This window comes from Lysinibacillus parviboronicapiens (assembly GCF_003049575.1).
Classification (GTDB): Bacteria; Bacillota; Bacilli; order Bacillales_A; family Planococcaceae; genus Lysinibacillus; species Lysinibacillus parviboronicapiens.
The window spans coordinates 1-51,454 of the sequence record NZ_PYWI01000028.1 but is presented as its reverse complement, the minus strand read 5'-3'; the positions used below and the strand labels follow the sequence as shown (position 1 = coordinate 51,454).

The window sequence follows — 51,454 nt, the reverse complement described above, 5'->3', positions numbered from 1 at the left end:
ATTCATTTTTATAATCATTATCGCTACCAGAAACGATTAAACGGCTTGAGTCCTTTAGAATTCAGGGCTCAAGCCGCTTAATACATTTTTTATTATTTCCACTGTCTACTTGACGGGGTGCAGTTCACAGTGTGAATCTGGTCATTTTCTATCTCTTTGTGTTGAAACAGATAAATTGTAATTGATTCGCAAGCAATGGTAACATTTGGTTAGGTAGATGAAAGGGAGGCCACATACATATGGTTAAAAATTATATAATCTTTGGTGCTAGTAAAGGGTTGGGGGATGCCTTTGTTAAAGGGTTACCTGAACCAGGGGACAAAGTGTGGATTGTCTCCAGAAGTAGGCCAAAAAGCTTAGATATCAATGATGGTGTTCAAAGAGTTTGGCTAGAAGCAGATTTAACGCAACAAAATATCAAAATTAGTGAACAGCTAAAAAATGAATGCGTGGATGTCTTGATTTATAACGTTGGTGTGTGGGAGAAAAAAGGCTTTGAAGATGATTATGATTTCGAACAGGATGACCCTGCAGATATCGCAAATATCATTAATATCAATATTACATCTACGATCACTTATATTCAGTCATTACTACCCCATTTAAGAAAGTCACAGAATGGTAAAATAATCTTGATAGGGTCAACCGCAGGATTGGATCATACAAATAACAATCAAGTATCTTTTGTAGCATCGAAATTTGGCATTCGCGGGATTACAAATGCATTACGAGAACATGTTAGAAAAGATAATATTGCCGTAACTTGTGTTAACCCAGGTGAACTAGCGGCAGAAATTCCTTTTGAGGATGGAGCTGAAAAAGCCATTACTGCATATAATGGTACTCGCATTCCTGTTCAAGATATTGTGGCGATTGTCAAATGTGTTGTCAGTTTGTCCAAAGTGTCATGCGTCAAAGAAATTCACGTTCCAGCAATCACGGATTTAAATGCGTAAAGTGAGTATCGACGAATTCAGGTGTATCAAGATATATTACTTCAAGTATGGTATACCCTCAATAAAAAAATAATCACGGTTATTGGGCGGATTCTCGATGAAAAACTACAGTATCTAAGTGATATGGGGTGATAATCAATGCAAGACAGTCGAGTGGCTTATTCAAGACTATCTTGAACATTATTTACAAACATAAATATTACTGAAAAGTCGGAGAGATAAGCAATGTCATGACAAGGTTTCACTCTTCTTGATTAAAAATCTTTCCTTTTGTCGAACTTATTAAAAAGGGGAGATTTACTGTGTATACAGTTTCAAATTTAAAACTACTGATTGATAAACAAGAGGAAATTGATGCGATTTACAAAAACTGCGAAGATTTAAAAAAAACGACTGTTTCGCCTAAAATGACTTCCGAGGTGGATAAATTCTTGGATGCTGTAAACAAGCGTTTAGTTGAGAGTGGCTTTACTGTTACATTAACGCAGACTGGTTTAATTGCAAAATATAAAGAGGCTACTGTTAATGTCGATAAACATTCAAAAGACTTGGAAGAATGTTTTTTTATAAATTTTAATAATTTTGCCGAAGATAGGCTTTCCATTATTTTAGATATTAAACACAACAAGAATGCACAGACCAATTCGAATTATATGGACGGTTTTTCTGAATTTTTGGAGCAAATGAGTGATAAATTGAATTACGCTAAAAATCTCCAAGATGCGTGTCGTGTTGCAAATGTCATTTATAGGACCCAAAATAATGTGACGTTCTATTCAGCAGAAGAAGTAGTGAATTATTATTTTAAATAATCCATAGCCTCCCATATCATTAATGTGGAGGTTTTTTATGCAGAAAAATCACATGTTAAATTGGACAAATAACGTGTTGAATCCTCGAATTGATATCTACATCGGTAACTCGCTTCAATGGAAAGCCACCCCATTATTAAATAGGGTGGCGTCTGGAGTTTAGCTTGTTAAAATATATTTTTTCCCAAGTGCCCACATGATGATGGACATTATCAAGAAATATAGTGGCATTGTATACAATGAACCATTATGAAGAAAACTCATACCGAATGTGACGAGACTTACTAACAAGTAATAACCTAAACTGAAAATAGCTCCAGCTGTTCCCACTACATCTTGGAAATTTACGAGCGCCAGACTTAAACAGTTCGGTAACGCAATGCCAGCTCCCAATAACAGGATAAATATAAACGTTAATATACTTATCATTAACACGATATTTGGTAGAATAGCAACTGTAGTGACGAGTGTTAGTAATAAAGAGCCAATAGTCATTACGCAACAGCCAAGGTGAATAATTTTTTCTGGTTGCCAAATAGATACGAGCTTTTTAGAAATCATAGCACCAAAAATAGATGCCAATGCCACGACGATTCCTAAGAAACCATAGAGCCCAGGAGAAATATGAAAGTGTTCTATAAATATAAAAGGTGCCTCAGCGTAGTAACTGAATAAAATCCCATTTATTCCGCCAATGACTAGTCCAAAAACGACCACTTGCGGTGATGAAATGATTCGCTTCACTACGGGGTAAATAGCAATTCGTTTTCTAGTTGAAACATTTGTCGTTTCAGGTAACTTGCAATAAGCATATATAAACAACAAAATACTCATGATTATCAGTACACAAAAAACAGCTTTGAAACCAAGGGCTTGATCGACCCAACCGCCAATAAGTGGTCCTATAGCAGGGGTAAAGGCAATCACTGCTGATATTTGTGCAAACATGGCATGTCGTTTACTGCCTGAGAGACTTTCACGCAAAATGGTTTGTGTAATGACTGAACCAGTAGCTGCTCCAAAAGCTTGAATGAATCGGCTAACTAGCAAGAAAGTAATAGACTCAGCGTAAAAACACATTAAACTGCCAATGCCGTAAACTATTAAACCGCCCAACATTGCGGGTCTTCTGCCAATGAAATCAGAAAGCCAGCCCCAGCAAAAAACGCCAAGCGCAAACCCAATAAAATAGATGCTTAAGGTTAACTGTACGGAACTATTGGAAGCGCCGAGTGCAACCGCTATATCTGGTAATGATGGTGTATAGATTGTCTCACTAATTTGTGGAAAAGCCACAAGAACAATCATTAAAAGTAAAGATGGTGCAGTATATTTATTCAATTTCTTTGCCCTCCTACAAGCATGGTCTAATGACGAAAAGTAATTAGACCCTAGCTAGGGAAACGGCGGGACCATTATAAGTATACGTTGATAGGATGACATGATAATTTACCTTTTTAACTTTCAGTAGGAGTGCATAGATAATCTGATTATAAGACTTTTTACTATTTTTTAAAAGACAAAAATGGTAATTACTTTTAAAATACTCAATTTTTTATAAATAACGCACAAAACCATATATGGCACCCATTCAACTTGTCAGATAACAAGAAATAAAAAAGGCCCCACCGTATAGGGCGTCATATGCTTGGACAAGCCAATTTTTATTTACTCGTTGGCTAACAATCACTGCTAAAGGGGAGAATTCTGCTAATTGTGAATTCAACCTAAAATATGGTAATAAATGATGATTTAGCTATGGTTTGAACATGGTGATCCTGGTTATAGTGCTAGCTGGAAATGATTGATCGTGTTTGATAATGATAAAGTAATGGGTTTGGAGGCATCAAAAATTGGAAATACAAAAGAGAACGGTATATTTTTGGAAGTTGGATTTACTAGCGAGTCTATACGCAGGGCAGGCTGCGCTAAAAAAACAATACCAAGTCATCAGAGTAGCACAAGCCAACTGGCTAACTATGAACAACTGGAACTAGCTATTAGTAAATTAAATAAGGAAATTCGGGTGTTTGAACGACATTTTATCATGAATATACATCCTTCGAACAGTGTCCAACACAACATCATCTAAAAAACCATCCATTAAACAAAATAGCTTTGTTTAGTGCATGGTTTTTTTGTTCAACCGATTGTTGAAGACCCATATTTAGTCGTTAGCTAATGCTAGAAGAAACTTATCTCGATCAGCTTCCTCTTGCATTTTACTATCCACAAGCATGGCACCATACTTCACATTTGTTCTATCACGATCCACTAAAAATTGGACATTTACTTTAGCTTCTTCATTATTGACTGGACAATCTCCCTCGAATTCCACAACATCTTGTCCCTTTTGGGTTTCGAAATAGACCCAATATGGATTTTTACATGTTGAGGAAAATGCTGTGTCGAATGTTTCGTTACTATTTTCTATCGAATAGTTTTTAACATATGTAATATATTCATTATCCGTAATATCCTTTTGTGGACCGTAAAAATACCAAAACACCCCTAAAATGCCAATCGGTATAATCCATAGAATATTACGTTTGCTTAGTTTCCCCATGTTTTCATCCCCCTTTATAACAATATATTATCACCTTTATACTAATTTTTGCTAGCTTAATATAATATTTTCTATGTTGGGCTTTTATTCTGTTCGGAATTCCTTTTAAGAGACTTGTATCGTTATATAGGCCTTTAGACCAGTTGAGCCGTTTGTGTCTTTCCTGTAATATGTAATTATGGTTGATATTGATAATCATTATCAACAAAGGTGCATAGCTATTAATCTACGTGTATCATTTGTTAGCAACACATTTGTTCCATTTTTTTTATCAGTCTTTCTAATGAGGAAGACTAATTTTTTTAACATCTAATGATAATCATTATCATTTACTAGGGAAAAGGCTCTGTGAAAGGATGGTTAATTACATGCAACAGATTGCTAAACAGATTGCAGAAAATGCAACGTTTCAGGCGTTTATGAATTGTTATATACGAGAAGTGAGTAGCGGACATTGGGTCAAAAAGGAGGAGTGGGTAAAAGAACAGCGTCTCTCTATCCTGATTACAGAGGCACATATGTTAGAGCTTGAGTTGCCAATACAAAACACTCGTTTTGCATTTGGTGTGGGGTACAAATCTCTTGTTGGCAGACATTTATTTGGTGTCTCGTTGAAGTATTGTACAAATCAAAAACAATGGCTTCTCGAAGATAAACTAACGATACTCATCACGCTCATTCAAGAACTACATTTAATGGCTAAGGTGGATGGATGTCCTGGGCTTTCTTCCCATTTTGATGAACTCATACTTCGCATAATGGAGAGCTATCAAACGATGGCAAATTATATTGAAAAGAGCTTGAAAAATAAGAAACAAGATGGAGCTAACGCTACATTTATTGAAGCTGAGCAGTCTCTGTTATTTGGACATTGGCTTCATCCGACACCTAAAAGCAGACAAGGGATGGCAAATTGGCTACAAACGAGTTTTGCTCCAGAGCTACAAGGTTCTTTCCAGCTTCACTATTTTCGTGTCGACCGTAAAATTGTCAAAGAGTCCTCTGTATTAGAAAAAAGTGCGAGTGAACTCATCTCACAGTCTCTAACAAAATCACAATGTGATTTTGTTATGTCAGAGAAGGATTGCCTCATTCCGATGCATCCGCTTCAAGCACAGTGGCTTTTACAGCAACAGTATGTTAAAAAAGCGCTTGCTGAAGGATTGATAAAATACGAAGGTGCGCTTGGGGCATTTTATACAGCAACCTCTTCGATAAGAACGGTATATAGCTCAAATGAAGAAATGATGTATAAGTTTTCAATTCCTGTCAAAATAACAAATTCTTTGAGGGTAAATCGAACTCATGAACTAAAAGCTGGAATTGTTATGGCTCGGTTAATGAATAAGATTGATTTCTTACAGAACCATTCATCTTTTCAGATGATTGATGACCCAGCCTATATCACCGTTGAGTTTCCAAATCTGACGGAATCAGGCTTCGAGGTTATTTTTCGCTCAAACGTCTTTCCTAAAGAACATAATGAAGGAATCTGCATGATCGCCGCTCTTGTTCAAGAGCCTCTGCCAAATGAAAAATCGAGACTGTGTCAGCTTATCACGAAAATCTCTCAATCAGAATGTCGCTCATTAGAAAGCGTAAGTTTAGATTGGTTTAAAGTCTATTGGAAATGTGCGATTGACCCACTATTAAGGTTATACGATGAGTATGGGATAGCTCTCGAAGCACATCAGCAAAATAGTGTGTTAAACATTTCTTCAGGTTATCCAACCACTTATTATTATCGTGATAACCAAGGCTATTACTTATCAAAAACAAATAAAGATGAACTTCTTTCAATAGAGCCTTCTTTACACGAAACAGAAGAGCTATTTTACGAAGATGGTCTGATTCATGACAGATTTACATATTATTTGTTTTTGAATCAATTGTTTCCCATTATTGCCCGATTTGGAGCAGATCAGCTAATTGATGAAAAAATTCTTTTGAAGTGGTCGATCGATCAACTGCACGTATTAGAAAAAGAATTTACAGGTCTCGGGAAGGCATTTGTTAGTAATATTCTAAAACAAGATCAGCTTGCATACAAAGCAAATTTATTAACAAGGTTTCATGATGTAGATGAACTAGAAGCTGAATTTGAACAAGCGGTGTATACGAAAATTCCCAATCCGTTTGCTCTTCAGTATGAGGAGGCAGAGTATGCAGCAGCTGCATCCTTTAGCTTCTAAACAAGGAGAGCTACGTGTAAGGCGGCAACTTGTAGAAGCAATGATTTTTGAAGGACTAATTAAATATGAAGAAACTCGTCTGAATAAAGGGACTTCAATCTTTACTCTTGCTAGAAAGAAGTGCACCTATCGTTGTGAAGGAAAAAGAATGGCATTTGATCGCATCCGAATAAATGGAGAGAGCATTTTTCTAGTAGGAAAAGATGAAATGTTACGAGAGGCAACGCTTGAGGATCTAGTAGATGAATTACCTTCAACATGTGGAGACAAAGCTCGATTACTGAAAGAGCTCTATTTAACGAATAAGCTTTGTCAATGGAATGAACGTCATCTCCAAATGCCAATGTCAAGAAGAAATTCGAGCTATGAAGAATTAGAATCAGAAATCATTGAAGGACATCCATATCACCCTTGTTTTAAATCAAGAACCGGTTTTACCATCGACGACCATAAAGACTATGGCCCTGAGGCAAAACAATCATTTACCCTTCAATGGATTGCAGTGAGAAGAAGCTACGTACGAATCACTGTTCTTGAAGAGGAAGAGAACTTTTGGAAAAGGGAATTAGGGCAGTTGCTGTGGGGAGAGCTTCTTGCAAAGCTTGCAGTATTCGATGGAACATATGAAGAATATACGTTTTTGCCGGTTCATCCTTGGCAGTGGCATAACATGAAACATGAACTAGCGGGATTAATGGAGCAAAAAGATTTGATTGCTCTAGATGTGGAAGGAGAATACTATCGGGCAACCCAATCGGTGCGAACATTATGGAATTTTTCAAATCCTAAAAAGGCGCAATTAAAATGCTCGATGAATTTGGTGAATAGCTCTTCATTACGAAAGTTACATGGTCATGCTGTTTGTGCCGCTCCTCATATTTCAGCATGGCTTAAACAAGTGATTCAATTAGACGTCTATTTACAAAAGGAAGCGTCACTTATTGTACTGCAAGAATATGCAGGGATTATTTTTGAACCGAATGAAAAAAAACATAGCACAAAACTAGAAGGTCAGCTTGGGTCCATATGGCGAGAAAGTGTGCGCTTGTATATGAAAGATGAAGAGGAAGCAGTACCGTTTACGGTGCTAATGATGATGGAGAAAGATGGGCGTCCGTTTATCGATGATTGGCTTGTCCGATATGGAACGGAGGAGTGGGTAAAGCGCTTGATCGATGTGAGTGTTATTCCTGTGTGGCACTTGCTTGTCGCTCACGGCATTGCTGTAGAGGCACATGCGCAAAATATGATTTTATTACATCAAAATGGGTGGCCGACGCGAGTTGTGCTGAGGGATTTCCATGACAGTATCGAATATATTGAGGAATTTTTGGCAGACAGAAGCCTCGTTCCAGACTTTGCAACGATACACGAACGTTTTAAAGATGCGCCTGTCGATCAATATTATTGGATGTCTTCTATAGAAGCTTTACGAGAGTTAGTTATGGATACATTATTCGTGTTTCATTTGAGTGAACTGTCTTATTTGCTAGAAGAGCAGTATGGATATACAGAAACACGTTTTTGGCGTCAAGTTAGGGACGGAATACAGAAACACTTTGAACGTTTTCCATCATTATGCTCAAGAAATGAACAGCTCCAGCATACTCGCACACATATTTATGTTGAATCTTTGCTTACAAAGAAACTTCAAAATCAAGAAGAAGGTAATTTTCGGCATATCGTCAGCAATACGTTGGCGCAAGCGGATAAAAAGGGGAAATGATGATGTTTTATGTCAATGATCAATTTTACACAGTAGAGGATATTGAGAAGCAATTTGAACTATATGAAAGCTTATCTCATCTAAGAGAATGTAACAATCGTAGAGTAGCTATTTGTACGGATGATATTTTTCAATATATAGCTCTTTGTTTATATATTCGCCAAAAAGGTGGGTCAGTCGTCCCCATCCATCCGGCGACGCCACAAGAGGGAACTATGCGGCTTGCTTCTTCAGCAGGTAGCCATCTGTTGCTGTTCCAATCGATCGATTCTTGCATTGAACTATCAAATCATTCCAATAACCAAGAAGGCGTATTAGTTCAAATGAGCTCAGGTACAACAGGAGCTCCGAAATGTATTGAACGAACGTGGAGTTCAGTAGAAGAAGAGCTTGACAGCTATGTGAAGACGTTACCTGTCGATTCCTTGACAAATTCTGTTGTCGCTTGTCCGGTTACTCATTCTTATGGATTCATTTGTGGCGTCTTGGCCTGCATAAGAAGGGGAGCAAAGCCGGTGATTATTACGAATAGTAATCCTAAATATATTTTGAAAAAGCTAAAAGAATACCCGAAGCACATACTTTATGCGGCGCCAGCGTTACTTTATACATTAAGTCAATTATTGCCTATTGATCAACAATTTGATCGTGTGATGACGTCAGGAACTATGATGCCGCATAGCTGGTTAACATCATTAAGAGAGAAATCTCGCCAAGTGTTACAGCAGTATGGATGCTCTGAATCCGGCTGTGTTGCGATTCATCCTAATGTAGAAGATCCAAAAGAAATGGGCTACCCCCTACCTCATGTCAAGGTAACAGCTGGTGATAAACAAACACCGAGCGAAATTATCATTGAATTGTCTACACAAACGATTTATACAAAAGATCTTGGCTATATAGAAGATAATGTTCTTTCTTTTCTTGCCAGAATGGATGACACGATTAATGTAGCAGGTTTGAATGTGTATCCGCAAGAAGTTGAAAACGTTTTAATGGATGACCCAAGAATAGTTGAAGCAGTTGTATATAAGAAACAAGACAATTTATCAGGAGAGCGAGTATGCGCACAATATGTGTCTAGTGAACCGATCGATCATATGGAGCTTAGAGAATGGTGCCGGAAATTTCTCGCGCCATATCAAATTCCGATGGAGTTTGTGTTTGTTCATGAAATTGAAAAGCTGCCTAATGGAAAAGTAAGTAGAAAGAAACTTGGAGGCATACCAGTATGACGCGACAACAATTGATGAAGAGCATCTATGATATTATGGAAAATTCATTAGAGTTGCAGACACTGTCTTCTTTTAATGAAGATGCCCGATTAAATGAGGATTTGTATATGGATTCAATTATGGTCCTTCAACTGATTCTTCATATAGAGTTGGATCTTGGCATTGCCATTCCCGATGAGGTTCTCGTTCCGAAAGATTTCAAAACAGTAGGAACACTAGCAAGCTTTTTAGAAAAACAGCAAAGAGTAGGATAATCGGAGGGGAAAAATGATAAAAGTTCATTGTTTTGTAAGCTGTGTTTGTGAAGTTATTAAGAAAACGAAAGGTGTCGATCATAGGCCGTACTATTTTGGGGTATGGGACGCAGATTTTGATGTGCTCGATAATGGCGTGCTATCATACCATTCAGATCGAATTGATCACCATTTCTTTCAAACATGGTATGAAATGCTCTATGGAATCAAGCTTTACAAATGGTATGATGCAGAACAATCAAAACAACATAATATAAACAAGCTGCAAAGGTTATTAGAAAATAAATCTCCACATCAACATGTGATGGTGATGCTGGATTTATCGATGCTTCCAGAGCGAGAGAATAAATTTCATCAACGTCCATTCCCTCATTATGTGATGCTAGAATCGACAGAAAATGAAGCACAGTGGTTTATGTATGACCCTGATTTTCGCTGGGAAGGGCTTGTGCCGAAGGAGAGGATTTTAGTTGCCATCCAAGAGCCAACTGTCGGAGGTGGCTATTACTTTGATGCTGAGACGATTATTGCGCCAACTACAGAGACGGTGGAAGCCTATTTTAATACATGTATCAAGCTTCATTGTAATCCGTTGACAGATGCCATTATCGAAATTATGAAAGAGTATATGGAAGGACAAGAACAAGAACGTATGTCAAAACTTCCGACAGCATTAAAACAATTGCCGGTTATAGCGATTCGAAAGTATGCTTATGAACATGCCTTTGCATTTTTTTGGGAAGCTCTTGGCCGCGATGAGGAAGGATTTGACACATGGTGTCATGAAATTGAGCGTCTAGTGAATGGTTATACAACGATTCAGTATCGAGCGATGAAGCTTGCGATGACACAAGATTTGTTATTAGTTGAAGAAATTTATGTGAAGTTAGAAGAACAAAATCTCCTTGAGTTCAAGATTAAGCAAGGATTACAAGAGTGTTTTCAAGCATGGTTAACATTACAGCACAAGAAAGAGGTCATGTTATGAAACTATCTATCTGTACAATCTCGTTTCGGCACCATCTCCACTCGATTGATCAATTAGCTCACTTTGCAAAAACACAAGGTTTTCAAGGTATCGAGCTCTGGGGTGTTCATGCAAAGAACTTGGCAGATGAACTTCATTATGGAGCAGATTGGTTAAGCTCCTACGGTTTGGAAACGAGCATGCTTAGTGATTATTTGCCATTAGAAGCACCAGTTTCTGAGATGATGGCTGAAACAGAGCAGTTATCTTCACTGGCAAAGCGCTGGGGAACGAATAAGATTCGTACATTTGTAGGAAAACAGGGCAGTTCAGACACGAGTAAGAAAGAAAGGGAAGAACTTATTTCTAGGCTTAGAATGCTCTGTGATTATCTTGCGTCAAAAGGACAATATTTGCTTGTTGAAACTCATCCGAACACATTGACAGATAATCTACCTTCAACGATGCAGTTACTCGAAGAAACGAATCACGCAAGCCTACGAGTGAACTTTGACGTTTTGCATATATGGGAATCAGGGATAAATCCTCTTGTGGCCATGAAGCAACTTCGTCCTTATATCTCACATTTTCACTTTAAAAATATTGCCTCACGTGCACAACTTGGTGTTTTTTCTCCACACAATGTTTATGCTGCATCAGGGTCTAGAGAGGGGATGGTGCCATTGTTTGAAGGTGCAATTGATTATAATGAATTCCTTGCAGAAGTACGTTCAATCATGGAGGTAGATGCGTCATTGGAATGGTTCGGATCGAATGTGAAGAGCGTATTAGCAAAAGATGTTCAGGAGGTTAAGAAGGCATTGCAGTTGGTGCAAATATAATGTAAGGTTGTTTGAAACATCTATGAGAATCGTTTGATTCAATCTAAATTAAAACTTAACTAGTAGAAGGCTCAATGAATGGGGAATGGTAGAAAGGGCTTTTGGCTTAACCAACAGCACTCATTTTATATGTTTACAGGCATTAGCATGCTGCTAACAAGATAATAAATGATAATTACTTAGCTAAATCTCAACAACCTGATTCAGTCAATATCGCTCTAATTTTAATGAAGCTAGATGAAATCGATGGACTTGCGACTGAAGATTTACCATATTTGAAGGGTGTTCCTGGTGTGGAGATTTTAGTAAGTGATATTTTAAAATGTTTAAAGTAAAATAGTAGTAAGGTATTTCACGATAAACTCAACTAATTTGATTAGTTGAGTTTTATGTTTTTATATAAAAAGCTACTAAAATATTTTAAAGAAGATGTGATGATTAATGGGGAAAATTGCTATTTTAGCTGAAAAACCATCTCAAGCAAGAGCTTATGCAGACGCATTTAAAATGAAACAAAAAGAGAAAACATTTATTGAATTGGAACCTTGTTCTACTTTTCCAAATGGTGCAGTAATTACCTGGGCAGTTGGACACCTTGTGGAATTAAAGGAACCAAAAGAATATCAAAAGGAATGGGAGAAATGGTCGCTTGGATCATTACCTATCATTCCACAAAAATTTGAAGGTAAAGTTGTCTCCAAAATGTATGCACAATTTAATGCAGTAAAAAAAATCTTTAGTGATCCGCATGTAACAATGATTTATAACTGCTGCGATAGTGAACGTGAAGGTTCCAATATCTTCTACTCACTTTTAAAAATGACGAAAGTAAATAAGCCTGTTAAACGATTATGGATCAATTCACTAGAAGTTGAGGAAATTCGAAAAGGGTTTAATAATATGCAAAGTAATGAGCGTGATTTGCTCATGTACCAAGAAGCAAAAACACGTCAAATTAGCGATTGGCTAGTAGGTATGAACTGTAGTCGCCTTTATACGCTAATTTTACAAAAAAAGGGTTTTAAGGGCAGTATCTCCATCGGACGTGTGCAATCGCCAACCGTATATTTAATCTATAAAAGACAACAGGAAATCGAACATTTCAAGCCTGAAAATTTTTATGAAATTGAAGGGATTTTTAAAGCACAAAATGGTCTATATAAAGGGAAGGCAAAGTTAAAAACAAAAGAGCATGCAGAGGCTGTACAATTATTGCAACAACATGGGGTTGAACCGATAGATACAGGTATAATTACGAGTGTATCGAACAAAACGAAGCGTATTGTACCACCCAAACTACATGCGTTATCAACATTACAAGCCGTCGCCAATAAACGTTGGAAATACAGTCCGTCACATGTGTTGAAACTTACGCAATCACTTTATGAGAAAAAGCTCGTTTCTTACCCACGTACTGATTCACAGCTCATTACACATAATGAGTTTGCCTATTTAAATGAATCATTGGCAAAATATCAGCAGCTCGTGGGAAAGTCATTTAATGCGATAAATCGACGGAATAACAAACGCTACGTCGACAGTGCCAACGTTGGGGAGCACTATGCTATAATTCCAACGAAAAAAATGCCGACAGAAAAAGCGTTACAAGCAATGAATGCTGATGAACGAAATATTTATTTCGAAATAATCAATACGACACTAGCAATGTTTCACCAAGATTATGAATACGATGAAAAAACGATCATAACGACTGTCAAAAATTTAGAGTTTAAAACGGTAGGGAAAACAGAACTAGTAAAAGGTTGGAGAGAATTGTTTTCAAGTGCAAAAGAGTTGCAGGAGCGTGAGGAATCGTTACCTATCGTTTTCCAAGATGAGATGGTAAAAAGTAAGGTTTCTATTCTAGAAGGTACGACAACGCCTCCTAAGCCTTATACAGAAGGGCAACTCATTACGATGATGAAAACATGCGGTAAATCAGTTGAGGATGAAGAAGAAATCGAGGTATTAAAATCGATTGAAGGTATTGGTACAGAAGCAACTCGAAGCGGCATTATAGAGACAATTAAAAAGCATGGATTTATTGAAGTACGCAAAAACATAGTGAGCATTATGCCTAAAGGAGAGCTTTTATGTCGAGCGATTGAAGGGACATTACTTTCAAGTCCATCTATGACTGCAAAATGGGAAATATACTTAAATAAAATTGGTCGTGGAGAAGGCTCTGCAAAATATTTTATTGAAAGCATAGGCAAGTTTGTAAATCAATTAATAGCGGAGGTACCTAAACAGTTAGAGTCTCTCACAATTGAAGCTGAGCAGTTTAAACCTGCCGTTGTGAAAGATATTGTGACATGTCCGACATGTAAAGTAGGAAAAATAGCTTTGCGTAAAAGGTTTTACGGTTGTTCAAATTATAAAAATGGTTGTAAACAAACATTCCCTGAAAGGTTATTAGGGAAGAAACTAACGGAAAAGAATATTAAAGACCTATGTAGTAGCGGTAAAACGACAGACATTAAAGGATTTAAAGCTAAGAGTGGGAAACAATTCAGTGCAGCCTTGCGTTTAGTTGATGGCAACATTGAATTTGATTTCAATAATAAATAAAAGCAGAAAAGAAAAAATGCACATGCTGGTTCGAGAGAAAAAGCCCTTTGTGGTGTCGTCTGTTAACGGCTATGTGGAGTAAGAAACTAAAGGATATTGTGGATGACACAATATCTTGTGCTTCGTTTTATCAAGACATGGTCGTGTCATTAATGACACGACCACCAGCTTGAAGAGATGATAGTAGAGATAAGGAAATTATCAAGGTTGGTCGTAGTGTGGAATGTGGTCAGGATGTTGTAGAAGGTTTTAAAGGCTTTGGTTGCCTACATAAGGCATTGGAATTTTTTTTGCAAAGTCTAAAATGATAGGCAACATCCCGTCGACAGATACGAAAAAATGGCTGCAAGATAGATAAGGATAAACGCAATATTCGCTTTACATGGAAAGTGGGAAGAAGGGCAAGGCCAAACTAAAATTAGAAAATGGCAAGTTAACATGTGTCTTTGCTTTGACAGTGCCGAATGGAAAGGACTAAAATGGCTAAAATTTATCATCATGAACGACAACTAGAAAAAGATTTACAGCAATTAAAGCAAAGAAAAGTGGTATCTCGGCTGTTATGCTCACTTGCTCTAGGTATTGTGATTGTTATCGCTTGGCACTGGCAACAGGTGTTACTGACATTTATTGCTGTGTCAATTGTCGGGCTATATCTGATTAGTCAATGCTCTTTAAGCAAGCAGCTTGGGAAGGTGACAGCTGGCCTCGCAGGAGAAGATAGGGCGCTTGAAGTGCTAAGAAATCTCCCCGCAACGTATTCGATTTTTCCTGATATACAGATTGTAGTTGATGGACGGACAAGTCAGTTAGACACAATTGTAGTTGGCCCGACTGGTATTTTTGTGGTAGAGGTGAAGAATCATGCTGGTGTAATTACGGGTCACACGAATGAGCAACAACTACTGCAAATTAAGCATGACGGATACAAGAAAACTATTTATAATCCTGTGAAGCAAGTGGCCACACATACATATCGCTTGCATCGTTATTTGTACCAACATGGCGTAGATTTTTACAAGGAACTGTTTATTTTGCCAATGGAGCAGCAAAGATTGATGTTGCTAACCATTCATCGACACCAATTTTTTCGGTCAACGAAAACGGAAGTAAGCGCTTGCTTTATTATATAGAAGAAAGACAGAGCCGAACACTAGCAAAAAGTGAACAAAGAACAGTTGAAAAGTTGATAAAACACATTGTAAAAAAACAAGCGAGCAATTAAGGCTCGCTTCAAACTGTTGCTTCTCTGCTTTGCTCAGGTCAACCGCCGGAACGCTCGTCTTTAAGCAATAAGCGCTCGGGTCAACCGTCGGAACGCTCAGGTTCAAGCAATAATCGCAAGTCATTTTCATCAGCGCGTAAAATTGTGCTTTTAGTAAAATCATCATTATTGTATAATTCATTGTGTTTGTGTTTGTGTTTGTGTTTGTTTGTGCACGATATGACAAGTGTGATTCATCCTATAGTACAAACACACCGACTTTTTTTGCATATTATAATGAATGAAAGTAAGCGTTTTCTATATTATATAGAAGGAAATCTAGAACATGGGGTTTCTACATGTCAGTAACAATGAATGAAATGGTTGATGCTAAGCCATTTAGCGCAGAAAGCGGGCTCAGCAGGCTCGTTTTTTTATGGGGTCATATAGAAATTATCGTAGCTAGCCCTATTCATTAAAGCTAGTTCAGGCGAAGTTTCGCCCGAATTTGTGAGTTAGATGAAAAAAATTTGCAAAAACCTTAACTATTTGCTTCGAAATCCGTATAATAAATCAAACAGTGCGAAAATTGTCCATTTTCCATCGATAATTGCGTGAATTTTTTAAATTGTATTGACGTAGGGAATGATAATTTGTACACTGTGTACATTCAATTGTTTTGTGGAGAAATACAATTAATTTAAAAAGTTAGGATTTGATGGATATGATCGTATGTAAATTTGGTGGAACATCTGTAGCAAGCGCTGAACAAATTCAAAAAGTGGCAAACATTGTTAAATCTAATCCGGCACGTAAAATCGTAGCCGTATCAGCTCCAGGGAAACGCTCTAGTGATGATATTAAAGTAACTGATTTACTAATTGATTTATCGAATGCAGCATTAAATAATGATGACATAGAACGAAAATTACAAAAAGTCGTGACTCGTTATCAGGCAATTGCAGATGGTTTAGCGCTAGATTATGCGATTTGTGATGTAATTGCTGTAGACTTGCGTGAACGTCTACAAGGCGATAAATCCAATGAAGAATTATTTATCGATAACTTAAAAGCATCGGGAGAGGACAATAACGCAAAACTAATTGCAGCTTATTTCAATTCAATCGATATGCCAGCACGTTATGTTAGTCCAAAAGAAGGCTTGGTGGTCAATGATTTACCGGAACGTACATTTGCTTTACCTGAAGCATATTCAAATTTAGCACCACTAAAAGACACTAAAGAAATTATTGTGTTCCCAGGTTTCTTCGGTTACACTAAAGCGGGCATACTGCGTACCTTTGACCGCGGTGGCTCTGATATTACAGGCTCTATTTTAGCAGCAGCTGTTGAAGCCGAGCTTTATGAAAACTTTACGGATGTAGATTGTGTGTTTTCTGCGAATCCGAAAGTCGTGAATGATCCTGTCGAAATTAAAGAAATTACGTATCGCGAAATGCGCGAATTATCCTATGCAGGCTTTTCAGTGTTCCACGATGAAGCGTTAATGCCTGTTTATAAGATTGGGGTGCCCGTTAACATAAAAAATACAAATAATCCATCAGCCCCAGGTACTCGTATTGTACCGAATCGACCTGCAACTGGTCGTCCGGTAACAGGTATCTCGGCAGACAGTGGCTTTTCAACTTTATATGTTTCTAAATATTTAATGAATCGTGAAGTAGGCTTTGGTCGTAAACTTCTACAGATTTTAGAAGATGAAAATATTTCATATGAACACACACCATCTGGATTAGATGATATTTCGGTTATCATGCGTTCAAATCAACTAACAGTAGAAAATGAAGCGCGTATTTTAGCTCGTGTGAAAAACGAATTATCTGCAGACGATGTGCAAATGCGTCATGGTTTCTCTATGATTGTGATTGTAGGGGAAGGAATGCGTAATAACACGGGTCTTGCGGCTCGTGCAGCAACTGCGATTTCTAAAACAGGTGCTAACATTGAAATGATTAACCAAGGTTCCTCTGAGGTAAGTCTAGTATTCGGCGTGTTACAAGAATTTGAAAACCAAATTTTACAAGCCCTCTATGGAGAATTCTTTGCCCATGTGCAAGCGTAAGTGATGTACACTAATTCAAGCGATTGCTGCTTGAATTAGTGTTTTCTTTTTAGTTAGAATAAGGTAAAATCGAGGGCGTACATAGTTAGGAGGACTTTATCTTGAAAAATCTATCAATAGGCATGTTACTTTCAGTTATTGGGATATTATTTGTATGCTTAACGATTATGGATATTTTACCGTCATCAACAAAAACTTCAAAGTTTGTCTATATTGGCATCGGTTGGGTATTTATTATCGCAGGTTCTATCATTCGCTTTAAAAATCTTAAACAGAAACAATAGAGAAAATATCTCTGAAATTGAAGTGTTGTAAAACACGAAATTATGATACAATTTCAAAGAAAATAAATTATTAGAGTATTGCGAAGTGTTGCTCTGTTCTATAAAAAAATTCAGAAGGCTCAAATTTGCAGTGTGCTCATAATTTAACATGAACAGTACAAATTCTTCTTTGTAAGAATTTGTTTTTTTATTTACCTTGATCTAATGGGTGACAATGCTTCTAACTCAACAAAAAAGCAAGTTCACTACAAAAGTCAGGGTCTATTTAATGGAGGCGTGATGATGGTAGTGTTACACAAAGAAGATATTCAAATATTCGATCATTATGTTGCCATTCAGACAGCATCACCTATGAAGGTTGTTTCTTCAGCTATGCATAATCCTGGTTTTGGCTATTATAAACATGTAGTGAATCGCTCGGTACCCTATACCTACGATGAACGACAACCACATCAGGAGTTACAGCACTTTTTACAGTCTGCAGGTTTTCCTGCTGAGGATACAGTTGCTATGATGACCGCTGTCTATGCACGTTATGCGACTATTCGTGAGTTTACATATGAAGGTATACACCTTGTTATTATGATAACTGCAGGGCTTGGCAATGCCGTCGATATTACGCGTGCTTTTCATCGTCAGGAGCAATATCACGCTGGAACGATTAATACTTGGGTGCTGATAAACGGTAAGTTGTCGGACGAGGCATTGTTTCAGGCAATGATTTCTACTACAGAAGCAAAGGTTAAAGCACTCATAGATGAAAATATTACAGATCCTACTACAGGCACGCAAGCAACAGGTACTTCTACGGATAGTTTGTTGATTGCTTCAACAGAAGAAGGCGACTACCATCAATATGCAGGGCCAATTACAATGCTTGGTAAAGTGATTGGACATGGTGTCTACGAAACGATGCGAGAGGCCATTCAAAAATATAAAAAAGATAAAGAGGAGAATCAGCTATGATTGTACTGGTAATTGCCTGTATCATCGGGCTTGTATTTGATTTAGCTATCGGCGATCCTCCGAAAATGCCACATCCTGTTCGCTGGATAGGGAAGCTTATACAATCGCAAACCGAATTATGGAATAAAGGGACAATGCGCAAAACTCGTGGCATGGTGATGGCACTTGCAGTTGTGGGCACTACTATGTTTGTGGTTACAGCAATTCTAGTAGTTAGCTATCACGTTAGTTTAGTATTCGGCATACTTGTAGAAGGTATATTGATTGGCAATGGGCTTGCCCAACGCAGCTTGAAAGAAGCCGCGATGGCCGTCTATGACCCACTGGTAAAAGGCGATTTTGCGGAGGCGCGTGTAAAGCTATCATGGATAGTTGGACGTGATACAGAAAAACTAGACGAAGATGACATTGTTCGTGGAGTCGTAGAAACGGTGTCTGAAAATACGAGCGATGGGGTAACAGCGCCGTTATTTTATGCCTTTTTATTTGGAGCTGTCGGTTTATGGGGTTATAAGGCGATTAATACGCTTGACTCGATGATAGGCTATAAAAACGAAAAGTATCAAGATTTTGGCATGTTTGCGGCTAAACTTGATGATGTGGCAAATTTTGTGCCAAGTCGTTTAACAGGATTACTGATGGTACTTGGCACGAAAAATGAAACGACTATGTCCCTTGGGAAGCGTTTAAAACGTTGGGCACAGGATGCTAAAAAGCATCCAAGTCCTAATAGTGGCTATTTGGAAGCGGCAACGGCCGTTCAACTTGGTGTTCAGCTTGGTGGAAAAAATACCTATCAAGGTGTACCTTCGTATCGAGCGACAATGGGTGAGAAATTAGTACCATTAACGAAGGAACATATCGCAACATCGGTTATTCATATGCGTATTGCCACGTTGCTCTTTACACTTGTCATGTTAGCAATGGAGGTGTTGATTTTTGCAATTGCCTAGTCACGGAGCAAATCCGCACACTGTCTATCAACAATTGGGCCTTACTATGCCTACTGAGGTATATGATTTTAGTGAAAATGTCAATGCTGCTGGACCTCCTATGTTTGTGGAGGCACGCTGGCGGACATTTTATCCGTTAATTCAACGCTATCCTGATCCGGACGGAGAGCCTTTTTTATCAAAGGTGGCGAAGTTCCACCATGTTGACAAGCATTCATTGCTTCTAGGAAATGGAGCATCTGAGTTATTTAGTGTCCTCGCACGACGCTATGCAAATAAACGTGTAATTATCGTTCATCCAACATTTTCTGAATACGAACGAACATTGCAAGCAGCAGGTGCAATTATTGTGCCAGTTATGGTGGAAGATATTATACAGTACATATTGCCAATGGAACGTTTGCAACGAGAAATGATTGATGCAGATGCCTTATATATTTGTACACCCAACAATCCAACGGGCGTGTTACCAAAGAAAGAGGAGCTTGTGCAATTAATGACATATGGGGCGCAAGTGAACTGTGAACTGGTATTAGACGAAGCGTTTATTGACTGGGTAAGCGAAGACTACTCATTGATTGACTATGTCTCGAGTCATTCACATGTCATTGTCGTTCGCTCGATGACGAAAATGTACGCCATCCCAGGACTGCGACTAGGGTATTTAGTTGCTAGTAATACCATCGTCACAGAGTTAAAGGCTATGCTTGCCCATTGGAATCTCAATGCTTTTGCGCTTGTCATAGGTGCAGGTTGTTTAGATGAACAGCAGTACTGTCAACAGGCAATAGCTTATGCACAAACACAGCGGGAGTGGCTCCATCGCTTCTTACGAAAAAATGGTTGTCAGGTGACAAATAGCGTGACCAATTATGTATGTTTTGCATTACCCCACGGTCAACAAGCAGATACATTTTTTACCTATTGTTTAGCACAAGGTGTCGTACTACGCCATACGAAAAATTTCATGGGTTTAAATGGCGAATGGTTCCGAATTGGCATCAAGGATATCACGGCCATGAGCTATTTACAAAACTGTTTGCAAGCGTGGTTTAAAATGTATAAGGGGTGAGAAAAGTGACGACTTTTTTTCTAGTTAGACACGGTGAAACAGTATGGAATAAGGAACGTCGGCTACAGGGGTGGCTTGATTCTCCTTTATCAGAAAAAGGCATTTTGCATGCTGAACAGCTAGCCCAGCAACTTCAAGCGATTCAATTTGCTGCCGCCTATAGTAGCTCAAGTGGTCGTGCGAAAGAAACATTAGCTTTGTTAATAGCAGATAGAGAACTCCCTTGTTTCTATGAGGATAATTTACGCGAGATTTTCTTAGGGAATTGGCAAGGAAAGACGATAGAAGATATCATAGGTACATATCGTTTTGACTATGAATTATATACGGATTACCCTGCACAATTTATCGCAACCCATACCGAAAGTTTTGGCGCGGTAACGGAACGTGCGATGTACACGCTTAAAAATATTGCGGAAAAGTATCCACATGAAAATGTGCTAATTGTATCTCATGCTGTAACCATTAAGTGCATTATTAATGCGATTTTAGAGCGTGGCATTAATCAGCTTTGGGCGGCGCCTATGATAGAGGGGACAAGTGTGACCATTATTGAACGACTTAATCGACAATGGGTGGTAAAGGATATTGGCAATACGAAGCATTTAATATAGGAGGCGATTCCAATGCCACTTCTATTCATAACTGGTGGTGTACGCAGTGGCAAATCACATTTTGCAGAAAAAGCTGCTACTCGTTATTTTCAAAACGAGCCATTGGTGGCCAAACGGCTCATTTATATTGCTTCAGGGGTAGCGATGGATAGTGAAATGGCACAACGTATTTTGCGGCATCAGCTAGATCGTCAAGCACAAGATATAACATGGCATACAATAGAAGCACCTTATCAGATAGAGCTGGCTTTCAATGGGCTAAGTGATGGAGATGTGGTACTTTGGGACTGTGTAACGACATGGCTGACAAATGCATTTTATGAAGGCTTTGAGTCGGGTACACCTTGTGTGGAACGGCCAGGTTGTTTAGACAAAAAGCTGCAAGCCTTGAAGGAGGCAGTGCTGACGTTACTTGACAAAAGGGTGACGCTTTTTGTCGTTTCCAATGAACTATTCGATGAACCTCCGTATACAAGCGAGGAGGTCGAATTGTATCGACAAATGCTCGGGCAATTACATCAATGGTTCGTTTCTGTCGCACATGAAGCATACGAAATAAATTATGGTATCGTTAAGAAATGGAAATGATAAAGTTGTCTTTAACTTAAATAGAGGTTTTTTAAATAAAAAAGAAGGAAGGCAAGGCGATGAAAAATATATGGCATAGCATACTGCTCGCATTTCAATTTTTTACAGTTTTGCCTGTACATAAAGAAATTCCGTTATCAAAAGTGACAATTACAGGCATGTTTGCCTGTTTACCATGGATAGGTGCCCTCATGGGTACAGTGGTGGCGGCAATTATTTTTAGTTTAACACAGTGGACGGCAAGTAGTGATATGTTGCTCGCCTTTGCCATTGTCGCATCATTCGCGTTATTTACAGGAGGATTACATTTAGATGGATTTATTGATATGGGAGATGCTTATTTTTCGTATCGAGACCGTGAGAAGCGACTTGAAATATTGGATGATCCGCGCGTCGGAGCGTTTGGTGTACTAGCGGTACTGTTTTTAATTCTCGGGAAAATGGTTGTGCTTCATGAACTATTTGCTCAGGAAAAATTATCGCTGTGGATGCTCGTTTTTATTCCATTTCTGACACGGGTCGGTATGAGCTTTTACTTCATGTCTCTCAACTGTTCGAAGGAAAAAGGGCTTGCGTACTTTTTCAAAACGCATCTTCAGCAAGGATTGTTAACAAGCTTCATGTTCATAACACTAGTCATTGCGCTTAGTGGAATGTTCTTTGTGACAGGTTTTTCAATAGTGCCGGTTATCCTTGTAGCCGTATTAGCAATTGCCTTTATGGTTTTTCGCCAGTTTACAAGGCGCAATTTTGGCGGCGTATCCGGAGATTTGCTTGGTGCATCAATTGAAGGAATGGAGGTTGTGCTATGGATGACGTTATTACTGTGCGTTTAATGCGACATGCGCCTACAAAGGAGAATTTGGAGAAGCGTTATATTGGCTGGACAGATACGCCCTTGGCCGATCCTTCCATGCTCTCTACTGTGGATACAGCTGTATCCACAGTGTATGGCAGTGATTTACTGCGTTGTAGAGAAACTGCTGCACGTTATTTTCCTCAAGCTCGCTATATAGCGGATGCAAGATTTCGAGAGTCTAATTTTGGACATTTTGAAGGGAAAACGTATGATGAATTAAAGTCAGACAGTCGTTATTGTGCATGGCTAGATGATCCTATTAAAACGACTCCACCTAACGGGGAAGGCTTTGATGTATTTTGTGCCCGTGTAATAGAAGGCTTCACAGCGTTGCCAAAAGAGGCGCATGATACGGTTCTTGTCGTGCACGGTGGGGTCATTCGAGCTTTACTAGTGGCATTTGCACCAATAGAAAAATCCTTTTGGTCGTATCAGGTGCCACACGATAACATGTTTACTTTACGGTTTTCGTACGATGCTTGGAAGGAGGGGGCCAGATGCATGTCTTTATCGGAGGCGCCTATAACGGCAAAACCGACTATGTAATGCGTTTGCTTGCAGGACAGAAGGTTGCGGTTGTGGATGGCGCACTCCCGGATTATGCACCTGCTTGTGATGTAGTTGTGATAAAAAATTTAGAAAAATGGCTTGTTACACAAAATCTTGAGGCAGATGAAATGATTGTCGCGCACCTTTTGACACAACTAAAGACCCTTGAAGAAAATTGTACATTGTTTATAATTGTGACCGATATGGGGCGTGGTGTTGTGCCGATGGAAAAACAGGCACGATTATTACGTGACACTTGTGGACGTCTGTACCAAGCATTATTTACTGAAGCCGAACAAGTTGTTCGTATTTGGTATGGCATCGGTGAACATCTCAAATGATTTAGGATGTGGTGTGTCACTTACTAGTTATAGACTTTGCCTCAAGGAACTTTCCTGAAAATATGTCAACCTATAACAAGAAAAGAGGATATGGAATGGATCGACAAAAATTAATGAACTTGTCGTTAACTGCGATGGTTGCGGCTATTTGTGCAGTCGGGGCAGTCATTAAAATTCCGTCGTTTGTATCAACGGCGGCACTCGACTCAGCACCTGCATTTTTAAGTGTTGTGTTTTTATCGCCTGTCTTAGCAGGTATTGCTGGCTCAATTGGACATATTATTTCAGCATTAACATCTGGCTTTCAGCTAGGCCCTCTGCATATTATTATTGCAGTCGAAATGTTTATTGTAGTTTGGGTATTCGGTATGATGCATAAAAGAGGCTTACATTTCTGGAAATGGCCAGTTGCACTTTTATTAAATGGTATCGTTTCACCACTACCGTTTTACTTCATCATTAGCCCAGCATTTTATTGGGGATCATTAGCAAGCATTTTCATGGCAACAGTCATTAACTTAGTAATCGTCGCTGTAGTAATGCCGATACTTGCCAAAGTGTTCGTACGTAAAGCAGGGCGAGCGCATTGAGAAATGCCGTAAAAGTTGGTGCACTGATTGCCACAACGGATAATGCCGCGGCCATTGGCGAGAAGCCTCAAGATGTTGTAGCTGCGTCTGATACACTAACGGCCTACTTAACAGCTCGTGTGACTTTTTTAGAACAGCTTGCGGCGAATGCGATGCCTCTGCATATACTACTTGCCAATTTCTCAGGGGATGCTGCTTGGGCGCGCTATGTCTCTGGTATTGAGCAGATATTTGATGAAATTGGTGTTGACTGTCCACAGATTGATGGTAGCTCAGAATCCAATATGCCAACGTTACAATCAGGTTTATCCTTAACTATGCTTGGTGCGCAGCAAAATCGTACAATTTATGAGCGTGACAAGCTGATTTGGTACACTTACGGCCTTCCACTTGTTGGAAATGAAGTCCTTGCGCAGCCAGACGATGTTGCACAACTCCAACCTATTTTTTTTGCATGGCGCGAAGAAATTGTACAGCAGGTATGGCCTGTAGGGTCAAAAGGTCTACAAGTAGAATTCACCCGACTTTTTGGCGACCAGCAGGTAAAAAGTTCTTTGGATACTAAGAAAACAGCAGGTCCATGTGCGGTTATTTTACTAGGTGTACATCCAGAAAAAGAGCATCTCGCCGAAAAAATTTTTGCTAGAAATTTTGAGAAACTACGTAGAACTGCATGGTTATAGGGCTTGCATCGAGCAATAAATATGATTTAACAAATGCAAGGTTCGAAACGCCTATTGCAACAAGAAACACAATATGTTAGATTTGTTTAGGAGTTAAAACACAATATATAGTATTTGGACGAGCGGTACCATATTGGTTTAAAAGGGAATTCGGAAATAGAGCAATCTTAAGCCGAAGCTGTCCCCGCAACTGTAAGTGCTGACAAATGATGACAATGCCACTGTGATTAACGGGAAGGCAATCGTTTGGAGGAAGCATGAGCCAGGAGACCTGCCGATTTGTTCAAGACAGCAACACATTCTTCGGGGATTGAGAAGTGGAGGCGAGAGATTTGTCCACTTTGATGTGTACATGTCCTTCATTTCCATTTCCGATTTAAAGCGATCCCGCAACAGATACATGTTGTGTGATCGCTTTTTGTGTTGTCTGAAGGTAGAAAGGGAGAGAATGTGTAAATGACAATTCAAATTGAACAACAAATTGCTAAGTTAAAGATAAGTTATATGGAGGATGAACTTGAAAGTTTTGTAAGGTTATCGGATCGATGGCTACGAAAAAACGACAATGCCACGTTTGAAGCATGGGCGGATGCGATGATTTTACAAACGCTTAGTCTAATTGACGAAGATGAACCCTTCTGGACCTTTGTTGCGGCACAAATTTATTTAGAGAAGTTATACGATCAATTTGCTATGCGTAGAGGTGTAGCTGTGGAAGATGTCTATAACGTATTTCCAGCCCAGCTCGCAAAATATACAGAGGCTGGACTTTATCACCAATGTTTAACAACAAAGTATAGTGAGCAGGAGCTAATGGAACTAGCATCATATTTAGAACAAAGCCGAGATGAGCTGTTTACGTATATTGGGTTAAAAACATTAATGGATCGTTATGTGGTACGTGATTATACAAAAACGCCAGTGGAGCTACCGCAGGAGCGATGGATGGTCATCGCGATGACGCTCATGCAAGATGAGACTGAAAATCGCTTAGCTAAAGTTCGTGAATCTTACTGGGCCATGAGTAATTTATATATGACCGTTGCAACGCCGACTTTATCCAATGCAGGGAAAACACATGGCCAACTTTCTAGTTGCTTTATCGATACAGTAGATGATAGCTTGCAAAGTATTTATGACACGAATACAGATGTCGCAACATTATCGAAATATGGCGGTGGCATTGGCGTCTATATGGGCAAAATCCGTAGTCGTGGCTCATCCATTAAAGGCTTTAAAGGTGCGTCAAGTGGCGTGTTACCTTGGATAAAACAGCTTAATAATACAGCTGTATCGGTAGATCAGTTAGGACAGCGACAAGGTGCAATAGCGGTGTATTTGGATGTTTGGCATAAGGATGTCTTTACGTTTTTAGATTTACGCTTGAATAACGGAGATGAGCGACTGCGTGCACATGATATTTTCACGGGGCTTTGCTTACCAGATTTATTTATGGAAGCAGTTGAGGCACGAGAGGATTGGCATTTATTTGATCCACATGAAGTACGTGAGGTAATGGGCTTTTCCCTTGAAGATTTCTATGATGAACAAAAGGGTGATGGCTCGTTCCGAGAAAAATATTCGGCATGTATTGCTAACCCGTTACTAAGCCGTGAAGTTGTACCGGCTATTGATATTATGAAGCGTATTATGCGTTCTCAATTGGAGACGGGTGTGCCGTTTATGTTTTACCGTGATGAAGTAAATCGTATGAACCCAAATAAGCATGAGGGCATGATTTATAGTTCGAATCTATGTACAGAGATCTTCCAAAACATGTCGGCTACTGAATTTGAGTCGATTACTTTAGAGGATGATGTCATCGTTACTCGCCGTAAGCCAGGAGATTTCGTGGTATGTAATTTATCTTCTGTGAATTTAGGGAAGGCTGTACCAGCTGATGTCTTAGAACGTTTGATACCAATTCAAGTTCGTATGCTCGATAATGTCATTGCCTTAAATACAATTCCAGTTAAACAGGCAGAGCGGACGAACGCTCGATACCGTGGCATTGGGCTCGGTACATTTGGCTGGCATCATTTACTGGCTTTGAAGGAAATACAATGGGAATCAGATGAGGCAGTAGACTATGCGGACAAGCTTTATGAAGAAATTGCTTATTTAACGATTCGTGCATCCAATGCACTAGCACGTGAAAAAGGAGCATATCCATTGTTTGAAGGCTCGGATTGGCAAACGGGGACGTACTTTGAGAAACGTGGCTATAGCAGTGACAAGTGGCAGGCATTACGTGCGGATGTGGCAACAACTGGTATGCGTAATGGCTATGTGATGGCAGTTGCACCTAATTCATCGACATCTATTTTAGCTGGAAGTACTGCAACGATTGATCCTATTTTCCAAAAGAGTTACTCCGAGGAGAAAAAGGACTATAAAATCCCAGTAACAGTACCAGATTTATCGCCTGTGACGACTTGGTATTATAAATCTGCTTATTTCATTGACCAAAATTGGACGATTAAGCAAAATGCAGCGCGTGCGCGTCATATTGACCAAGGTATATCACTTAATTTATACGTTCAAAATACCATTAAAGCGAAGGATTTACTCGCATTGCATTTAAATGCTTGGGCAAGTGGTGTAAAAACGACTTATTATGTGCGTTCGACATCCGTAGAGTTGCTAGAATGTGAGTCTTGTGCAAGCTAGGAGGAATAACAAATGACGACAATTACAAAACGACAAATTATGGATAAGGAAGCGCCAAACCGTTCGACTGCGATTGTGAACGGGCGTTCTTCAAATATTTTAAACTGGGATGATGTGCGCTTTAATTGGGCGTACCCAAAATATAAAAAAATGCTAGGTAACTTTTGGACACCATTCGAAATCAATATGAGCAACGATGTGAAGCAATTTCCTGAGTTATCGGCGGATGAACAGGAATCATTCCTAAAAATTATTGGTTTACTTGCTCTATTAGACAGCGTGCAAACGGATTTTGCTGGTAAAGTGGCAGATTATTTAACCGACTCTAGTCTCAATGCCCTGATGATTATTTTAGCGCAGCAGGAGGTTATTCATAACCACTCTTATTCATATGTGCTCTCAAGTATTGTGAACAAAGATGAACAGGACCGCACATTCGACTTTTGGCGCACAGAGCCAGTACTAGAGCGTCGCAATGATTTTGTCATTACAGGTTATCAAGCCTTCTCTGAGGAACCAACCGTTGAAAATATGCTTGAAGCGATTGTTTACGATGTCATTTTAGAAGGGCTATTTTTCTATTCAGGCTTTGCCTTCTTCTATCATTTAGCACGCAATCAAAAAATGGTCGCATCCTCGACGATGATTAATTATATTAATCGCGATGAACAACTCCACGTCGATCTTTTTGTGAAAATTTATCAAGAATTATTAGAGGAATATCCTGAATACGATACACCAGAAAGAGCAGCACGTGTGCAAGATATCTTCCGCGAGGCGGTACAGCTGGAAATCGACTGGGCGAATGAAGTAATTGGTGACAAGATAGATGGTCTAGATGTTGATGATGTCCATGATTATGTCCATTTCTATGCCAATGTTCGTTGTAATCAACTAGGAGTGGAGCGTCCATTCGAGGGCTATCGCAAAAATCCATTGAAATGGATTAAAGCCTACGAAGATGTTGATTTAGGGAAAACCGATTTCTTTGAGCAACGTTCACGTCAATATGTGAAAGTCAATGTAGAAGATAACGGCTTTGATGATTTGTAACAGAGGACCACGCAGGCGAAAGCTTGCGTGGCTTTTTCATGTCTTGTGCCTAGAGATAGAGAGATGCAAGAAAAAGAAAAGTTCGGATCAGTCATAGAAGCGCTCGGGTCGCGCAAGGAAACGCACAGCTCCACCTCAGTCGCCCGCAAGCATATAACTGCGCTGCTTCAAAAATTTATTGGTACTACTTATATTACATGTCACGAAAAAACTTTCGCAAATGGGAATGATTTTCAGTTATAATGAACAACGAATGGATACATAAGGAACGGGGACGAATACATGCAAGCAGTTAAACAATTAGGGCAGTTTTTGGCGCCCTATAAATTTTTTACACTTATTGCACCGTTATTAATGGTGCTTGAGGTGACAATGGATTTAATTCAGCCGACAATCATGCAACATATGATTGATACAGGTATTGCCAATGGCGACAATGCATACGTGCTAAAGATGTTCGTTTGGATGATTATGAGTGCTGTCCTAGGGCTTGTTGGGGGCCTTGGTTGTTCCATCTATAGCTCAAAGGCAGCCATTAACTTTGCCTCAGATGTGCGAGAGAAGCTATATGAAAAGATGATGACCTATTCCGCAAAAGAACGGGATGCGTTTACGACTGGTAAACTTATTACCATCTTAACGAGTGATGTGGAAAGTGTGCAGCGCGCATTCATGATGACGTTGCGTATTTTTGTGCGCGGACCACTATTGTTTATTGGCGCAGTTGTTATTGTTTTTGTGACAGCTCGTGAGCTTTTTTCAATTTTACTTGTGATTGTGCCGATTTTGATTGTGGCGATGTATTTTTTTACAAAATATTCGGGCGTGCTATATCGCAAAGTGCAAGAGGCCATTGATGGTGTTAATACCAAGCTTCAAGAGAATTTGGCGGGGATACGCGTGGTAAAGGCGTTTCGTCGAGAGCAACAACAGGTTGAGCAGTTTGGCGTGCAAAATGACACACTCACAAAGCGCTTTATTACCGCGGAGCAAATTGTTGGCGTCCTTGTACCTTTTACGATGTTCATTGTCAACATGGGGATAGTTGTCGCACTTTGGCTGGGGGCTATAAAAGTAGAAGCTGGCACATTGCAAGTCGGTGTTATTCTTGCTTTTATTAACTATTTGACAATCATCTTAAATGGACTCATGTCATCCAGTATGGTGCTTATGCAAATCGCACGCGCATTGCCATCCGGCGAGCGCATTGTGGATGTGTTGAATAAAGAAGTAGCGGTGAAAGAAGCGGAACGAGCACTGCATACAGACATTCATGGGGAAGTTACTTTTGAAAATGTGAGCTATCGTTATTATGAAACAGCAGAAGATGTACTAAAAAATATCACGTTTTCTGTGAAAGCTGGGCAAACGGTAGGTATCATCGGTAAAACGGGAAGTGGTAAATCAACATTAGTAAAATTACTGCCGCGTCTTTTTGATCCTACAGAGGGGCGCATACTAGTAGATGGTAAACCATTAAAAAATTACGCTTTGACAACTTTACGAGAACATATTGGTTTTACCTCACAAAAGGCTATGCTTTTTTCAGGGGCCATTGAAAAAAATATACGTCTTGGTAAAGAGAAGGCAACCCTGAATGAATTACAGCTAGCACTCGATGCAGCTTGTGCATCTGAGTTTGTGGACCAACTTGAAAAAGGTATGGCACATGAACTTTCACAAGGAGCGACAAACCTCTCCGGTGGGCAAAAACAACGTTTAGCCTTGACGCGTGCATTTGTAAGACAACCATCCATTTTAGTATTAGATGATACAACTTCCGCGCTAGATAGTGCCTCAGAAAAACATATTCAACAGGCAATTAACGACAATTTCCGAGATACAACAACATTTATAGTGGCCTCTAAAATTGCCTCTATTCAACAGGCAGACCTCATTTTAGTGTTGGAGGACGGCGAAATTGTTGGTCAAGGTACACATCAACAATTATTGCAGGAAAATGAATCTTACCAAGCGATTTACGCTTCGCAACAAAAGGCTGGTGAACAACAATGAGTCAAAGTCAACCGAAGCAAATGAATTTTGGTCGAGGGCCTCGTATGGGTGGACCAGTTGAAAAAGCAGCCGATCAACAAGCAACAATTTTACGGGTATGGCAATATGTGAAACAGCAAAAAATAGGGCTGTTTTTCTCGATATTTTTTGTCATCGCCTCAACGATATTAAGCTTAGCTGGTCCTTATCTTATCGGTCATATTGTTGATGAATATATCATGCAAAAGGACATTGCAGGCACAATTCGTCTTGGTATAGTGCTTGCAGTTATTTTTACAGTAGCATCTATTTTTACGTGGTTACAGACATATGTCATGATTCATGTGGCCATGAAAACGATTCGTACATTACGTCTAGAGCTCTTTAAAAAGCTTCAATCTTTAACACTGAAATTTTTCGACCAACGTGCCCTCGGAGATTTAATGAGTCGTGTGACGAATGATATTGATAACTTAAATACAGCTCTGGCACAAAGTGTCACGCAAATCGTCTCGTCGATCTTAACTGTGATTGGCGTTAGTATTGCCATGTTCTCACTTAGTTGGCAATTAGCAATTGTGACCCTAATCATTATTCCACTTATCGTCTTTACAACAAAGCAAATTGTTAAACGCAGTGGGAAAAATTATGCGGCACGTCAACGTGATTTAGGAAAACTCAACGGCTATATTGAGGAGATGATTACTGGAGCAGAGGTTGTCACACTTTTTGGCAAAGAACAACAGACAATTGAATCTTTCCATAAACAAAATGAGCATCTGCGCCATTCAGCACAGCGCGCGGAAATTACTTCTGGCTTGCTTGGTCCTATCAATAACTTTATGAATAACTTGGGGTTGGCTGTTGTAATAGGAACAGGTGCATTTTTAGCGGTAAAAGGACTTGTTTCAGTCGGCATTATCGCAGCATTTGTTACGTACACACGTCAATTTTTCCGTCCGCTGAACCAGCTTTCGAATTTACTGAATACATTTCAGTCAGCGATTGCAGGAGCGGAACGTGTTTTTGAAATATTAGATGAACCGTCAGAAGTGGCTGACAAAAAGAATGCACTTGAATGTGAGCGATTAACGGGTGATGTCACATTCAATCAGGTATCGTTTAGCTACATACCAGAAAAGCCAGTGTTGAAAAAAATTAGCTTCGATGCTAAGGCTGGCGACACAATTGCACTGGTTGGTCCGACGGGTTCAGGAAAAACAACGATTATTAACTTACTCACTCGTTTTTATGATGTCGATGCAGGTGAAATTTTAATCGATGGACATCATATTGAGGATTACAAAATGGCGACAATCCGTAAAAGAGTTGGCGTTGTGTTGCAGGATACGTACTTATTTTCAGGGACAATTCGGGAAAATATTCGTTTTGGCAAGCTAGATGCTACAGATGCAGAAGTAGAGGAAGCCGCGAAAATTGCCAATGCCCACAATTTTATTAAGTATTTACCAGCGCAATACGATACAGCTGTACAAGCAGGTGGAGCAAATTTAAGTCAGGGCCAACGTCAATTACTGGCCATTGCACGCGCAATATTAGAAAATGCCGATATTTTAATTTTAGATGAGGCCACATCTAGTGTTGATACACAAACAGAAGTCGATATTCAAAAAGGGCTCCAGCATTTAATGCAAGGACGCACTAGCTTTGTCATCGCTCACCGTTTGAAAACAATCGAAAATGCTGACCAAATTCTGGTCATCCAGCAGGGCGAAATTGTTGAGCAGGGCAATCATCAACAACTGATGCAAAAACAAGGTATTTACAGCAATTTACAACAAAAACTGCTGCTAGAGAGTGCTGAGTTATGATTTACAATAAAAAAATAACAGTTACTTAGACTGCACTTTTTTCAATAAAGCGTGTCGTCATTAGACTATTTCAACTGGAGGTAACGAATATGCCATATTGTAAAGTTAAGAATGCGAATCTTTACTATGAAGATATTGGTACAGGGATACCGATAATCATGATACATGGATTTTCGCCAGACCATCGATTAATGAAAGGTTGTATGGAGCGAATTTTTGATGAACGGACTGGATGGAGAAGAATCTACATTGATCTTCCAGGAATGGGTCGAACAAAGGACTATAAAGCCATTCGTCATTCAGATGGAATGCTCCAAGCAGTCATCGATTTCATAGACGCAGTCATACCAAATCAGCCCTATTTGTTGGTGGGGGAATCCTATGGCGGTTACTTAACAAGAGGCGTTATTAGGCAACAGTCTGAAAAAATTATGGGTGCTGCATTTATTTGCCCGATGATTATTCCTGAAAAACAACATAGGACACTTCCGATGCATACAAATATTTTTTCTGATTCTGAATTTTTGACTAAACTATCAAAAGCGGAACGTGAAGATTTCGCTTCAAAGCAAGTAGTACTTGATGAATATAATTGGAATCGCTACATGCATGAAGTGTTAGCAGGCTGTCAAATAGCCAACCATGCATTCTTAGAACAGCTCCAGAAAAACTATGGATTTTCATTTAGTGTAGATGAGTTGGTGTTCGAGAAACCTTGTGTTTTTTTGCTAGGAAGACAAGATTCAATGGTTGGATATAAAGACGCATTTGATACTCTAGATAATTTTCCAAGAGCGACATTTGCTGTGTTAGATAGAGCCGGGCATAACTTGCAAATTGAGCAAGCGGTTTTGCTTAATGGCCATATCATCGAATGGCTAAGTAGAGTGGATGAAAGTAGACGTTATGGAAAATTATAGATTTATTGGATACTCCTAACAAATTTAGAAAAAACGTGAATCTAGGTATAAGAACAATCATTTATCAACATTTGATCAATGGTTGTTTTTATTTGCAAACTTCTTACATTTGGCACTCGTCTAATGATTGAAAAGGAGGAGCATACGTGGATGAACTAACTTTAGCCACTTGAGAGAACTCAGGACATATCATGGATGATATTATGCAAGAGTATGGGCAAGAAACTTCTACAACTTGTCTATGCTTATGTGAAAAACCAGGCGATTTCTGAAGATTTAACACAGGAAATCTTTGTGAAGTGTTTTCAGGCACTTCCAAAATAAGGGACAGGTAGTTGCGTTTCTAAACTACAATCATGAAATACAGAAAAATTAATTAGAAATTTATTTTTATCGTTTATTCTTTCGTTATAAGATGAGAGGAGAATTCGATGAAAACAATATGCAAAGTCGTAAAGAAGCTGATGATATGGCTAATAGCTGTTATTTTACTTGGATTAGTATCCATATTTAGTTATCATCACTATCAATTAATGAAGGAATCTGCCCTTCTTACAGATGAGGGGTCGCTCGTTAAGGTAAATGATAAAAAAATAAATGTTTATAACGAGGGAGATGGCAAAGACACTTATGTATTGATGGCGGGCTCTGGAATTGCCGCACCTATCTATGAAATGAAAGGTCTGTATAGCAAGTTTTTAGTGGAAAATAAGATTGCGGTTATGGAAAGAGCTGGTTATGGTTACAGTGATGTATTTAATGATGCTAGGGATATCGATACAATGTTAGAACAAACGAGGGAAGCGCTCTTACAAAGTGGAAATAAGCCACCGTACATTTTAATGCCACATTCATTATCAGGTATAGAAGCGATATATTGGGCGCAAAAATATCCACAAGAGATCAAAGCCATTATTGCTCTTGATATTGGCTTACCCCAGCAATACGTAACACATAAGATGAGTCTAGCTAATAGATGGACCGTAAGAGGCGTCAATTTGTTAACGAAATTGGGCTTGCATCGATTAGTGCCTGAGATGACATATAATCCTGAAGTAATGAAGCAATCTTTTTTAACAAAAGAGGAAAAAGAAATATATAAAGCTATTTCTTTTAAACAATTTTTTAATAATGATATGAAGGAAGAGTTATTGCATGCTGACGAAAATAGTCAGAAATCAATTTATCTACCAATGCCAAAAGAGACACCTATTTTATTTATTGATGCCATTGCCGAACAAAATAAAAATTCAAAATATACCAAACAACAAAGCAAAGATTATCGAGACTTTGCCAAACAATTGAATACGTCGGAAGTCGTAGAAGTTAGTGGCACACATAGTATTTATTTGTATAAGCCTGATGAGATATATGATCTTAGCCAGGCATTTATCAAGTCAAAAGTCGACAAAAAAGAAAGGCCGAAGTGATGAAGGGATATAATATTTTACTGATTGAAGATGATTTAATGATTGGTGATTTGTTGCAAAAAATTTTGCAACGGGAAGACTATCAAGTATGTTGGCTAACAGATGGGAAAGAGTTACTGACCCTCATACCTCAGATGGATTTAGTCATTATGGATGTGATGCTACCCGGTGAAGACGGCTATCAACTAACAAAGAAAATTAAACAGCTAGGATTAAACATTCCGATTATTTTTCTATCTGCTCGTAATGATATGGATAGCAAGCTTCAAGGTTTAACAATTGGTGAGGACTATATGACAAAGCCTTTTGATCCGAGAGAGCTGCTACTGAGAATGCAGAAAATGTTAGAACATCACTATGGTACCTTTTCACAAATTAAACATCTATATATTGATGCAGAACATAAAAAGGTTTTTAATCATAGCCTCCATGATGAGATAGCATTGACGGCAATTGAACGTAAAATTTTCTTTTATTTATACGACAACAGGGATCGAGTTTTAACAAAAGACCATTTCTTTGATTATTTATGGCCACTTGAAAATCGCAATCACAATATCGTCAACGTTCACATAAAAAAAATACGGACAAAAATTAATGATACATCCGGTGATATTCTTCAAAATATATATGGGGAAGGGTATAGATTAAATACCTATCGTAAAAAATGAAACTAAAAACAAAATACCAGTTAATATTATTTTCAGCAATTATTAGTGTACCGTTAGTTTTGTTAGTAATTAGTATAGCGATGTCAATCATCTATGATATCGCCTTTAAGACCAAGAATCAGGGCATACCTTTTCATCAGTCTTTTGCTTATCCAACAATGTTAATTGTCTTTTTCTTATCGCTCGTATTATTAGCCATTTTATTTTCGAAGTCAATTAACGCGCTACTCTCTAAAATAAACATGTTAAATAAAACTATTCGCCATCTAGCGAGCGATGAGAAAATCCCCGATACTTTAGATGTTCCTAGTGAAGATGAAATCGGAGAACTCATTAAATCGGTAAATCTATTAATTGAAAGAACAACCTATCGCGAACTACAACTTAAACAACAACATGAGCTACAAAAGGAAGTATTCAATAAATTACGACACGATATTAATACACCTTTAACGGCTATCCGGCTGCAATTATTCTATTTAGAAGAATACTATCAGGAACAACCTCTAATAGTAGAGTCATTAAATAAGCAAATTCAATATATCGCCGATTTAACCAATGATTTTAATGTGCAAACAATGGAGACAATCGAAAATTCTTATATTGTAAACGACGACGTCCATGTGTCTGAATTATTGACAACCATGTTAAAAAAGTGGAGTTACTTATACAGTATTCATGACATCGAATTAGTCTTTCAATCATTCGATAAAGATTTACTATGGAATAGTAATGATTTATGGTTGCAAAGGATGTTTGATAATATTTTTCAAAATACATTGAAGCACTCAAAAGCTACAAAACTTGAGGTCAGCATTGAAAATGGTATAGTCTGCCTAAAAGATAATGGTATCGGCTTTGATGGCAATCGTACAACAACTGGATTAGGCTTAAACATTATTGAAGATATCGCTAACATACTCCAAATCAACTATACTCTACAGTCGAATGAGGAAGGCACAACATTTTGCTTTAGGTTTGTATAAAGGTAAGTGTAATGTCGATAATTTGAGAGAGTGTCCGATTAACCCCAAAATTGTCCAAGTTAGCGATGATTTTGTAAAAAAGGCCCATTTGACCTAGCGTTAGTCAAATGGGCTTCCTATAAATTATAGACCTTCTTTAGCACGCTCCAGAATAGATTCAATAACCTGTTTTAGTTGAATTATTGTAGGGTCATTACTTTCATTTTTTCTGTAAATAAACACGGTATTTATCACATTTTCTAATTGTGGTAATTTGTAATAATGTATTTCTGAATAATGATAGAGGTCAATGAGCTTTGAATTTAACACGGCGATGCTATTATCCATTTGCAAAAAATCTAGAATACTACTAACGGACTTTATCTCTTTCATATGATATGGAATATCATGATTCTTTAGCCATTCGACGACAGCACGCGTATACATACAGCCTTTACTTAAGACAAGCAGGGTGAGCGTTGGACGCTCTTGAAAATTAATAATATGCCTATTATGAGATATCACTTCGAATGTTTCAGTCGTTATGAAGTCATAGTGAACGTCTGGATAGATTTTAATCGGTTTACTAGTGAGTGCACAATTCAGTTCAGCATTGTGTACTTTTTCATTTAAGGAATTACTAGATTCGACAGTGAAATCAACATCTAGTGGAATGTTATTTGTATGCAAGGTATTGACGATAGTTGCACCGTAAATTTTGATCGTTGTATGGGATGCGCCACAGTTCACTTTTGTTGTCATTTGCTGTGAACCAATGGCTTGTAAAAATTCTTCATATTCTTGGGTGAGTAGCTGTAAAAAGTTTCTATACTGAATGCCGACATCGGTAATTTTTAAACCATGGGGTGTACGTTTAAAAACAGCTTGCCCAATCTCTGCCTCCATTTTTTTTACTTTAGATGTAAGCGCAGATTGTGTATAGTTAGTGATTTCGGCGGATTTACTTAAATTTTGACGTTGTAATAATTCAATTTTTAATGCAATTTCTTCGATGTTCATTTAGTATGTCACACACCCTATTAAAATTTTTGATAGGTTCTATCATTTTCCTCTATTTTACGCGTTGTCGTATCCAACGTAAACTCTAGGTAACTTACATTATACCGAACTAATAAATTGGTGTAGAAATAGAAATTGGAGGAGCTTGGATGAATACATATTATAAATGGTTCATCGTATTGGTGGCTACACTTTGTCAAACAGCAGCAACTTTTGTGACATATGGGATGGGGCCAATCGCTACGTTTTATCAGGTTGAATGGAACTTAACTTCATTACAAGCTGGATTTATTGTTTCAACAGTCAATATAGGACCAATGTTTTCCATGCTCGTATTTGGTCACTTAATGGATAAAAAAGGAGAGAAACAAATCATTGGCTGGGGGACTATTTTATTAGGGCTCTCTGCATTAACACTTGTGATGGTAAATCATTATTCGGTGTTGTTACTGTTATTATTAGTGGTAGGAATCTGGTACGGAAGTGCTCAAACTGGGGGCAGTACGGCCATCGTCAAATGGTTTCCCGACAAACATCGAGGGCTAGCTATGGGTATCCGACAAACTGGAATTCCAATAGGAGGGGCCTTGGCATCTGTCATCCTTACTTATACGTATAATCATTTTGAGTTGTCTGCGGTACATATCGTGCAAGGCTTTGTAGCCATTGCTGGAGGTATTCTTTTCTTATTAGCGTATAAAGAACCAAAAGAAACCGTAGTGTCAGTATCTAAATCCGTATCTTTTAAAGAAAAAATGATAACTATTAAAAATAATAAAGTGCTTTACCCCATATATATCGTAGGCATCACGATGATGTCATTACAGATGATACTCATTGCTCATTTTATGAGTTATTTGCATCAAGAAGGCAGTTATTCATTAATCGATGCAGGGATGTATTTAAGCTTAATCTTAGTAGGGGGTATGATAGGAAGAGTAGTCATTGCATGGCTAAGTGATCAATTCTTTGAGCACAATAGAGAAAAATTATTATTCATTGTAATGGTTTGCACTGTTATTTTTACTATAATGTTACCATTTGTGATGCAATTGGAGATGCTGATGCACTTCTTCTGCTTCCTCCTAGGCTTCGTAGCAATCGGCTGGTATTCCTTGTTTATAGCTTGTGTTACAGAGCAATCCAATCCAGGTTATGTAGGGCTAACAGTGAGTGCTGCTTTAACTTTAAATCAAATTTTTATCGTCATAGCACCAACTTTTTATGGTTTCATGGTCATTGTATTACATAGTTATCAGCTAGCATTGGATTTGGTAGCAATCGCTGTAGCGTTAGGGGCGGTGAATTTATACCGAGCGACAATAAGTACAAATAGGGATGCTGTCTAGAATAGAGCTGGAATTTTGTGATAAAACGCTTAAAATATGTTAAAATGATCATTCATACGAAAAAGCATAATGCTGCTAATGGAGGAGTCTATGATGGCGTACAAAGAAAATAAAAGTTCAATTTCGATTGATGCAAGTCTAGAAAAAGTCTGGCAGGCCATTACGGATGCCGAGCTGCTAACAAAATGGTATGCGCCTGGTTCAATATGGGAAATTCCTCATTTAGCAGCAGGTGAACAGATTATTTTTACATTAATACCTAATAGCCATAATCAATTGACTGAGAAGTTACCGATGACCTTAACGATAAAAAATGTAACTATGCATCAGCAATTTTCATTTTACTTAGATTTACCTGAAACGTTAATAGCCATCTCATTGGCAGATGACATGGGAAAAACAACTGTAACATTCAACACGAGCGGTTATGAGGCATCACTCGCCAATTTAAAGGCTTTGTTGGAGGGAAATGAAATCCCTTTTGTGTAATAAAAAAGAAAAATGCTAAAAGAATCGTTCAACAATTTAAGTTTCATGGAAAATGAATTTTTTCATGAAACTTTTTCATTGTTCGTCGGTCTAACGACAAATGCTAATTGTCCTGAAGTTACTGTTAACGCTATTGATGACGAAGGAAATGTCTACAAATTTTATGAACCTTCTAGCATTTTCACCTATCCAGCTAATTGAAATAGTATCCCTACAGCGTGAACATGTCAAAAGTGATGTGATTTGAGGTTCAACTTCTTTGTTAGGTTGCATATCAATTAAGTGATGGATAGGGAGGAAATCGTTAAATGACGACTTTCTAAGTCTCAGGTCTTAGAAGAATTTAAAGCGGAGGGTCGTTATTTAAAAATCGATATTTCGATAAAATGGATTTATTGGAAGATTATATATCAGGAGGTAATTAATTTGAAGAAATTTGTGGGAATCGGTTTAGTTATGAGTGCTTCAATACTTGTTCTATCGGGGTGTAACTCAATTATTCCTGGGAAAAACAACGAAGAATCCATCTTAGTTGAAAAGGATAAGGCTGAGAAGTTAGATGTAGAATTAAATCTTGGAGTAGGGGAAATGACGGTTACAAAAGGAGCGAAGGACTGGGTTGAAGGGACTGCTCAATATAACATAAATAAACTAGCACCAAAGGTTAGCTACGATCTTCATGGGCAAACGGGAGAAGTGGTTATTGAACATAAAGGCTCCACAAAATTTGGTATTTCGAATGTGAAAAATGAATGGAATATAACACTTAATGAGGATATTCCAATGAATCTTTCCGTTGAAACAGGTGCGTCTATGGCAAATCTTGATTTACAGGGCTTGAAGCTTGAAAAATTAGATATTGAAACAGGCGTAGGTGATCTTGCTGTAAATTTAGGTGGTGATTGGAAAAAAAGCTTTGAAACGAACATTGAAACTGGTGTTGGTCAAACAACGGTCATTTTACCATCGAAAGTCGGCGTAAAGCTTACAACTGAAAAAGGGATAGGGTCTTCGAGTGTAGAAGGGTTTATTGCAAAAGGTAAAGGTGTTTATGTAAATGAAGCATATGAACATGCAGATGTCGTACTCGAGGTAAATTCGGAAATGGGCGTTGGCGATGTTACGTTCAAGTTAGATAAATAGATTAGTTTTAGTAGGCTACTTTTCAAAGAGTAGGCTACTTTTTTGTGTTTCATCTTCAATCCTAAGTTTTAGATTTGGTATGTATTCTGCGCACAAGAGACAGTGGAGAGATCATTAGGTGGGACGAAGTCTAAGATGTCTTGTGACAATGTGAGACCACAACAAATTGTTCCGATGCAACTACGCTCTTGACCGCGAAAAGTATTTATGATTTGAAGTAAAAAAAGAAAAAGCATAAAAGTGAAACCTTTTATCGGATATAAAGACTCTAAGTATTGAACGGAGGGAAACAGCATGGAACATGATTTATCTATCGTGAAACAAGCGATTGCAGGAAACAAGGAAGCGTTTGAACAACTTCTAAGTTTAGAGGAAGAAAAGCTGTACTATACAGCACTTTCTTATGTAGGACAAAAAGAGGATGCACTGGATGCTATTCAAGAAACAGCGTGTAAGGCTTATTTAACAATTAAACAGCTCAAGCACCCAGAATTTTTTTCTACTTGGCTGTTTCGTATTTTAATTCATGAGTGTTATCGTTTGTTGAAAAAAGGGCAAAGAATCATTCCTTATGAAGAAGGTGAGCTATTAAAACGTTTAAATCATCAACCGACTGAAATCAGTAATCCCATTGATTTATCAGAGGCATTACAGCACTTGAGTCACGCCCATCAAATGGCACTTATTTTATATTATTATCATGATTTACCGATTAAACAAATTTCACAAATGATGGATAAGCCTTCAAGCACAATCAAAACGTATTTACATCGTGGAAAAAAACACTTAAAACGAGAATTAGAAAGGAGCGCAACATACAATGAAAGATTCATTTAATCATAAGAGTAGCTTTCCAGAATTCCCGAGAGACGAGGTACGAACAGCCATTACCAAAGGTATTCAACAAGCAGAGGAGCAAAACAATATGAATCAAACACCACGACACGTAACACGAAGAAGTAGACGTACACCCTTATTATATGTGGCTAGCGCGGCTGCAGCATTTGGTATTATGATAGGCTCAGCATATATATCACCAACATTTGCTAGCACTTTGGCTCAACTGCCGATCGTGGGGTCCGTGTTTGGTGACTCTGGCTTGCTTGGGCTAAAACAGGCTAGCGAACAAGGATTAACAAAAACGGTTGGAGAAAAGCAAATAATCAATGGTATTGCTGTTACTGTCGATGAAGTACTGTATGATGACACAAATATTACTGTTGGCATTAAAATTGAATCGGAAAAAGAATTAAGCAATGAGTACTTCGGTGCAGGTATGGATTTGAAGATGAATGGGAAATTTCTTAGCGGATCGGGAAGCTATGGCGAAGAGAATTTAAGCCCAACCATTCGTACAGGTATTACGACTTTTAATGTCACGGATGATATGCCAAATTCCTTTGAATTGGGGTTGATTTTGGAAGGTAAAGAAGGAGAGAAATGGGAATTTTCAACCCCTATAAAAAAGATTGTCGATATTGTCCAGTTACCAGTCAATCATCAACAGCAAGCACAGGGGATTCAGCTTGATGTTTCTAAAGTATCCGTGAGTCCTTCTGGTATTGGCCTTGCATTTGAAGCAACTGAAGCAGGAAATAGTGATAATCCTCAATTGGCAGCTTCATTTATTGAATTCCGCATAACGGATGAACAAGGTAAGGAACTTACTTCACATTCAGGAGGGCTGAAGGGGCAATTTAATGACGGTGTATGGGTCTTCAGTGGCAATAAAACGTTTGATCCAATTTCAGATAATGTGTCAACATTAATCATTACGCCATATTTAATGCTCCCTACAGGTGGATCAGGTGTACAAATACAACCGAATGGGGAAGAAACGAAATTGCCGTTTGATAAATCAACTCTGAAAGAGGTTAAATTCCAACCATTTACTGTCGAAGTACCATCGCAGAATAATCATTAAATCGAAATAAGAAAGCGTTAAATACAACATCGCCATTCCTAAGTATGGCGAATTGTATTTGACGCTTAATTTGTGTTAGCTTAAAAGAAGAAAATTTAACTCGAAGCGAGTGTTTTTGAAGGAGCGAAAGTATTGAAAACTTTTACATACAAACAACCTACGGCAATTGAATCAACAGAGGTAATACAGATTTTAAATGAAGCGGGCGCTGTCTCGTCCACTGTTCAACGAATTTACGCCAATAGACTAAAAAAAGCATTTGATCGTTCAATGGATTACCGATATTTTGTACGTTTTGATGCAAGTTCGGTTGATGGGCATCCTCTTTTTACATGTAAAAAAATGTCGCGTCGTGGTCGTGTTCATTTTCAAGGCAAAGATTTAGTTACTGGAAAAGATTATATGATTGCCTATGATGGCTGGCAAATTATGATTCCAGATTTAATCATTACAGACGGCGAGCAAAAAATAACCCTCAATAAAGAGATGGAGGACTGGTCAGTATTTTCACTAAATGAACAACCAATTGCCCGCTGGCAGGCAGGTTTTCAGGATAGTCATTTTGACATTACGCTTCAGATTGAAGAAGCTAGCCCCATCCAACATGAAGCCTTTTTTATTGCCATTGGGCAGGCTGTATTATTTGTAGGTGCATGATAAATTGTAGATTTTGGGCGATGAATTTTAGAAGTTAGGGGACAAGTAGCGAAATTGCAGCGATACATTTAAACGTGTTCGATCACTAAAAAAGACCCTCATTTTAGAGGGCCTCATGCTTACATATCTACAATTTCTTTTTTAATTTTTGGCGACTGATCCAGTATCCTTGTAATGTGAAGAAGTCATAAACCATTGGTGCGCCCTCGTCAATAACGGCCATCATCCTTGTTAAGAGGAGACCGAGGAATATGCCAACAGTCAGTCCATAAAGCACAAAAGACAGTACTTGCGTTAAAATCAACTTCATTAATCCATTGGGTGACAGACCGATTAGTCGCTGAATCGCATAGTCCCCCGTTTTGCATAAACAGAGTGAAGCAATGTTTGCAACACGCCTAAACAAGTCGCGGCGATTAAGATTACAAAAACACCAACGACTAGACTCTACTAGACAACTATACAACGATAGATGTCGAGGAAATTGCAGGACTATGCCAGCATGACAGCGAAAGACATATAAAGAAAGAAATAAAGGGGTGGTTAGTTGCGTTTAACAAAAGGGATAACAGGCTTTGATGCAGAGCATTTGATTGAACAGGAGATGCGGTCATTTCAATCTATGGTCTATCATCTTGTAACGAGTGAACCACGTTCTAAGCTTTTACAATTTATGGATGATCCCCGTGCTGTGTATATGCAGGCAGACATTCAGTTAGACAATGAGCAATTGACAATTCTTCATCATCAACTTATGCCATATGTGGCGTTTGCTATGAGTGATAAAGAACTGACTTTTCGATTTTTAACAAAACCTAACTTACACAAATACTTTCCAATGCGCAAATGCCTAGAGGCTGAAGTATTGAACAGTTTGCTTACACGAGATAAGGAACTTCATAGCTTATCGGATGTGGAATGGCTCTACGCAGCCTATTTTAAAAGTGAGACATTAGGGGATGTTATGTTTAATTATTGGGATTAATTTCACATAGCAGTTGCGCTATTCAACAAGTCAAAACGCTTTCCGCTATTTAAGCTAAAAATCTCCAATTCCGTTATATAGACGGAATTGGAGATTTTTTATGGTGTAAACATGGAAGGCTTGGTATGTTTTTTTTCTTTCGCAATCGTATTCTAGTAAATAATTTAAGACTTTTGCAAAAAGCACGTAGTTCTAAAAGTATGGTACTAAAACTTTTTATTTGGTATTACCCTGCCTATTTTCCGTTGTTTAAAAATTTCTTTTGACACCTGTGACAGATACTTTGCACGATGCTCCATAAATCAATGGCACTAAAATCAAAAAAAGCTTATAAACACACAAAAATCACTTAATTATTAATCTAAATATAGATTAAATTTTAAAACCATCCTAAATAGTTTTATAAGTGGTAAATTACTAATATTGTACAATATAGTTAAAATTTTTTGCTAATTATGGTTTATGAAGTATGAAGAGTGCTGATTGATATCGTTAAATAATGATTTTTTGATGTTTGGTCTGATACAAAGTTTAGGTAGATTTAGAAGCAGTAATTCAACTATATAAGGAAAAATAAGGGGAAATTTAATAATGAATTTTAAGTCTATTAGCACGAGAATCATTTTTGCATTCACTATTGTAGTGGCAGTCATTGTTGTATATATTGCTTACAATGTCTTAGCAATTACTCAAAATAACACCGCAACAGAACAAATTGTTGATGAAGAATTACAATTATTAATTACAGATTATGAACTAGCCTCCACAATTGCAGTAAGAATTGCAGCTGCTAGGGGTTATGTATTATCTGGAGAAGAAAAATATAAAGATATTTATACACATAACGTGGAACGTGCACTTGACAATGAGAAGAAACGTTTAGCGATTTCCCATTCAACTGAATTTCAGAAGTTTTCGGATATGGCGAAAGAATGGAGTAGCTATGTACAAAAAGATGTTTTCGATACATATGATCAGGGCAATGTCGAGCTGGCAACGAAAAATTTAGCTGCGATGGATGCGAAAGCGACTGAAATTCGTGAGGGCTATGAAGGCTTGGCAGAACAACGTAAACAATCTATTAATGCTGTTGGCTCCGATATGATTGCGGCTGGCGAAAGTAAGCAAATCACAAGCGTTATTGTTGGTATCGCTATCGTTGTCATTGCGATATTTACGGCCTTAATCAGTGCCAGAAGGATTTCTAAACCAATTATCATCCTGACAGAGCGTATGCAGCGCATAACTGAAGGCGACTTAAGTGAGCCAGCCCTTGATGCAAAAGCGAGTGATGAGCTTGGCCAGCTAACAACAGCGACAAATAAGATGTCAGAAATTTTGAACCGCTTGTTAAAGCATATTCAAACAGTGTCAAACCATGTAGCAACACATAGTGAGGAATTGATGCAATCTGCTACAGAAGTAAAGGTGGGGACGGAGCAAATTGTCGACACAATAGCAGAAATTGCGAGTGGTACTGAAATTCAGGCAAGTAATGCTTCGGATGTGGCTACAACCATGACAGAATTCACTACTCAGGTCACTGATGTAAATATGAGTAGTAAGGATGTCAATCAATATTCACAAGAAGTGATGCACTTAACCGAAGAGGGCAAGGGGTTAATGGCAGCTTCCACACAACAAATGAAAACGATAGATCATATTGTTAAAGAAGCGGTTCATAAAGTAGATAATTTGAGTAAACAAACCCAAGAAATCTCTAAAATAGTGGCAGTCATTCATGCTATTGCAGATCAAACGAACTTATTGGCACTCAACGCGGCCATTGAAGCAGCACGTGCTGGTGAGCATGGTAAAGGCTTCGCTGTTGTTGCAGATGAAGTACGTAAACTGGCAGAACAAGTATCTGTATCTGTTGATGACATTACCAGCATCGTTCAGAAAATTCAACACGATTCGGTGATTGTTACAGCATCACTCGAAACTGGATACGGTGAGGTGGAAAAGGGTACCACTCAAATCGCTTCTACAAATGAAACATTTAATCATATAGCAGAAGCAGTTTATGCCATGTCAACGAGCATTGTCACGATGTCCTCAAGATTAGAAGAAGTCGCCCAAAATACACTCAATATCAATAAATCTGTCGATGAAATCGCTGCCGTTTCCGAACAATCTGCTGCAGGCATACAAGAAACATCTGCAACGATTGAACAAGCAGCAAGCTCGATGGATGAAATTAAAAATAGTTCTGTCAATTTGGCAGAAATGGCAGAAAATTTAAACGATCAAATCAGTAAATTTAAATTATAGCCAGTGACATTAACGTACCGTATTTCATACTTCCAACACATTTAGAATGTATACTATTGCATTGGAAGGTGGGATAATTTTGAGAAAATATATATTAATGATGCTGATGAGTACGCTACTTCTTGCGCCAACGGCCTATGCGCATACTATGGATAAAAGTATGCTTTATACAGATGTTCCTGCAACAACGCCAGATTTACAGGAAATTATGGTTCTCCATAGTACTGGACTTATTGGCTATAATGGGGCAGATATGGCATTAAACCCTAGTGAAAATTTATCACGCAAGGATTTTGCTGGCTGGGTAGGCGCTTTCTTCGGACTAGAAGGAGCAACAGTTGATGAATTGGCTCAAGCCGCCAAAAATGAGGAATATGTATCTTCACTAGAAGGAGATATTACCTACAAGGAAATCAACACGGCATTATTTCATAATAAACTAGACATTGAAAAACCAGATGCAACGTTAACGAAAGAACAGTATATTGGCTTTTTAACTGACAACATAGATGTTGATATGGGAGGGCACACACTGCTTCAGATGGGTGGATTTACATACGGCCCAACAGGTACGATTGACGATGTTGTAACAGGTGATGAAACAGGACTAGTAATTGATGGTAAAACATATATGCTTTCTGGTCATCCCCGGATTTTTGCAGATGCTACCGAGGCAAAAAGCTGGGTGGGTCAAGAATTAGAAAAATCCATTTTGACGACGAGTGCTGGTCATCATCATGATGGTCATGAAACACAGTCAACGAATACGTCGGCGCCTACGTTACAATACATTCAACTTGCCACAACTGCACAGGCAGCGACAGATGAAAAGCAAGAACAAGTTACAAACGCAACACCAAGAGATCAACAGCAAGCAAGTGAAACGGCTGACACAACTGCCTCAAACTCAAGCACAGTATGGATTGTTGCCATTGTTGCTTTATTAGCCGTTATTATTGGCATTGTGTTGTGGAAACGAAAAAAATAATTGTAAGCATATAAAAAACCAGCAATTTACGAGTAAATCGTACTAATTGCTGGTTTTTTTAACCTTATGTGTACTTTATTTCCTTACTTAGATAGTTTGCCATTTCGCTTCTAGCCATGGTAGGAAGTTTTCACCTTGATCACCTTCATAGGCATCGTAGACATCAAGGCGTGTACGCTTTAACTTATCCGCGAAGTCTGAGAACGAATGGTCTGCAGGTAAGCTTTTCTTGACACGTACAAATACTTTTTCGGCACCTTTGATAAGCTCGAATTTACGGCGGGTAGGTGTTGGTACATCCTCACCAAAGTTCGTTAATGCTTCATAGGCCGCTTGCTGTACAGCGAACACTGTATCTGCCTTTACACGATTGTGTAGTAAGTCAATGACACTTTCATGTTTGAAGCTACTTAGTGTCTGCACAGCAGCCAAGCGCTCACGCCAGCTCGAAGTATAGTTGGCAGCCTTTTTTAAATCTTGGTAGTTTTCGGGTAACTCAGTTTGCATTTTCATATGTGCTCCTTTGTTGTAACGGACATAATGCCTTGTAACAGAATGCGCCTTTATTTCGTTCTTTATTTATAATGAGCCAATTCACTTCAAAATAGAACCGATATTAAAGAAATATAAGTGACAATTGGTATTCTATCGGCGCAACTGTAGATGCCGCCGGTTCTTGACGGTTCAATTGGTGAAATTGCACGTCGATAATGCTCTCCCACTGCTACCGGCGGAGATAATCTATCCTATACGATGATTCATGATAAAACATCATTCTTATAAATTAATATGGAAAAATCTATATCAAAATTTACTCACTAGAATAATTATATAGAAACTGACCGAGAAAGCAATGATTCGATGATGCAGAGATAAAATCGGGCAGATAATATTTCTATAGAAGTTCTTATTTGACTAGTTTCATTCAAAGCGTGCTTATCATGGTTTTTAGTTGCTTATTTAAAAGTGCTGCTTGTGCAACAGCCTGCTCATCATTAGCAATGTCACCAGGCTTGTTTGCCTCTCCAAGTATATAAGAAGAGAAGGGCATGTTTAAAAAGTTGAAAATGTATTGAAATTGTTGAATCAGAGGCAATCCCTTAATTTTTGGCTCATCGCCCCCAACTGCGAGTACTATCGCTTCTGTTGTCAATAATTTTTCTTTTAACTGCGGAAAGCGTTCATCTCGGATTGCGTGACTCAGGCGATCTACCATATTTTTCATGATACCAGACATGCTATACCAATAAATCGGTGTCGCAAAGACCACGATGTCACTTGTCAAAAGGGCATGAATGATTTGATCGTAATCATCATCCACAAATTGAAAACCTTGTGCATCATGACGTAAATCATGTATTGGTTGAATGTTTAAATCCTTTATTATTAACTTTTGATGAGGGACGCCCTCTAATACATAGTCGGCAAGTAACTCACTATTGCTGTGTTGTCTTGAGCTACCGATAAAAGCAGTGATGTTCATATTTTTTCCTCCTCTATATTTCACATTACAAATAGTGTATACTTCCTTTTGCTATCGAGAAAGCTGAATATTTCGATGGAATGGATCGAAAAAAACGATTAAGAGGTGAAAGCGATGGATCTTAAACAGTTACAAACCTTCCTAACCGCTTCCAAAACTTTAAGCTTTACCCAAACAGCTCAGCAATTAGGTTACGCGCAGTCAAGTATTACTGCTCAGATTAAATCTTTAGAAGAAGAGCTTGCTACAGTGTTATTTGAGCGTCTTGGTAAACGGATTACACTGACAGAAGAGGGGAGCAGGCTACAACAGTATGCCCAAAAAATGTTGGAGCTAGATACCGAAATGAAAAGAGTATTGTCCAGCGAACAGGCACATGCCGTATTAACGATTGGCGCACAGGAAAGTCAATGTGTATATCGCCTACCAAGCATTTTACAATTATTTCAGCAATGCCATCCACAAGTGAAAATCATTTTTAAACCTGTGCATACAACAGAAATTGCCAAAGATTTATTGCAGTCAGGGAACCTAGATGTGGCTTTTATTACCGATACGTTTAAAGAAACACCTATGCTACACCGAGAACGTCTCACACAAGAGCAATTAGTATTTGTTAGTGCCCCGTCGGCAATATTACAGCAAGGTCCATTATCAGTACAGCAATGTTCAAATGAAACGTTGCTGTTAACGGAAAATGGCTGTTCTTACCGAAATCAATTGGAAATGCACTTACAACAAGAAGGCGTCTATCCAGCACAAATGATTGAATTTGCTAGTATTGAGGCCATCAAGCAATGTGTGATGGCAGGCTTAGGACTCACATTTTTACCGAGAATGGTGGTGGCGAAGGAATTAGCGAATGAGCGCTTAAAGGAAGTGCCCTCAACATTAAAGTTAGCTGCGATTTATACCGATATTGCTTGGCATAAGGATAAACATATACCCCCATATCTTGCTGATTTTATAGACATTGCCATAGACAGGTATCAGGAACTTTAAAGTTTACGGGTAATAGTAAATGAACCAAATAAAAATGGCAGCTTTAGTTATAGCTCAAGCTGCCATTTTGTTAGTTCGAAAATTAAACATTCAATAATGTATTATTAATAATTGCCCGGTTTCTAGACTCAAATACGTTGTTATGCGAAGAAACGGTTGCCATTTTATCAGCATCTGGCTCTATCGTTAGTTTAATGCTATTTACGGCATTAACTGCATCTTGGAAAGCACCAGCAATTAAATGGATTTTTCCATCATATTGTGCGATATCGCCCACTGCATATAAACCCTCAATCGTTGTTTGACATCCCGTATTCGTTTGTAAAAAGTAATTGCGAATTTCATCACGTTTAGGCTCAATAGCATTATCGAATGAGAAGGATTGATCACGATCATAACCATGATTAATTAACACTTCATCTATAACAAGAGTCGCTGTCTCGTTTGTCACCTTGTTTTCGATAATGACTCTTTTAATTTTTGTTTTTTCTTCGTTGGCCACCAGTGTTTTAATAGATGTTTGTGTAATGATTGGAATGCCATAGGCTTGTAACTTTTTCACTTGTGCTTCATGGGCGGAAATTTCCTCTCCGCGGTAAATAATCGTAATGTCTTTTGCAATATCAAGTAAATCACATGCCCAGTCAACGGCAGAGTTACCACCGCCTGAAATTAATAAAGATTTATCTTTGAAGCGCTCAATACCACGAATTGTGTAATGAAGATTGGAAACTTCGAATTTTTCTGCACCTTCTAAGTCTAGCTTGATAGGACTAATAATTCCTCCACCGACAGCGACAATGACATTTTTTGAATAATGTTTTTCGCCTGTACTCGTTGTAATGATAAAAACATCATTTTCTTTCGAAACGATATCAACTTTTGTATTTAAACACACAGTAGGGTCAAATGTCAGACCTTGTTCAACTAAATTATCAATTACCTGTTGGGCTGGTGTTGCTGGTAAAGCACCAATATCCCAAATTAACTTTTCAGGATAGACGTGAATTTTTCCGCCAAGTACTGACTTATATTCAATTATTTTAGTTTTTAAATCACGAAGTCCTGCATAAAAAGCACTATATAGTCCACTCGGGCCGCCACCAATTATTGTTACATCATATATGTTTGTCATAGCATATCTCCTAATTTGTTTATTCTCATTGATTATCATTTTCAATTAGCAATGATTAATACTAAAATATAGTAATTTGAAGAACATTTCAAGTGTTAACGTAAATATAAATGAAATTGACCATGGAATAGGGGGGAATTGTATGTTTATTGAGGTATTTAAATTGAAATGTTAAGAGAAGAAAGGCGATAGCTTTACACAGAAAATTTGATGATATAATCAATGAGCTAGTCGTCTTGAAAAAAAGTGCGAATGGATAATTAGGGACTGACCCCTGTATATAAGACAGAGATCAAAAAAGCATTTACCCAACCAGTTGTCGATATTGTACCGGCGACTGGTTGTTTAGTTTCGCTTGTATTCGGATATAGTTATAATACTTTATATAGTCTTTGACAGTTTGTTCTACGATTGCCGTCGTAGTACGCCTTAAACTGTCTAAGTAAAATGTTTCAGACTTTAATGCAGAATGAAATGATTCAATTGGGGCATTATCAGCGGGCGTACCTTTACGGGACATGCTCATGATAATGCCTTTCCCTTTTACGGCCTGTTGATATCG

The 51,454-nt window shown here is 38.3% G+C and carries 50 protein-coding genes, 1 pseudogene and 1 riboswitch; of the genes and pseudogenes, 43 read left to right on the top strand and 8 right to left on the bottom strand.

Features of this window, described 5'->3' with window-relative positions; translation table 11 throughout:
• The 3 genes from C9J35_RS24940 to C9J35_RS18820 all read left to right on the top strand — a co-directional run bounded on the left by C9J35_RS24940 (position 1) and on the right by C9J35_RS18820 (position 1,768).
• Entirely contained in the window at positions 1-81 is an 81-nt protein-coding gene (locus tag C9J35_RS24940; protein ID WP_369122291.1) for an IS3 family transposase, read from the top strand.
• 158 nt (positions 82-239) lie between these two features.
• A complete protein-coding gene (locus C9J35_RS18825; RefSeq protein ID WP_107925921.1) occupies positions 240-956 on the top strand; it encodes an SDR family NAD(P)-dependent oxidoreductase in 717 nt (238 codons plus the stop codon).
• A 302-nt stretch (positions 957-1,258) separates the two neighbouring features.
• The gene (locus tag C9J35_RS18820) at positions 1,259-1,768 is read left to right on the top strand and encodes a hypothetical protein (protein WP_107925919.1); all 510 of its coding nucleotides are present in this window, start codon (positions 1,259-1,261) and stop codon (positions 1,766-1,768) included.
• A gap of 159 nt (positions 1,769-1,927) precedes the next feature.
• Here C9J35_RS18820 and C9J35_RS18815 read toward each other — a convergent pair whose 3' ends face one another.
• The gene (locus tag C9J35_RS18815) at positions 1,928-3,109 is read right to left on the bottom strand and encodes a multidrug effflux MFS transporter (protein WP_167396009.1); all 1,182 of its coding nucleotides are present in this window, start codon (positions 3,107-3,109) and stop codon (positions 1,928-1,930) included.
• 469 nt (positions 3,110-3,578) lie between these two features.
• Between C9J35_RS18815 and C9J35_RS23425 the strand changes: the two genes are divergently transcribed.
• A complete protein-coding gene (locus C9J35_RS23425; protein WP_235616369.1) occupies positions 3,579-3,860 on the top strand; it encodes a hypothetical protein in 282 nt (93 codons plus the stop codon).
• Between the two features lie 75 nt (positions 3,861-3,935).
• On the opposite strand, the gene C9J35_RS18810 is transcribed toward C9J35_RS23425, so the two are convergent.
• Entirely contained in the window at positions 3,936-4,334 is a 399-nt protein-coding gene (locus tag C9J35_RS18810; RefSeq protein WP_054768438.1) for a hypothetical protein, read from the bottom strand.
• Positions 4,335-4,702: 368 nt separating this feature from the next.
• On the opposite strand from C9J35_RS18810, the gene C9J35_RS18805 reads away from it, so the two are divergent.
• The 29 genes and pseudogenes from C9J35_RS18805 to C9J35_RS18660 all read left to right on the top strand — a co-directional run bounded on the left by C9J35_RS18805 (position 4,703) and on the right by C9J35_RS18660 (position 36,464).
• Positions 4,703-6,526, top strand: a complete 1,824-nt coding sequence (locus tag C9J35_RS18805) for an IucA/IucC family protein (protein WP_107925917.1) — start codon at positions 4,703-4,705, stop codon at positions 6,524-6,526.
• Positions 6,498-8,252 carry an IucA/IucC family protein gene (locus C9J35_RS18800; protein WP_054768439.1) on the top strand — a complete coding sequence of 585 codons (1,755 nt, stop codon included), beginning with the start codon at positions 6,498-6,500 and terminating at the stop codon, positions 8,250-8,252. The genes C9J35_RS18805 and C9J35_RS18800 overlap by 29 nt, the downstream gene beginning before the upstream one ends.
• The gene (locus C9J35_RS18795; RefSeq protein WP_235616368.1) at positions 8,249-9,487 is read left to right on the top strand and encodes an AMP-binding protein; all 1,239 of its coding nucleotides are present in this window, start codon (positions 8,249-8,251) and stop codon (positions 9,485-9,487) included. Before C9J35_RS18800 ends, C9J35_RS18795 begins: the two co-directional genes overlap by 4 nt.
• Positions 9,484-9,741 (top strand): petrobactin biosynthesis protein AsbD, encoded by a 258-nt coding sequence (asbD, locus tag C9J35_RS18790; RefSeq protein ID WP_054768441.1) that lies wholly within the window; start codon positions 9,484-9,486, stop codon positions 9,739-9,741. The genes C9J35_RS18795 and asbD overlap by 4 nt, the downstream gene beginning before the upstream one ends.
• Positions 9,742-9,754: 13 nt before the next feature.
• Positions 9,755-10,729: a DUF6005 family protein gene (locus C9J35_RS18785; RefSeq protein ID WP_107925915.1), complete on the top strand. Its 975-nt coding sequence runs from the start codon at positions 9,755-9,757 to the stop codon at positions 10,727-10,729.
• Positions 10,726-11,550: a sugar phosphate isomerase/epimerase family protein gene (locus C9J35_RS18780; RefSeq protein WP_107925913.1), complete on the top strand. Its 825-nt coding sequence runs from the start codon at positions 10,726-10,728 to the stop codon at positions 11,548-11,550. Before C9J35_RS18785 ends, C9J35_RS18780 begins: the two co-directional genes overlap by 4 nt.
• Before the next feature lie 441 nt (positions 11,551-11,991).
• Positions 11,992-14,121, top strand: coding sequence for a type IA DNA topoisomerase (locus C9J35_RS18775; RefSeq protein ID WP_107925911.1), 2,130 nt, complete (start codon positions 11,992-11,994; stop codon positions 14,119-14,121).
• 479 nt (positions 14,122-14,600) lie between these two features.
• On the top strand, positions 14,601-15,254 hold the full coding sequence (locus tag C9J35_RS18770) for a nuclease-related domain-containing protein (protein WP_054768442.1): 654 nt from the start codon (positions 14,601-14,603) through the stop codon (positions 15,252-15,254).
• 795 nt (positions 15,255-16,049) lie between these two features.
• A complete protein-coding gene (locus C9J35_RS18765) occupies positions 16,050-17,408 on the top strand; it encodes an aspartate kinase (protein WP_107925923.1) in 1,359 nt (452 codons plus the stop codon).
• 101 nt (positions 17,409-17,509) lie between these two features.
• Complete coding sequence (locus tag C9J35_RS18760; RefSeq protein ID WP_107925907.1) at positions 17,510-17,692, top strand: hypothetical protein; 183 nt, start codon at positions 17,510-17,512, stop codon at positions 17,690-17,692.
• Between the two features lie 279 nt (positions 17,693-17,971).
• Positions 17,972-18,658 (top strand): adenosylcobinamide amidohydrolase, encoded by a 687-nt coding sequence (locus C9J35_RS18755; RefSeq protein ID WP_235616367.1) that lies wholly within the window; start codon positions 17,972-17,974, stop codon positions 18,656-18,658.
• A complete protein-coding gene (gene cbiB / locus C9J35_RS18750) occupies positions 18,655-19,611 on the top strand; it encodes an adenosylcobinamide-phosphate synthase CbiB (RefSeq protein ID WP_107925903.1) in 957 nt (318 codons plus the stop codon). Before C9J35_RS18755 ends, cbiB begins: the two co-directional genes overlap by 4 nt.
• Positions 19,598-20,683: a pyridoxal phosphate-dependent aminotransferase gene (locus C9J35_RS18745; protein WP_107925901.1), complete on the top strand. Its 1,086-nt coding sequence runs from the start codon at positions 19,598-19,600 to the stop codon at positions 20,681-20,683. The genes cbiB and C9J35_RS18745 overlap by 14 nt, the downstream gene beginning before the upstream one ends.
• 5 nt (positions 20,684-20,688) lie before the next feature.
• On the top strand, positions 20,689-21,297 hold the full coding sequence (locus C9J35_RS18740) for a histidine phosphatase family protein (RefSeq protein ID WP_107925900.1): 609 nt from the start codon (positions 20,689-20,691) through the stop codon (positions 21,295-21,297).
• A gap of 12 nt (positions 21,298-21,309) precedes the next feature.
• Positions 21,310-21,885, top strand: coding sequence for a bifunctional adenosylcobinamide kinase/adenosylcobinamide-phosphate guanylyltransferase (locus C9J35_RS18735; RefSeq protein ID WP_107925898.1), 576 nt, complete (start codon positions 21,310-21,312; stop codon positions 21,883-21,885).
• A 59-nt stretch (positions 21,886-21,944) separates the two neighbouring features.
• Positions 21,945-22,721 carry an adenosylcobinamide-GDP ribazoletransferase gene (gene cobS / locus C9J35_RS18730; protein ID WP_107925896.1) on the top strand — a complete coding sequence of 259 codons (777 nt, stop codon included), beginning with the start codon at positions 21,945-21,947 and terminating at the stop codon, positions 22,719-22,721.
• Positions 22,694-23,290, top strand: a complete 597-nt coding sequence (locus C9J35_RS18725; RefSeq protein ID WP_054768449.1) for a histidine phosphatase family protein — start codon at positions 22,694-22,696, stop codon at positions 23,288-23,290. The genes cobS and C9J35_RS18725 overlap by 28 nt, the downstream gene beginning before the upstream one ends.
• Positions 23,242-23,634: a bifunctional adenosylcobinamide kinase/adenosylcobinamide-phosphate guanylyltransferase gene (locus tag C9J35_RS18720; RefSeq protein ID WP_054768443.1), complete on the top strand. Its 393-nt coding sequence runs from the start codon at positions 23,242-23,244 to the stop codon at positions 23,632-23,634. The genes C9J35_RS18725 and C9J35_RS18720 overlap by 49 nt, the downstream gene beginning before the upstream one ends.
• A gap of 95 nt (positions 23,635-23,729) precedes the next feature.
• Entirely contained in the window at positions 23,730-24,224 is a 495-nt protein-coding gene (locus C9J35_RS18715; protein ID WP_054768444.1) for an ECF transporter S component, read from the top strand.
• Positions 24,221-24,907, top strand: a complete 687-nt coding sequence (locus C9J35_RS18710; protein ID WP_107925894.1) for a hypothetical protein — start codon at positions 24,221-24,223, stop codon at positions 24,905-24,907. The genes C9J35_RS18715 and C9J35_RS18710 overlap by 4 nt, the downstream gene beginning before the upstream one ends.
• Positions 24,908-25,013: 106 nt before the next feature.
• Positions 25,014-25,201, top strand: a riboswitch (cobalamin riboswitch).
• 162 nt (positions 25,202-25,363) lie between these two features.
• Complete coding sequence (locus C9J35_RS18705; RefSeq protein WP_107925892.1) at positions 25,364-27,577, top strand: ribonucleoside-diphosphate reductase subunit alpha; 2,214 nt, start codon at positions 25,364-25,366, stop codon at positions 27,575-27,577.
• A gap of 12 nt (positions 27,578-27,589) precedes the next feature.
• Positions 27,590-28,630 carry a ribonucleotide-diphosphate reductase subunit beta gene (locus C9J35_RS18700; protein WP_107925890.1) on the top strand — a complete coding sequence of 347 codons (1,041 nt, stop codon included), beginning with the start codon at positions 27,590-27,592 and terminating at the stop codon, positions 28,628-28,630.
• A gap of 282 nt (positions 28,631-28,912) precedes the next feature.
• Positions 28,913-30,646: an ABC transporter ATP-binding protein gene (locus tag C9J35_RS18690; RefSeq protein WP_107925886.1), complete on the top strand. Its 1,734-nt coding sequence runs from the start codon at positions 28,913-28,915 to the stop codon at positions 30,644-30,646.
• On the top strand, positions 30,643-32,457 hold the full coding sequence (locus C9J35_RS18685; protein WP_107925884.1) for an ABC transporter ATP-binding protein: 1,815 nt from the start codon (positions 30,643-30,645) through the stop codon (positions 32,455-32,457). The genes C9J35_RS18690 and C9J35_RS18685 overlap by 4 nt, the downstream gene beginning before the upstream one ends.
• A gap of 89 nt (positions 32,458-32,546) precedes the next feature.
• Positions 32,547-33,377, top strand: coding sequence for an alpha/beta fold hydrolase (locus tag C9J35_RS18680; protein WP_107925882.1), 831 nt, complete (start codon positions 32,547-32,549; stop codon positions 33,375-33,377).
• A gap of 191 nt (positions 33,378-33,568) precedes the next feature.
• Positions 33,569-33,692 (top strand): annotated as a pseudogene (locus tag C9J35_RS24935) (sigma factor); the annotation flags it as partial.
• Between the two features lie 116 nt (positions 33,693-33,808).
• A complete protein-coding gene (locus tag C9J35_RS18670; RefSeq protein ID WP_107925880.1) occupies positions 33,809-34,807 on the top strand; it encodes an alpha/beta fold hydrolase in 999 nt (332 codons plus the stop codon).
• On the top strand, positions 34,807-35,478 hold the full coding sequence (locus C9J35_RS18665; RefSeq protein WP_107925878.1) for a response regulator transcription factor: 672 nt from the start codon (positions 34,807-34,809) through the stop codon (positions 35,476-35,478). Before C9J35_RS18670 ends, C9J35_RS18665 begins: the two co-directional genes overlap by 1 nt.
• On the top strand, positions 35,475-36,464 hold the full coding sequence (locus tag C9J35_RS18660) for a sensor histidine kinase (protein WP_107925876.1): 990 nt from the start codon (positions 35,475-35,477) through the stop codon (positions 36,462-36,464). The genes C9J35_RS18665 and C9J35_RS18660 overlap by 4 nt, the downstream gene beginning before the upstream one ends.
• A 123-nt stretch (positions 36,465-36,587) precedes the next feature.
• On the opposite strand, the gene C9J35_RS18655 is transcribed toward C9J35_RS18660, so the two are convergent.
• Entirely contained in the window at positions 36,588-37,463 is an 876-nt protein-coding gene (locus tag C9J35_RS18655; protein ID WP_107925874.1) for a LysR substrate-binding domain-containing protein, read from the bottom strand.
• Between the two features lie 149 nt (positions 37,464-37,612).
• Here C9J35_RS18655 and C9J35_RS18650 point away from each other — a divergent pair, with 149 nt between their 5' ends.
• From C9J35_RS18650 to C9J35_RS18625, 6 genes are all read left to right on the top strand, one after another.
• On the top strand, positions 37,613-38,812 hold the full coding sequence (locus C9J35_RS18650; protein ID WP_107925872.1) for an MFS transporter: 1,200 nt from the start codon (positions 37,613-37,615) through the stop codon (positions 38,810-38,812).
• Positions 38,813-38,902: 90 nt separating this feature from the next.
• Positions 38,903-39,301, top strand: a complete 399-nt coding sequence (locus C9J35_RS18645) for an SRPBCC family protein (protein WP_235616366.1) — start codon at positions 38,903-38,905, stop codon at positions 39,299-39,301.
• Between the two features lie 426 nt (positions 39,302-39,727).
• Positions 39,728-40,444 carry a toast rack family protein gene (locus C9J35_RS18640; RefSeq protein ID WP_107925868.1) on the top strand — a complete coding sequence of 239 codons (717 nt, stop codon included), beginning with the start codon at positions 39,728-39,730 and terminating at the stop codon, positions 40,442-40,444.
• A 294-nt stretch (positions 40,445-40,738) separates the two neighbouring features.
• Positions 40,739-41,281, top strand: coding sequence for a sigma-70 family RNA polymerase sigma factor (locus tag C9J35_RS18635; RefSeq protein ID WP_107925866.1), 543 nt, complete (start codon positions 40,739-40,741; stop codon positions 41,279-41,281).
• Positions 41,265-42,368, top strand: a complete 1,104-nt coding sequence (locus tag C9J35_RS18630) for a DUF4179 domain-containing protein (RefSeq protein ID WP_054768446.1) — start codon at positions 41,265-41,267, stop codon at positions 42,366-42,368. Before C9J35_RS18635 ends, C9J35_RS18630 begins: the two co-directional genes overlap by 17 nt.
• A gap of 132 nt (positions 42,369-42,500) precedes the next feature.
• Complete coding sequence (locus tag C9J35_RS18625; protein WP_107925864.1) at positions 42,501-43,025, top strand: tubby C-terminal domain-like protein; 525 nt, start codon at positions 42,501-42,503, stop codon at positions 43,023-43,025.
• 127 nt (positions 43,026-43,152) lie between these two features.
• Here the strand turns inward: C9J35_RS18625 and C9J35_RS24930 are convergent, their stop codons facing one another.
• On the bottom strand, positions 43,153-43,431 hold the full coding sequence (locus C9J35_RS24930; RefSeq protein ID WP_369122301.1) for an FtsX-like permease family protein: 279 nt from the start codon (positions 43,429-43,431) through the stop codon (positions 43,153-43,155).
• 141 nt (positions 43,432-43,572) lie between these two features.
• On the opposite strand from C9J35_RS24930, the gene C9J35_RS18615 reads away from it, so the two are divergent.
• From C9J35_RS18615 to C9J35_RS18605, 3 genes are all read left to right on the top strand, one after another.
• Complete coding sequence (locus tag C9J35_RS18615) at positions 43,573-44,010, top strand: hypothetical protein (RefSeq protein WP_054768447.1); 438 nt, start codon at positions 43,573-43,575, stop codon at positions 44,008-44,010.
• Between the two features lie 591 nt (positions 44,011-44,601).
• Positions 44,602-46,284, top strand: a complete 1,683-nt coding sequence (locus C9J35_RS18610) for a methyl-accepting chemotaxis protein (RefSeq protein ID WP_107925859.1) — start codon at positions 44,602-44,604, stop codon at positions 46,282-46,284.
• A gap of 79 nt (positions 46,285-46,363) precedes the next feature.
• Positions 46,364-47,272: a hypothetical protein gene (locus C9J35_RS18605; protein WP_107925857.1), complete on the top strand. Its 909-nt coding sequence runs from the start codon at positions 46,364-46,366 to the stop codon at positions 47,270-47,272.
• Between the two features lie 87 nt (positions 47,273-47,359).
• Here C9J35_RS18605 and C9J35_RS18600 read toward each other — a convergent pair whose 3' ends face one another.
• Positions 47,360-47,785 carry a HEAT repeat domain-containing protein gene (locus C9J35_RS18600; RefSeq protein WP_107925855.1) on the bottom strand — a complete coding sequence of 142 codons (426 nt, stop codon included), beginning with the start codon at positions 47,783-47,785 and terminating at the stop codon, positions 47,360-47,362.
• Positions 47,786-48,197: 412 nt separating this feature from the next.
• On the bottom strand, positions 48,198-48,755 hold the full coding sequence (locus C9J35_RS18595; protein ID WP_054768448.1) for a flavodoxin family protein: 558 nt from the start codon (positions 48,753-48,755) through the stop codon (positions 48,198-48,200).
• Positions 48,756-48,869: 114 nt separating this feature from the next.
• Here C9J35_RS18595 and C9J35_RS18590 point away from each other — a divergent pair, with 114 nt between their 5' ends.
• Positions 48,870-49,757 carry a LysR family transcriptional regulator gene (locus tag C9J35_RS18590; protein ID WP_107925853.1) on the top strand — a complete coding sequence of 296 codons (888 nt, stop codon included), beginning with the start codon at positions 48,870-48,872 and terminating at the stop codon, positions 49,755-49,757.
• Positions 49,758-49,839: 82 nt separating this feature from the next.
• On the opposite strand, the gene C9J35_RS18585 is transcribed toward C9J35_RS18590, so the two are convergent.
• Both C9J35_RS18585 and C9J35_RS18580 read right to left on the bottom strand, forming a co-directional pair.
• On the bottom strand, positions 49,840-50,892 hold the full coding sequence (locus C9J35_RS18585) for an NAD(P)/FAD-dependent oxidoreductase (protein WP_107925851.1): 1,053 nt from the start codon (positions 50,890-50,892) through the stop codon (positions 49,840-49,842).
• Positions 50,893-51,196: 304 nt separating this feature from the next.
• The coding region (locus tag C9J35_RS18580; protein WP_153062972.1) for an IS3 family transposase at positions 51,197-51,454 on the bottom strand (258 nt) is incomplete at its 5' end.

Excerpts from the sequence above, each read along its gene's own strand:
- C9J35_RS18825 (WP_107925921.1), top strand. The coding sequence starts at position 240 with ATGGTTAAAAATTATATAATCTTTGGTGCTAGTAAAGGGTTGGGGGAT.
- C9J35_RS18810 (WP_054768438.1), bottom strand. The coding sequence starts at position 4,334 with ATGGGGAAACTAAGCAAACGTAATATTCTATGGATTATACCGATTGGC.
- C9J35_RS18805 (WP_107925917.1), top strand. The coding sequence starts at position 4,703 with ATGCAACAGATTGCTAAACAGATTGCAGAAAATGCAACGTTTCAGGCG.
- C9J35_RS18800 (WP_054768439.1), top strand. The coding sequence starts at position 6,498 with ATGCAGCAGCTGCATCCTTTAGCTTCTAAACAAGGAGAGCTACGTGTA.
- C9J35_RS18795 (WP_235616368.1), top strand. The coding sequence starts at position 8,249 with ATGATGATGTTTTATGTCAATGATCAATTTTACACAGTAGAGGATATT.
- asbD (WP_054768441.1), top strand. The coding sequence starts at position 9,484 with ATGACGCGACAACAATTGATGAAGAGCATCTATGATATTATGGAAAAT.
- C9J35_RS18785 (WP_107925915.1), top strand. The coding sequence starts at position 9,755 with ATGATAAAAGTTCATTGTTTTGTAAGCTGTGTTTGTGAAGTTATTAAG.
- C9J35_RS18780 (WP_107925913.1), top strand. The coding sequence starts at position 10,726 with ATGAAACTATCTATCTGTACAATCTCGTTTCGGCACCATCTCCACTCG.
- C9J35_RS18775 (WP_107925911.1), top strand. The coding sequence starts at position 11,992 with ATGGGGAAAATTGCTATTTTAGCTGAAAAACCATCTCAAGCAAGAGCT.
- C9J35_RS18770 (WP_054768442.1), top strand. The coding sequence starts at position 14,601 with ATGGCTAAAATTTATCATCATGAACGACAACTAGAAAAAGATTTACAG.
- C9J35_RS18765 (WP_107925923.1), top strand. The coding sequence starts at position 16,050 with ATGATCGTATGTAAATTTGGTGGAACATCTGTAGCAAGCGCTGAACAA.
- C9J35_RS18755 (WP_235616367.1), top strand. The coding sequence starts at position 17,972 with ATGATGGTAGTGTTACACAAAGAAGATATTCAAATATTCGATCATTAT.
- cbiB (WP_107925903.1), top strand. The coding sequence starts at position 18,655 with ATGATTGTACTGGTAATTGCCTGTATCATCGGGCTTGTATTTGATTTA.
- C9J35_RS18735 (WP_107925898.1), top strand. The coding sequence starts at position 21,310 with ATGCCACTTCTATTCATAACTGGTGGTGTACGCAGTGGCAAATCACAT.
- cobS (WP_107925896.1), top strand. The coding sequence starts at position 21,945 with ATGAAAAATATATGGCATAGCATACTGCTCGCATTTCAATTTTTTACA.
- C9J35_RS18725 (WP_054768449.1), top strand. The coding sequence starts at position 22,694 with ATGGATGACGTTATTACTGTGCGTTTAATGCGACATGCGCCTACAAAG.
- C9J35_RS18720 (WP_054768443.1), top strand. The coding sequence starts at position 23,242 with ATGCATGTCTTTATCGGAGGCGCCTATAACGGCAAAACCGACTATGTA.
- C9J35_RS18715 (WP_054768444.1), top strand. The coding sequence starts at position 23,730 with ATGGATCGACAAAAATTAATGAACTTGTCGTTAACTGCGATGGTTGCG.
- C9J35_RS18705 (WP_107925892.1), top strand. The coding sequence starts at position 25,364 with ATGACAATTCAAATTGAACAACAAATTGCTAAGTTAAAGATAAGTTAT.
- C9J35_RS18700 (WP_107925890.1), top strand. The coding sequence starts at position 27,590 with ATGACGACAATTACAAAACGACAAATTATGGATAAGGAAGCGCCAAAC.
- C9J35_RS18690 (WP_107925886.1), top strand. The coding sequence starts at position 28,913 with ATGCAAGCAGTTAAACAATTAGGGCAGTTTTTGGCGCCCTATAAATTT.
- C9J35_RS18685 (WP_107925884.1), top strand. The coding sequence starts at position 30,643 with ATGAGTCAAAGTCAACCGAAGCAAATGAATTTTGGTCGAGGGCCTCGT.
- C9J35_RS18680 (WP_107925882.1), top strand. The coding sequence starts at position 32,547 with ATGCCATATTGTAAAGTTAAGAATGCGAATCTTTACTATGAAGATATT.
- C9J35_RS18670 (WP_107925880.1), top strand. The coding sequence starts at position 33,809 with ATGAAAACAATATGCAAAGTCGTAAAGAAGCTGATGATATGGCTAATA.
- C9J35_RS18665 (WP_107925878.1), top strand. The coding sequence starts at position 34,807 with ATGAAGGGATATAATATTTTACTGATTGAAGATGATTTAATGATTGGT.
- C9J35_RS18660 (WP_107925876.1), top strand. The coding sequence starts at position 35,475 with ATGAAACTAAAAACAAAATACCAGTTAATATTATTTTCAGCAATTATT.
- C9J35_RS18655 (WP_107925874.1), bottom strand. The coding sequence starts at position 37,463 with ATGAACATCGAAGAAATTGCATTAAAAATTGAATTATTACAACGTCAA.
- C9J35_RS18650 (WP_107925872.1), top strand. The coding sequence starts at position 37,613 with ATGAATACATATTATAAATGGTTCATCGTATTGGTGGCTACACTTTGT.
- C9J35_RS18645 (WP_235616366.1), top strand. The coding sequence starts at position 38,903 with ATGATGGCGTACAAAGAAAATAAAAGTTCAATTTCGATTGATGCAAGT.
- C9J35_RS18635 (WP_107925866.1), top strand. The coding sequence starts at position 40,739 with ATGGAACATGATTTATCTATCGTGAAACAAGCGATTGCAGGAAACAAG.
- C9J35_RS18630 (WP_054768446.1), top strand. The coding sequence starts at position 41,265 with ATGAAAGATTCATTTAATCATAAGAGTAGCTTTCCAGAATTCCCGAGA.
- C9J35_RS18610 (WP_107925859.1), top strand. The coding sequence starts at position 44,602 with ATGAATTTTAAGTCTATTAGCACGAGAATCATTTTTGCATTCACTATT.
- C9J35_RS18600 (WP_107925855.1), bottom strand. The coding sequence starts at position 47,785 with ATGAAAATGCAAACTGAGTTACCCGAAAACTACCAAGATTTAAAAAAG.
- C9J35_RS18595 (WP_054768448.1), bottom strand. The coding sequence starts at position 48,755 with ATGAACATCACTGCTTTTATCGGTAGCTCAAGACAACACAGCAATAGT.
- C9J35_RS18590 (WP_107925853.1), top strand. The coding sequence starts at position 48,870 with ATGGATCTTAAACAGTTACAAACCTTCCTAACCGCTTCCAAAACTTTA.
- C9J35_RS18585 (WP_107925851.1), bottom strand. The coding sequence starts at position 50,892 with ATGACAAACATATATGATGTAACAATAATTGGTGGCGGCCCGAGTGGA.